The organism is Streptomyces sp. MNU89 (assembly GCF_020982505.1).
In the GTDB taxonomy this organism is placed as follows: domain Bacteria; phylum Actinomycetota; class Actinomycetes; order Streptomycetales; family Streptomycetaceae; genus Streptomyces; species Streptomyces xinghaiensis.
In genome coordinates this window covers 4,881,855-4,938,182 of record NZ_JAJKLL010000001.1, presented here as the reverse complement: position 1 = coordinate 4,938,182, position 56,328 = coordinate 4,881,855, and the positions used below count along the sequence as shown (strand labels likewise).

General features: G+C 73.4%; 47 protein-coding genes, 2 tRNA genes and 4 pseudogenes (2 of these 53 running past the window's edge). 28 read left to right on the top strand and 25 right to left on the bottom strand.

Annotation, left to right across the window (positions count from 1 at the left end; genetic code table 11):
* A protein-coding gene (locus tag E4N63_RS21210) for a transposase (RefSeq protein ID WP_230241457.1) crosses the window boundary here: on the bottom strand, positions 1–673 show its 5' portion. Its footprint begins 518 nt before the window's first position; only the first 673 of its 1,191 coding nucleotides appear in the window; its start codon is at positions 671–673; the stop codon falls past the left edge of the window.
* Positions 674–813: 140 nt separating this feature from the next.
* On the opposite strand from E4N63_RS21210, the gene E4N63_RS21205 reads away from it, so the two are divergent.
* Entirely contained in the window at positions 814–1,767 is a 954-nt protein-coding gene (locus tag E4N63_RS21205; RefSeq protein WP_095757330.1) for a carbohydrate ABC transporter permease, read from the top strand.
* Positions 1,768–1,958: 191 nt separating this feature from the next.
* Positions 1,959–3,482, top strand: coding sequence for a GH1 family beta-glucosidase (locus E4N63_RS21200; RefSeq protein ID WP_228429621.1), 1,524 nt, complete (start codon positions 1,959–1,961; stop codon positions 3,480–3,482).
* A 336-nt stretch (positions 3,483–3,818) separates the two neighbouring features.
* On the opposite strand, the gene E4N63_RS21195 is transcribed toward E4N63_RS21200, so the two are convergent.
* On the bottom strand, positions 3,819–4,667 hold the full coding sequence (locus E4N63_RS21195; RefSeq protein WP_230241456.1) for an SDR family NAD(P)-dependent oxidoreductase: 849 nt from the start codon (positions 4,665–4,667) through the stop codon (positions 3,819–3,821).
* Positions 4,664–6,037: an NAD(P)-binding domain-containing protein gene (locus E4N63_RS21190; protein WP_308188728.1), complete on the bottom strand. Its 1,374-nt coding sequence runs from the start codon at positions 6,035–6,037 to the stop codon at positions 4,664–4,666. The genes E4N63_RS21195 and E4N63_RS21190 overlap by 4 nt, the downstream gene beginning before the upstream one ends.
* A gap of 106 nt (positions 6,038–6,143) precedes the next feature.
* Between E4N63_RS21190 and E4N63_RS21185 the strand changes: the two genes are divergently transcribed.
* A complete protein-coding gene (locus tag E4N63_RS21185) occupies positions 6,144–7,172 on the top strand; it encodes an AraC family transcriptional regulator (protein WP_230241455.1) in 1,029 nt (342 codons plus the stop codon).
* Positions 7,173–7,485: 313 nt separating this feature from the next.
* On the opposite strand, the gene E4N63_RS21180 is transcribed toward E4N63_RS21185, so the two are convergent.
* Complete coding sequence (locus tag E4N63_RS21180) at positions 7,486–9,114, bottom strand: HAMP domain-containing sensor histidine kinase (RefSeq protein WP_230241454.1); 1,629 nt, start codon at positions 9,112–9,114, stop codon at positions 7,486–7,488.
* Positions 9,115–9,196: 82 nt separating this feature from the next.
* A complete protein-coding gene (locus E4N63_RS21175) occupies positions 9,197–9,889 on the bottom strand; it encodes a response regulator transcription factor (protein WP_125625663.1) in 693 nt (230 codons plus the stop codon).
* 88 nt (positions 9,890–9,977) lie between these two features.
* Between E4N63_RS21175 and E4N63_RS21170 the strand changes: the two genes are divergently transcribed.
* Complete coding sequence (locus E4N63_RS21170; RefSeq protein WP_230241453.1) at positions 9,978–10,553, top strand: hypothetical protein; 576 nt, start codon at positions 9,978–9,980, stop codon at positions 10,551–10,553.
* 122 nt (positions 10,554–10,675) lie between these two features.
* Here the strand turns inward: E4N63_RS21170 and E4N63_RS21165 are convergent, their stop codons facing one another.
* A complete protein-coding gene (locus E4N63_RS21165) occupies positions 10,676–11,563 on the bottom strand; it encodes a spermidine synthase (protein ID WP_125625661.1) in 888 nt (295 codons plus the stop codon).
* 195 nt (positions 11,564–11,758) lie between these two features.
* Positions 11,759–12,271, bottom strand: coding sequence for a hypothetical protein (locus tag E4N63_RS21160; protein WP_230241452.1), 513 nt, complete (start codon positions 12,269–12,271; stop codon positions 11,759–11,761).
* Between the two features lie 350 nt (positions 12,272–12,621).
* Here E4N63_RS21160 and E4N63_RS21155 point away from each other — a divergent pair.
* From E4N63_RS21155 to E4N63_RS21120, 8 genes and pseudogenes are all read left to right on the top strand, one after another.
* Positions 12,622–13,998: pseudogene (locus tag E4N63_RS21155) on the top strand (hypothetical protein); the annotation flags it as partial.
* Positions 13,999–14,710: 712 nt separating this feature from the next.
* On the top strand, positions 14,711–15,697 hold the full coding sequence (locus E4N63_RS21150) for a phosphatase PAP2 family protein (RefSeq protein ID WP_230241451.1): 987 nt from the start codon (positions 14,711–14,713) through the stop codon (positions 15,695–15,697).
* Between the two features lie 118 nt (positions 15,698–15,815).
* Positions 15,816–17,240: a hypothetical protein gene (locus E4N63_RS21145; RefSeq protein WP_228429543.1), complete on the top strand. Its 1,425-nt coding sequence runs from the start codon at positions 15,816–15,818 to the stop codon at positions 17,238–17,240.
* Positions 17,231–18,811, top strand: a pseudogene (locus E4N63_RS21140) (hypothetical protein); the annotation flags it as partial. The gene E4N63_RS21145 and the pseudogene E4N63_RS21140, both read left to right, overlap by 10 nt.
* 254 nt (positions 18,812–19,065) lie before the next feature.
* Entirely contained in the window at positions 19,066–20,346 is a 1,281-nt protein-coding gene (locus tag E4N63_RS21135) for an AAA domain-containing protein (protein WP_230242581.1), read from the top strand.
* A 101-nt stretch (positions 20,347–20,447) separates the two neighbouring features.
* The gene (locus E4N63_RS21130; RefSeq protein WP_125625658.1) at positions 20,448–20,822 is read left to right on the top strand and encodes a hypothetical protein; all 375 of its coding nucleotides are present in this window, start codon (positions 20,448–20,450) and stop codon (positions 20,820–20,822) included.
* A gap of 322 nt (positions 20,823–21,144) precedes the next feature.
* Positions 21,145–21,979, top strand: a pseudogene (locus E4N63_RS21125) (bifunctional DNA primase/polymerase).
* Positions 21,957–22,030 (top strand) — tRNA-Lys (locus E4N63_RS21120). Before E4N63_RS21125 ends, E4N63_RS21120 begins: the two are co-directional and overlap by 23 nt.
* Before the next feature lie 176 nt (positions 22,031–22,206).
* Here the strand turns inward: E4N63_RS21120 and E4N63_RS21115 are convergent.
* Entirely contained in the window at positions 22,207–23,403 is a 1,197-nt protein-coding gene (locus E4N63_RS21115) for a M6 family metalloprotease domain-containing protein (RefSeq protein ID WP_125627089.1), read from the bottom strand.
* 1,069 nt (positions 23,404–24,472) lie between these two features.
* On the opposite strand from E4N63_RS21115, the gene E4N63_RS21110 reads away from it, so the two are divergent.
* The 3 genes from E4N63_RS21110 to E4N63_RS21100 all read left to right on the top strand — a co-directional run bounded on the left by E4N63_RS21110 (position 24,473) and on the right by E4N63_RS21100 (position 28,088).
* Positions 24,473–26,140 carry a bifunctional diguanylate cyclase/phosphodiesterase gene (locus tag E4N63_RS21110; RefSeq protein ID WP_268271503.1) on the top strand — a complete coding sequence of 556 codons (1,668 nt, stop codon included), beginning with the start codon at positions 24,473–24,475 and terminating at the stop codon, positions 26,138–26,140.
* Between the two features lie 300 nt (positions 26,141–26,440).
* Entirely contained in the window at positions 26,441–27,106 is a 666-nt protein-coding gene (locus E4N63_RS21105; protein ID WP_125626229.1) for a lytic polysaccharide monooxygenase, read from the top strand.
* Between the two features lie 292 nt (positions 27,107–27,398).
* A complete protein-coding gene (locus E4N63_RS21100) occupies positions 27,399–28,088 on the top strand; it encodes a DUF6629 family protein (protein ID WP_125626227.1) in 690 nt (229 codons plus the stop codon).
* 32 nt (positions 28,089–28,120) lie between these two features.
* Here the strand turns inward: E4N63_RS21100 and E4N63_RS21095 are convergent, their stop codons facing one another.
* From E4N63_RS21095 to E4N63_RS21075, 5 genes are all read right to left on the bottom strand, one after another.
* The gene (locus tag E4N63_RS21095; protein ID WP_230241449.1) at positions 28,121–30,349 is read right to left on the bottom strand and encodes an alpha-galactosidase; all 2,229 of its coding nucleotides are present in this window, start codon (positions 30,347–30,349) and stop codon (positions 28,121–28,123) included.
* 138 nt (positions 30,350–30,487) lie between these two features.
* The gene (locus E4N63_RS21090; protein WP_230241448.1) at positions 30,488–32,536 is read right to left on the bottom strand and encodes a beta-galactosidase; all 2,049 of its coding nucleotides are present in this window, start codon (positions 32,534–32,536) and stop codon (positions 30,488–30,490) included.
* Positions 32,533–33,444 (bottom strand): carbohydrate ABC transporter permease, encoded by a 912-nt coding sequence (locus tag E4N63_RS21085; RefSeq protein WP_125626224.1) that lies wholly within the window; start codon positions 33,442–33,444, stop codon positions 32,533–32,535. Before E4N63_RS21085 ends, E4N63_RS21090 begins: the two co-directional genes overlap by 4 nt.
* Complete coding sequence (locus tag E4N63_RS21080) at positions 33,441–34,283, bottom strand: carbohydrate ABC transporter permease (protein ID WP_125626223.1); 843 nt, start codon at positions 34,281–34,283, stop codon at positions 33,441–33,443. The genes E4N63_RS21085 and E4N63_RS21080 overlap by 4 nt, the downstream gene beginning before the upstream one ends.
* 228 nt (positions 34,284–34,511) lie before the next feature.
* Complete coding sequence (locus E4N63_RS21075; RefSeq protein ID WP_185831408.1) at positions 34,512–35,879, bottom strand: ABC transporter substrate-binding protein; 1,368 nt, start codon at positions 35,877–35,879, stop codon at positions 34,512–34,514.
* Positions 35,880–36,763: 884 nt separating this feature from the next.
* On the opposite strand from E4N63_RS21075, the gene E4N63_RS21070 reads away from it, so the two are divergent.
* On the top strand, positions 36,764–37,306 hold the full coding sequence (locus E4N63_RS21070) for a DUF1707 domain-containing protein (RefSeq protein ID WP_125627024.1): 543 nt from the start codon (positions 36,764–36,766) through the stop codon (positions 37,304–37,306).
* Between the two features lie 81 nt (positions 37,307–37,387).
* On the opposite strand, the gene E4N63_RS21065 is transcribed toward E4N63_RS21070, so the two are convergent.
* The 3 genes from E4N63_RS21065 to E4N63_RS21055 all read right to left on the bottom strand — a co-directional run bounded on the left by E4N63_RS21065 (position 37,388) and on the right by E4N63_RS21055 (position 39,197).
* Positions 37,388–37,975, bottom strand: coding sequence for a hypothetical protein (locus E4N63_RS21065; protein ID WP_230241447.1), 588 nt, complete (start codon positions 37,973–37,975; stop codon positions 37,388–37,390).
* 111 nt (positions 37,976–38,086) lie between these two features.
* A complete protein-coding gene (locus E4N63_RS21060; RefSeq protein WP_230241446.1) occupies positions 38,087–38,680 on the bottom strand; it encodes a hypothetical protein in 594 nt (197 codons plus the stop codon).
* Complete coding sequence (locus E4N63_RS21055) at positions 38,673–39,197, bottom strand: SigE family RNA polymerase sigma factor (RefSeq protein WP_230241445.1); 525 nt, start codon at positions 39,195–39,197, stop codon at positions 38,673–38,675. The genes E4N63_RS21060 and E4N63_RS21055 overlap by 8 nt, the downstream gene beginning before the upstream one ends.
* A gap of 302 nt (positions 39,198–39,499) precedes the next feature.
* Between E4N63_RS21055 and E4N63_RS21050 the strand changes: the two genes are divergently transcribed.
* Positions 39,500–40,063, top strand: a complete 564-nt coding sequence (locus E4N63_RS21050; protein ID WP_230241444.1) for a dihydrofolate reductase family protein — start codon at positions 39,500–39,502, stop codon at positions 40,061–40,063.
* Between the two features lie 241 nt (positions 40,064–40,304).
* Here the strand turns inward: E4N63_RS21050 and E4N63_RS21045 are convergent, their stop codons facing one another.
* The 4 genes from E4N63_RS21045 to E4N63_RS21030 form a co-directional block, all read right to left on the bottom strand.
* On the bottom strand, positions 40,305–40,496 hold the full coding sequence (locus E4N63_RS21045) for a helix-turn-helix transcriptional regulator (protein ID WP_125626420.1): 192 nt from the start codon (positions 40,494–40,496) through the stop codon (positions 40,305–40,307).
* Positions 40,493–40,891, bottom strand: coding sequence for a hypothetical protein (locus E4N63_RS21040; protein ID WP_230241443.1), 399 nt, complete (start codon positions 40,889–40,891; stop codon positions 40,493–40,495). Before E4N63_RS21040 ends, E4N63_RS21045 begins: the two co-directional genes overlap by 4 nt.
* Positions 40,892–41,014: 123 nt before the next feature.
* A complete protein-coding gene (locus E4N63_RS21035; protein ID WP_230241442.1) occupies positions 41,015–41,152 on the bottom strand; it encodes a hypothetical protein in 138 nt (45 codons plus the stop codon).
* A 167-nt stretch (positions 41,153–41,319) separates the two neighbouring features.
* Positions 41,320–42,426: an LLM class flavin-dependent oxidoreductase gene (locus E4N63_RS21030; RefSeq protein WP_230241441.1), complete on the bottom strand. Its 1,107-nt coding sequence runs from the start codon at positions 42,424–42,426 to the stop codon at positions 41,320–41,322.
* 308 nt (positions 42,427–42,734) lie between these two features.
* Between E4N63_RS21030 and E4N63_RS21025 the strand changes: the two genes are divergently transcribed.
* Both E4N63_RS21025 and E4N63_RS21020 read left to right on the top strand, forming a co-directional pair.
* Positions 42,735–43,478, top strand: a complete 744-nt coding sequence (locus tag E4N63_RS21025; RefSeq protein WP_125626417.1) for a hypothetical protein — start codon at positions 42,735–42,737, stop codon at positions 43,476–43,478.
* 2 nt (positions 43,479–43,480) lie between these two features.
* Entirely contained in the window at positions 43,481–44,059 is a 579-nt protein-coding gene (locus E4N63_RS21020) for a hypothetical protein (RefSeq protein WP_230241440.1), read from the top strand.
* A 120-nt stretch (positions 44,060–44,179) separates the two neighbouring features.
* Here the strand turns inward: E4N63_RS21020 and E4N63_RS21015 are convergent, their stop codons facing one another.
* Positions 44,180–44,998 carry a decarboxylase gene (locus E4N63_RS21015; protein ID WP_230242579.1) on the bottom strand — a complete coding sequence of 273 codons (819 nt, stop codon included), beginning with the start codon at positions 44,996–44,998 and terminating at the stop codon, positions 44,180–44,182.
* Between the two features lie 540 nt (positions 44,999–45,538).
* A pseudogene (locus E4N63_RS21010) lies at positions 45,539–46,298 on the bottom strand (decarboxylase); the annotation flags it as partial.
* Positions 46,299–46,542: 244 nt separating this feature from the next.
* On the opposite strand from E4N63_RS21010, the gene E4N63_RS21005 reads away from it, so the two are divergent.
* Positions 46,543–47,511, top strand: a complete 969-nt coding sequence (locus tag E4N63_RS21005; RefSeq protein WP_125627080.1) for a D-2-hydroxyacid dehydrogenase — start codon at positions 46,543–46,545, stop codon at positions 47,509–47,511.
* Positions 47,512–47,693: 182 nt separating this feature from the next.
* A complete protein-coding gene (locus E4N63_RS21000) occupies positions 47,694–49,118 on the top strand; it encodes an amidase (RefSeq protein WP_230241439.1) in 1,425 nt (474 codons plus the stop codon).
* Positions 49,119–49,197: 79 nt separating this feature from the next.
* Here the strand turns inward: E4N63_RS21000 and E4N63_RS20995 are convergent, their stop codons facing one another.
* Positions 49,198–49,722 carry a DUF3830 family protein gene (locus tag E4N63_RS20995; RefSeq protein ID WP_230241438.1) on the bottom strand — a complete coding sequence of 175 codons (525 nt, stop codon included), beginning with the start codon at positions 49,720–49,722 and terminating at the stop codon, positions 49,198–49,200.
* Between the two features lie 166 nt (positions 49,723–49,888).
* On the opposite strand from E4N63_RS20995, the gene ehuB reads away from it, so the two are divergent.
* From ehuB to E4N63_RS20965, 6 genes are all read left to right on the top strand, one after another.
* Positions 49,889–50,788, top strand: a complete 900-nt coding sequence (gene ehuB / locus E4N63_RS20990; RefSeq protein ID WP_125626521.1) for an ectoine/hydroxyectoine ABC transporter substrate-binding protein EhuB — start codon at positions 49,889–49,891, stop codon at positions 50,786–50,788.
* Entirely contained in the window at positions 50,785–51,531 is a 747-nt protein-coding gene (gene ehuC / locus E4N63_RS20985; protein ID WP_125626522.1) for an ectoine/hydroxyectoine ABC transporter permease subunit EhuC, read from the top strand. The genes ehuB and ehuC overlap by 4 nt, the downstream gene beginning before the upstream one ends.
* Entirely contained in the window at positions 51,531–52,181 is a 651-nt protein-coding gene (ehuD, locus tag E4N63_RS20980; RefSeq protein WP_230241437.1) for an ectoine/hydroxyectoine ABC transporter permease subunit EhuD, read from the top strand. The genes ehuC and ehuD overlap by 1 nt, the downstream gene beginning before the upstream one ends.
* Positions 52,171–52,983, top strand: a complete 813-nt coding sequence (gene ehuA, locus E4N63_RS20975) for an ectoine/hydroxyectoine ABC transporter ATP-binding protein EhuA (RefSeq protein WP_043461699.1) — start codon at positions 52,171–52,173, stop codon at positions 52,981–52,983. The genes ehuD and ehuA overlap by 11 nt, the downstream gene beginning before the upstream one ends.
* Positions 52,984–53,297: 314 nt before the next feature.
* Positions 53,298–54,053 (top strand): IclR family transcriptional regulator, encoded by a 756-nt coding sequence (locus tag E4N63_RS20970; RefSeq protein WP_043461701.1) that lies wholly within the window; start codon positions 53,298–53,300, stop codon positions 54,051–54,053.
* A 93-nt stretch (positions 54,054–54,146) separates the two neighbouring features.
* Positions 54,147–54,220 (top strand) — tRNA-Lys (locus tag E4N63_RS20965).
* Between the two features lie 129 nt (positions 54,221–54,349).
* Here the strand turns inward: E4N63_RS20965 and E4N63_RS20960 are convergent.
* Both E4N63_RS20960 and E4N63_RS20955 read right to left on the bottom strand, forming a co-directional pair.
* Positions 54,350–54,943, bottom strand: coding sequence for a lytic polysaccharide monooxygenase (locus E4N63_RS20960; RefSeq protein ID WP_230241436.1), 594 nt, complete (start codon positions 54,941–54,943; stop codon positions 54,350–54,352).
* Positions 54,944–55,317: 374 nt separating this feature from the next.
* Positions 55,318–55,974 carry a nucleoside/nucleotide kinase family protein gene (locus E4N63_RS20955; RefSeq protein ID WP_230241435.1) on the bottom strand — a complete coding sequence of 219 codons (657 nt, stop codon included), beginning with the start codon at positions 55,972–55,974 and terminating at the stop codon, positions 55,318–55,320.
* 173 nt (positions 55,975–56,147) lie between these two features.
* On the opposite strand from E4N63_RS20955, the gene E4N63_RS20950 reads away from it, so the two are divergent.
* Positions 56,148–56,328 carry the 5' portion of a GNAT family N-acetyltransferase gene (locus E4N63_RS20950; RefSeq protein ID WP_230241434.1) on the top strand. 323 nt of this gene lie beyond the right edge of the window, so the window shows 181 of its 504 coding nt (coding positions 1–181); its start codon is at positions 56,148–56,150; the stop codon falls past the right edge of the window.

The following is a 56,328-nucleotide window of genomic DNA, read 5'->3' as shown; positions in this document are numbered from 1 at the left end:
GGGACAGCTCTCGCTGAGCGCGAGCCAGTTTGGCGCGGTCCTTCCGCTCATGCTTCGGGTTGGCGATCTTCTCCCCGGTCGAGAGCGTCACGAGCGAGGTGAGTCCGGCGTCGATACCCACCGCCGCCGTGGTGGCCGGGGCCGGGGTGATCACATCGTCGCACAGCAGCGACACGAACCAGCGCCCGACCGCGTCGCGGGACACCGTCACCGTGGTCGGTGCGGCGCCTTCCGGCAGCGGACGCGACCAACGGATGTCCAGCGGCGCGGCCATCTTCGCCAGCGTCAGACGGCCGTCACGCCACTTGAACCCGGAGCGGGTGTACTCCGCCGACTGCCGGGACTTCTTCCGGCTCTTGAAGCGCGGGTACTTGGCGCGCTTGGCGAAGAAGTTCCCGAACGCCGTCTGAAGATGGCGCAGTGCCTGCTGGAGCGGGACGCTGGACACCTCAGCGAGGAAGGCGAGTTCCTCGGTGCGCTTCCACTCCGTCAGCGCGGCCGAGGACTGGACGTAGGAGACGCGGCGCTGCTCCCCGTACCAAGCCCGAGTGCGCTCCTCCAGCGCCTTGTTGTACACGAGACGGACACAGCCGAACGTGCGGGACAGCTCCGCTGCCTGCTCGTCCGTGGGGTAGAAGCGGTATTTGAAAGCCCGCTTGACCTGCTGCGTCACGCCTCACATTCTATCAGCTACCGTGTCAGCAACGTGCGTTGGTGGGTCAGTGGAACGCGCCCCACCACTGCACGGCTCCGGGCACGGGATGCGTTTCCTCCCCCGGCTGAAGCCGGGGGCATCCACGCAAGGAGCCACCGATGAAGACCCTCGTACCGGCCGGCGGGACCGGCAAGGCCGGGGAGAGCGGCGGACCCGGCACGCCCGGGACACCCGGCGGGGGCGGCGGCGCCGGGAAGGCCCGCGGCACGGCGGGGAAGGCCGGCCGGGCCGGCGGCCAGTCGTACGGCGGACGGATCAGCTACGCCGTGCTGATCCTCTTCACCGCGGGCTCGCTCTTCCCGCTGGTGTGGACGGCCGTCGCCGCCTCCCGCGACAACACCCGGCTCTCGCAGACCCCGCCGCCCTTCTGGTTCGGCTCCGATCTGCTGCCCAATCTGCAGACCGCCTGGACCGACGCCCACATGGGGCTGGCGCTGCTCAACACGGCCGTGGTGGCCGGGACCATCACGGTGGGCACCGTCCTCTTCTGCACCATCGCGGGCTTTGCCTTCGCCAAGCTGCGGTTCCGCTTCCGCGAGGTGCTGCTGATGCTGGTGATCGGCACGATGATGATCCCGCCGCAGCTCAGCGTGGTGCCGCTCTTCATGACCATCGCCGAGCTGGAGTGGACCAACCAGCTCCAGTCCGTCATCCTGCCGACGCTGGTCAGCGCCTTCGGGGTGTTCTTCATGCGGCAGTACCTCGTGGAGGCGCTGCCGAGCGAGATCATCGAGGCGGCGCGGGTGGACGGCGCCAACAGCATCCGGGTGGTCTGGCATGTGGTGTTCCCGGCGGCCCGGCCCGCGATGGCCGTCCTGGCCATGCTGACCTTCGTCCAGGCCTGGAACGACTTCTTCTGGCCGATCATCGCGCTCACCCAGGACAACCCCACGGTGCAGGTCGCCCTGACCGGGCTGGGCCGCGGCTACATCCCCGATCAGTCGGTGATCATGGCGGGCGCGCTGCTGGGGACCCTGCCCCTGCTGCTGGCGTTCACCCTCTTCGGCAAGCAGATCGTCGGCGGCATCATGCAGGGGGCCGTCAAGGGCTGAATCCTCCCGGGCCCGGTCCGGGCCCGGTCCGAGCCGGGTCCGCCCCGCCACCACCATGCCCACCTGTCCCGTCCCCCACATTCTCCGCAACGGCTCTGATGGGAGCGATTTCATGACCGACGTCCCCGACGTCCCCGAGCTCGACGGCCTCTCCGGGACCCCCGGACGCCCCCTCCGGCCGCCCCGGAGCCCTGGGGCAGCCGGCGTCCGGTCCCTCCGGGGAGCTCCGTTTCCCGCCCGCCTTCCTCTGGGGCACCGCCACCGCCGCCTACCAGATCGAGGGCGCCGTCCGCGAGGACGGCCGCACCCCGTCCATCTGGGACACCTTCTCCCACACCCCCGGCCGGACCGCCGGCGGCGACACCGGGGACACCGCCACCGGCCACTACCACCGGTGGCGCGAGGACGTGGCCCTGATGAAGGAGCTGGGTTACGGCGCCTACCGCTTCTCCGTCGCCTGGCCGCGGGTCCAGCCCACCGGCCGCGGCCCCGCCGTCCAGCGCGGTCTCGACTTCTACCGCGCCCTCGTGGACGAACTGCTGGCGGCCGGCATCACGCCCATGGTGACCCTCTACCACTGGGACCTGCCGCAAGAACTGGAGGACGCGGGCGGCTGGCCCGAGCGCGACACCGCCCACCGCTACGCCGAGTACGCGCGGCTCGTCGGCGAGGCCCTCGGCGACCGCGTCGAACTCTGGGCCACCCTCAACGAACCCTGGTGCAGCGCCTTCCTCGGCTACGGCTCCGGGGTGCACGCCCCGGGACGCACCGATCCGGCCGCCGCCCTGCGCGCCGCCCACCACCTCAACCTGGCCCACGGTCTGGGCACCGCGGCGCTGCGCTCCGTCCTGCCCGCCCGGGGGAAGGTCACCGTCAGCCTCAACGCGGGGGTGGTGCGGCCGCTGACCGGTTCCCCGGGCGACGCCGACGCCCGGCGGCGGATCGACATCCTCGCCACCCGCGTCTTCAGCGATCCCATGCTGCACGGCACCTACCCGGAGAGCCTGTTCGCGGACACCGCGGGGATCACCGACTGGTCCTTCGTCCGCGACGGCGACCTGGCCACCGCCAGACAGCCGCTCGACGCACTGGGCCTGAACTACTACTCGCCCACCGTGGTGTCGGCCGCCACCGACGACGGCGGTCCGCGCCGGGACGGCCACGGCAGGAGCGACCACTCCCCCTGGATCGGCGCCGACGACGTCGCCTTCCACCAGCCGCCCGGCGAACTCACCGCCATGGACTGGTCCGTGGACCCGACCGGGCTCCACGAACTCATCATGCGCTTCACCCGCGAGGCGCCCGGACTGCCGCTGCTGGTCACCGAGAACGGCGCCGCGTACGAGGACCGGCCGGGCCCGGACGGCGGAGTGCACGACCCGGAGCGGATCGCCTATCTGCACGGCCACCTCGCCGCCGTGCACCGGGCGATGGCCGACGGCGCCGATGTGCGCGGCTACTTCCTCTGGTCGCTGATGGACAACTTCGAGTGGTCCTTCGGCTATGCCAAGCGCTTCGGCCTGGTCCGCGTCGACTACGAGACCCTGGCCCGCGTCCCGAAGACCAGCGCGCACTGGTACTCCCGGCTGGCCCGGACGGGCGTGCTGCCCGACCCCGCCCCCGACCCCGACCCGGACCCAGTGGCCGGAGCGCAAGCGGGCACGGGTACCGGTACGGATACGAGCCCGGGCAGCGGGCCGGTCCCGGCGGCCTGACAGGCCGTGACGGCGGCTGCCGGAGGTGTGGGCGAGCTGGAGCCGCTGTTGATCGACCGGATCCGGGATGCGGCCGGGCTTCATCTCGCCCCGCCGGGGAACGCGGCGGTGGTCGCCGTGGCGGGAAACCGCGGATCCAAGCCCTTGAGCGGACCGCGCCGGCGCTGCCGATGGGCGGTGGTTCACCGAGCTGGAACGGCGCTGTCCCGAACGCAGGTCTTCTGCCCGCCCGACGAGCCGAAGGCCGCGCCCGAGGGGGTCGGAACCTGGAACGAGCAGGCCGGGTCCTTCGGACGGACCGGAACGCAGACCAGGTCCTCGACCCATCCGCCACTGCTACGACAGGTTTGCCGGACCGGGACACCGGCGGGGATCCGCCGGTCTCCGCCGACGGACCTTGGCGATTGTGCGGTCGAGGGCCCGGTCGACGAACCACGGCGCGGTGCCGACCAGGCGACTGAGCGCTCGGGTCCGCACATCCGGGAAGACGCAGGAACGTCCGGACTCGGTGCCGCGCAGAATGGCCGTGGCGACGGACTGCGCGGTGAGCGGCTTGATCGTGCCGCTGATCGCCTGCAGCTCGGGTGGCTGCAGGGGTGTCTCCATCGCCAGCTGCGGGGTGTCGACATCGGGCGGGTAGGCGGCCGTGACGCTCACGCCGTGTGGTTTGAGCTCCTGCCGCAGCACCTCGCAGAGCCCGCGTACGGCGAACTTGCTGGGCCCGTACGCCGCGTAGCCGAAGACGCCGAGGAGGCCGGCCGCGCTGGAAATGCAGGTGATGGTGGCGTCGCCGCTGTGGAGCATGCCCGGCAGCACGGCCCGTACGGCGTGCAGGGTGCCGAAGTAGTTGACCTCCATCTGGGCTCGGAAGTCGCCCAGCCCGAGATCCTGGACACAGCCCGGTCTGCTGATTCCGGCGCAGGTGAACAGAGACCTGACCGGGCCCGCAGCGGCCGCCAACTCGTCCGTGGCCGACCCGACCGCGGCGGCATCGGTCACGTCGACCCCTCGTACGTGCACGTCGGGGGCGGAGGCGCGCAGCCGCGCCAGGTCGGTGTCGTCGAGGGCGAGGACGGACACCACAGCGCCGGCTCCGCGCAGCTGGTGGACGAGTTCACGTCCGATGCCGCTGCTCCCTCCGGTGACCAGGACGTGCCTGCCGGCCCAGCCGGCGCGGCCGCTCACGCGACACCCGCCTTCCGGCTGTGCGTCTGGACCCGCAGATGGTCGAACATGCCAGGGGCGAGCTGCCGCCAACCCATCTGTTTGCGTAGCTTGGCGAGGTACCGGCGGTAGGCGCGGGCGTCGACATAGGAGCGGTGCCGGGCCGAGTCCAGGAAGCGCAGCCCGCCGCTGAGCCGGGGCTGGTCCTCGGCGATCAGCCGGTCGAAGGCCGCGGCCCGTGCCGGCGCGTGTACCTGGTCGTGCAGGTACTGGGCGAGAATGCTGCTGATGTGGTCGAACAGGGTGTAGGCGCTGGAGTTGGTCTCCAGGTAGCCCAGACCGAACAGGTTGCGGTGGGAGCGGTTGAACGCGGTCAGATACAGCTCCGGCCGCCCGTCCTGCCACTGGAAATACTGGTCGGGCACGTAAGGGATGTCCCAGTCGTATCCGGTGGCGTAGAGGATCATGTCTATCTCTTCGGTGCCACCGTCGGTGAAGCGGACACGGGAGCCGTCCAGGGCGGCGATGCCGGGCCGGATCGCCACGTCGCCGTGCTGCAGGTGGTGCAGCAGCTGGCTGTTGAGCAGCGGGTGCGACTCGAACAGCTTGTGGTCCGGCTCGGGCAGCCCGTACCTCGTGAGGTCCCCTTGCAGGACGCGCAGGAGCAGCTTGAAGAGCGGACGCTCGATCCGCAGCGGAAGCTGCGGTCCACGCGCGCTGAACTCGTCGGTGGGGATACCGAACAGATGCTTGGGAATCACGTGGTAGCCCCGGCGAACGCTCACGAACGCGGCGTCGGCGTTCGCGGCGGCGTCACAGGCGATGTCGGCTCCCGAGTTGCCCAGGCCCACGACCAGGACTCTCCTGCCACGGAACTCCGCCGGGTCGCGGTAGCTCCCCGAGTGCCGGATCTCGCCGGAGAACGTGCCCGGATGCCACGGAACGCGGGGGGTCCAGGTGACACCGGTCGCACACACCACCGCCCGGTACACCTTGTGGGTACCGTCGTCGAGACTCACCCTCCATCCGCCGTCGCTCTGCTCGACGCCGGTCACCGAGCAGTCGAAGCGGATCGCCTCGCGCAGGCCGAAGGCGGTCGCGAAGTCTCGCGTGTACCGCAGGATCTGCCGGTGGCCCGGATAGTCGGCGAAGGAGTCGGGCATCGGGAAGTCGAAGAACCCGGACGTTCGGCGGGAGGAGATGAAGTGTGCCGACTCGTACATCGGCGTCCCCGGGTTGTCGATGTCCCAGATGCCGCCGACGTCCGCATGCCGCTCGTACTGCTCGTAGGGGACGCCGAGCCACCGCAGGGCCCGGGCCATCGACAACCCGGCGGGTCCCGCCCCGACGATGCAGACGCCCCGGTCCGCCATCATTGTATTTTTCGCCACAAATCCTCCTCATCTCATGGGCTCGCCCCGGATTAAAGCCCTGTTCATCCCTTGGCCGGGAGGGCGGCACCGACCAGAATGGGGGGCAGACCGGACAGGAGGTCGGGTGAGGACGTATCCGGATCCGCAGCTGAACGAGGCGGTCATCCCGCCGACGGTGCTGTCCGGCGTCGTCGAGATCGGCCAGCGCGAGGCATGCCCCACAGGCCTGTGGTTCTCCGGCACCGGTGTGGCCCCGGCGAACCTCGTCACCGCCGAGCCGGTCAAGGTGTCATTCCGCCAGGCTGCGACCATCCTGGGCCGCGCCCTGCGGGCCATGCCGGACCGGCCGCTCGGCATGCAGGTCGGCGGCCGGGACGCGCTTCTCACCTTCGGCATCCTCGGCATGGCGATCCGGTCGTGCGCCACCGCCGCCGACGCCCTTGCCGTGGGCCTCGAACTCCACCAGGCGTCCGGAAGCCTGGTGGACATGGAGCTCGAGGTCACCGGCCAGGAGTTCGCCCTGCGGCTGCACGAGCGCTTGCCCGAACCGGAGCTCATCGCCTTCCTCTGCGAAGAGGTGCTGTGCAGCACGCTGGCGCTCAGCCGGTCCATCTTCGAGGACGACCAGACGCCCACCCGAGTCGAGTTCTCCTACCCAGCACCGCCGTACGTCCAGGAATACCGGAAGTTCTTCCGCTGCCCCCTCCACTTCGGAGCCGACGCCAACCGCATGGTCTTCCCGGCGTCGCAGCTGGACCGCCCCATACCCACCCGCAACGACCAGACCCGGGCGGCCGCCGTCGACACCTGCCGTCGGCTGCTCGACAGCGGCCGAGGGCGCCCCGACATCATCATGGCCGTCGAGACCCTGCTCAGCCGGAACCTACGAAGGCCCCTCACCATGGCCGAAACCGCCCGGCGCCTGCACATCACCGAACGCACCCTGCGCCGACAGCTCACCGCGGCCGGAGAACGCTTCAGCGCTGTCCGAGACCGGGTACGGCAGCGGCGGGCGGCCCTCCTCCTCCGCGAGTCAAGGCTGAAGATCGCCGATGTCGCCGCCGAGGTCGGGTTCAGCGACGCCCGCGAATTCCGCCGTGCCCACATCCGCTGGACCGGATATCCACCGAGCGCCGAACGGCGCGACTGCTGAGACCCGGCTTGCGTGCGCCGAGGGGGATGCTGACGGGTCGGCCCTCAATCCGTCGGACGCGGACGCGCCCCGGCCGGGCGGGGCCGCCGCCGGGGCGCACCGGTGGGGTGGCGGCTGACGGGCGGTGGGTTCCGGCTCCGGCTCGTCCTGCCGTCGGCCCCACACCACCGCGCGCTGCACGTCCCGTTCCTGCCCCCGCCGGCGGGCGGAGGCCGGTACATCGCATACGGTAGCCAACCGGAACCCGGCAAACCCCTTATTACGTACGGCAGTTCGGCACTTATTGCTGCCTTAAGGCTGGGATCGACCGCGCTTAACCTCCGGCCCGGCGCATAACCTCCGGCCCGGCGCACCGCGCTCCCGCCGCCCCGGCGCCCTCATCCAGCGCTCGGGTCCCGGGGGGCCGGGGCCGGGGCTCACACCGGAGCACCGGCCCTCCCGGCCTCCCCGGCCCTCCGGGCCTTCCGGGCTTCCCCGGCCTCCGTCCCCACCGTCCGCGCCGCATCAGCCGGTCCACGCGACGCCCGCCGGACCGCCGCCGTCCGCCGTCCAGCACGAGCCACATCCGCACCTCCGTGCCGCCGAGCACGGAGCGGCCGACACGCACATCGCCGCCCGTGGACTCGGCGACCCGGCGCACGATGTCCAGCCCCAGCCCGGTCGAGCCGCGCCCGCCGCCGCCGTGTCCCCGGCGCAGCGCCGCCTCGGGGTCGGCGATGCCCGGGCCGGCGTCCGACACCAGCACGATCACCGCCCCGTCGGCGTGGTGGACGTCCACCGCGAAGTCCGTGCCCTCGGGGGTGTGCCGGAAGACGTTGCCGAGCAGGGCGTCGACGGCAGCGGCCAGTTCGGGGCGCGCCACGGGCACCCGCGCGGCCCGCTCGACGCCGGCGAGGCCCGCGGTGCGGCCCTCGTCCTCGGCGAGCGCCGACCAGAAGGCCATCCGGTCCCGGATCACCTCGGAGGCGTCGCAGCCCGCGCCCCCGTCCGCCGTCTCGGCACTCTCCGGGGCCCGCCCCGGCGGCCGCTGTTCGCGGGCGGTGCGGATGATCTGGTCGACCTCGGTCTCCAGCTGGGCGACGGCCGCCCGGGTCTGTTCGGCGGCGGGGCCGTCGCCGAGCGAGGCGGCGTTGAGGCGGAGCACGGTGAGCGGGGTGCGCAGCCGGTGCGAGAGGTCGGCGGCCAGCTCGCGCTCGTTGGCGAGCAGCCGGACGACCTCGTCGGCCATGGAGTTGAACGCGGCGGCGGCGGAACGGAGTTCGGCCGGTCCCGCCACCGGGACGCGGGTGGCGAGCCGCCCGGCGCCCAGATCCTGTGCGGCTCCGGCGAGTTGTTCGGCCGGGCGGACCATCCGGGTGCCGAGCCGGTCCGCCACGGCCACCGAGCCGAGGACCAGGGTGAGCCCCACCCCGCCCAGCACCAGCCAGGCCGTGCGCACCCCGGCCGTGACCTCCTCGTCCGGGACGAACACCTCGACGACGGCGGTCTTCCCGGCGCCGACGGCGGTCGGCTGGAGCAGTGCGAAACCGCCCGGCACGGCGGTGACGGAGCCCCGGCCGCGCCGGGCCGCGGCGGCCAGGTCGCCGGCGGAGGCGCGGCGCCGGCCGATCTCCACGGCACCCTCCCCGGCCCCGGGGGACCCGGCCGTTTCCGCGCCACCGGCCTTGTCCCCGGCCTCGTCGCCGGTCTTGTCCCCGGCGGGCGGCACATGGACGGCGATCCGGCCGTCCGCACCGAACTCCGTGCTGGCGACGGCCCGTTCCAGCTCCCCGCGGTCGGTGGTGATGGCCAGGGCCGGCCCGATGGCGGCGGCCTGCCGCTCGGCGTTGGCGAAGGCCCGGTCCCGCGCCATCTCCCCCACCACGAGCCCGAGCGGCACGGCGAAGGCGACCACGACCATGGCCGTGACCGCCAGGCACACCTTGACCAGGGCCCATCTCATCCCGGCCGCCTCCCGGCCGCCCCCGCCGGGCCGCGAGCGGGAACGGTCACCGGGCGGCTCCCGGGGACGCTCGCCACGCCGCTCACCGGGGCGGCTCCAGCTTGACGCCGACCCCGCGCAGCGTGTGCAGATAGCGGGGCGCGGCCGCCGTCTCCCCCAGTTTCCGGCGCAGCCAGGAGAGATGGACGTCGATGGTCTGGTCGTCGCCGTAGGACTGCTGCCACACCTCGGCCAGCAGCTCCCGCCGGGACACCACCACCCCGGGCCGCCCGGCGAGGAAGGCCAGCAGATCGAACTCGCGCCGGGTCAGGTCGAGCGTGGCTCCGTCCAGTTCGGCCTGGCGGCGCAGCGGATCGACGAGCAGCCCGCCGACGCGCAGCACGCGCGCGTGCGGTTCGCCTGCCGTTCCCGTCGCCCGGGAGCGGCGCAGCACGGCCGCCATCCGGGCGGACAGGTGCTCGACGGAGAACGGTTTCGTCAGATAGTCGTCGGCACCGTCGTTGAGGAGCCGGACGATCTCCGCCTCGTCGTCGCGCGCGGTGGCGATGATGACCGGCACGTCGGTGATCCCGCGCAGCATCTTCAGTGCCTCGGCCCCGTCGAGGTCCGGCAGCCCCAGATCGAGGATGACGACGTCGAAGCCGATCTGGGCCACCTCGCGGAGCGCCTCCAGCGCCGTACCGACGCTGCGTACGCTGTGCGAGGCGTCGGACAGGTGCCGGATGAGGGCGGAGCGTACGAACTGGTCGTCCTCGACCACGAGCACTCGTGCCATGGGCGGCACCGTACGCCATGCGGAGCGGGCCGTCCCACGGTGGTGGTCCGGTCGTCAACATCCGGCGGCGTGAGGGAGGATGGGCGCGATGCTACGAGGACTGGCGCAGAGCGCGGCCTGGCTCCTGGCCACCGGAGCCGCCGCCACCCTGTCGTGGTGGGGCGTCCACACCGCGCTCACCGGCACGGCCTACGACCGCCCGCGCGCCCTGCCCATCGACGCCGGCGCGGCGGCGGGCGGTGAGGCCGGGGCGCGGGGCAGCGCGGAGAGCGATGCCGCCGAGACCTCCGGTCCGGGGCCCTCGGCCTCGCCCGGGTCCTCCTCCCCCGCGCCGCCCGAGCGGTCGCCCGAGCCGTCCGGCAGCGGGCCGAAGCCGGGGGACGGGGCGCCCTCGAAGCCGGGGAAGCCGCCGGAGACGGCTCCGTCCGCGCCGACCGCCGAGGGCGAGGTGAAGAGCTACCCCGTGGCGGGCGGCCGGGTCGTGTTCGACCTCGGTGAGCGTTCGGCGAGCCTGGTGTCCGCGACCCCGGACGCGGGCTGGGAGATGCAGGTGTGGGAGCAGACCGAGTGGATCCGGGTGAACTTCACCTCGGGCGCGCGGACGACCTCCGTGTTCTGCACGTGGAACGGCCACCCGCCGACGGTGCAGGTCGTCGAGGGCTGAACGGGGCGCTGCCGACCGGCTGTTCACGGGCACCGGCCGGCCTCACGGCGGCCGGTGGTCAGCGGCCGGCGGCCGGCGGCCGGCGGCCGGCGGCCGGCGGCCGGCGGCCGGCGGCCCAGCGGTCAGCCGAAGGTGTCCGGCGGCGGGGCCGGTGAGGGCCGGGCCGCCGCGTCGGAGACGGCGGCCGCGCCCCCGGTGAAGTCGTCCAGGGCGCGCCCGTGTTCGACGCGGCCGGGGTGCGGGTCGCCGGCCACCCGGCGGGTGAACTCCGCGACGGGCAGCGGCCCGTCGGCGGCCAGCAGTACGGCGTTCCCGAACCGTCTGCCGCGCAGCACCGCCGGGTCGGCGGCGAGGCACAGCTCGGGGAAGACGGCGCGGACGGTGGCGATCCGCGCCCGCAGATGCGCGAGCGGAGGGCCGTCGGTGACGTTCACGGCGTACCAGCCGCCGGGGCGCAGCGCACGCCGCGCCCCGGCGGTGAACTCGGTGCTGGTGAGATGCGCGGGGGTCCGGGCGCCGCCGAACACGTCGGCGATGACGAGATCGGCCCAGCCGTCGGGGATCTTCGCCAGCCCTTCGCGGGCGTCCCCCGTGCGCACGCGGATCCGCCATCCGCTGTCCAGGGGCAGTTCACGCCGCACGAACGCGATCAGCCCGGCGTCGAGTTCGACGACCTGCTGGGTGGACCGGGGGCGGGTCGCCGCCGTGTAGCGGGCGAGGGTGAAGGCGCCGCCGCCGAGGTGCAGGACGCGCAGGGGACGGCCGGGCGGGGCGGCCAGGTCGATGATGTGGCCGAGGCGGCGCTGGTAGGCGAAGTCCAGGTACTGCGGGTCGTCCAGGTCCACATGGGACTGCGGGGCTCCGTCGACGGTGAGCGTCCAGGCCCTCGGCCGCTCGCGGTCCGGGACGAGCTCGGCGAGGCCGCCGTCCACCGGCTCGCCGGCGGGTCCGGCCGGCCGCGACCGCCCGCGTCCGCCGTCCGTACGGCCCCTGGCCCTGCCTTTCGCCATGGGGCCCAGTATCCGTCGGCGGGTGCGCCGGCACCGCGGCCGGGGTCCCGGCCGGGCGGAAGGAGCCGGGCCACCGGCACGCGCCGGACGTTCACCGCAGCGGGTCGCTCACCGCGCCGGAGTCCGCCGGAGCGTGCCGGCCGGGCGCCGCGAGGGATGCCGGGCCGGGAAGCGCACCGAGCCCGCCCCGCCGCCTCAGCGGCAGCGGTCGACGACCTCGATCAGCCGGCCCGCCTCGCCCAGGGCCGCCCGCAGCGCGGCCGGGTCGGTGACGTCGGCGGCGGATCTCCGGCGGCACCAGCCAGCCCGTACCGGCCACGGGCGGGGCGTCGGCTCCCGTGGTCGCCGGGGGTCCGGGGCGACGGTGCGGGTGCAGGCGCTGCCCGGGAGGTCCCAGCGCTCGGCGGTGCCCGCCGGGACCAGGAAGCCGATGGTGTCGCAGCCGCCGTCGTGCAGGACGGGGCCGATGCCGCCGGTGTCCGCCGCGCCGGTGCCGCCCGCCCGCCGCCCGCCGCCGCGGCGCAGGATGTCCACCGCCTCCAGCCCCTGCCGGGCCGGCACGGTGACGAGATCGCAGCGGCCGAAGCCGTGTGCGGAAGCGTTTCCGTGGCCGGGCTTGCCGCGCTCCTTGGCGCCGCCCCGGTCCGTTCCGCGACCGTGCCCGGCCGCCGCCCGTGAGCCGCTGGTGTCCACGCCGGACTTCAACAAGGGAAACCCTCCTCCGAAGGGAGCCGAACGCTCCGTGTCCACCGGGACCAACGACCCGGGGATGTCAACGGCTACGGCGGCACACCGCTGGAAAGGATGGCGGTTCATGGCGGATCGCGGGCGGGATATCCCTTTTGTCATCAAACCGTGTGTAACAACTCCGCTACAAGGAGTACGGTCTGCTGCCATCGGCGGCGCTGCCGGGCCCCGGCCGCCGCCGGCAGGATCCGCCCCGACCGGGGCCCGGCACCGCGCACCGCCAGGGAGAGGGCCAGCCATGGCGTCACCGTCATCGTCCTCCGGAAACCGCCCCGCGCCGCGGCCGAACACCGCGTTCCGGGAGTTGCGCGGTGCCCGCTCCCCGGGCGAGTTCGCCGCGGCGGTGCGCCGCGCCGCGCGCGAGATCGGTGAACAGGTGTCGTGTGACGCGCGCTACATCGGCCGGGTCGAATCGGGTGAGATCCGCTGCCCCAACTATGCGTATGAACGGGTGTTCCGGCACATGTTCCCGGGGCACTCGCTCCAGGACATGGGGTTCCAGCCCCGGGAGTCGGTGCGCGGCCGCAGGGCCCGCGCCGTTCCCGGCCGGCTTCCGGGCGCCCCGCCCGGCGCCTCTCCGGGCCGCCCCGGGTTCCGCCCGCGGGCCCCTCCCGGACCGGCCCGCGGGACCACTCGCGGGCCTGCGGCCGGGACTGCTCGCGGACGTGGCCGAAATCCCCCGTCCATCAGCCGACACCCCCGAGGAGAGCGACGTGCTGCGTCGCGCGTTCATGACCGGCGGCACCGCCGCCGTGGCGACCGCCGCCCTGGGACCGGCGTCCGCCGCCTCCCCCCGCCGCCGCGCCGGTGCCTCCGACGCCGAGGCGGTCGAGGCATCCGTCCGCCAGATCCGCCTGCTGGACGACCGGCACGGCGGAGACGGCCTCTACCGGCGTGCCACCCAGCCGCTGCGCGATGCCTACGCCCTGCTGGACGCGGGCGCGCCGCGCCAGTCGGTCCGCGACCGCCTGCACGTCGGCGCCGGTGAACTCGCCATCTCCGTGGGCTGGCTGGCCCACGACTCCGGGCGGCTCGACGACGCCCGTTCCCACTACGCCGAGGCGCTCGCCACCGCGCGGGTCTCCGGCGACCCCGGACTGGAGGCGCACGCCTTCTGCAACACCGCGTTCCTCGCCCGGGACGCGGGCCGGCCGCGGGAGGCCGTCCGGGCCGCGCAGGCCGCGCAGCAGGCGGCCCGCCATCTCCCGTCCCACCGGCTGCTGTCGCTGCTCGCCCTCCGCGAGGCCGGGGGCTGGGCCGGGCTCCGCGACCGCGCCGCCTGCGAACAGGCGCTGCTGCGCGCCCGGATCCTGTTCGCCCGCGGCCCCTCGGACGCCGACCCGGAGTGGATGTCGTTCTTCGGCGAGGCGGAGCTGGAGGGGCTGGAGTCGCAGTGCTGGTCGGCCCTGGGCGACTGGCCGCGCGCCGCCCGGCACGCGCGGCGCGCGGTACGGCTCCAGCAGCCCCACTTCGTGCGGAACCGGGCGCTGTTCACGGCCCAGCTCGCCGGCGACCTGACGCGGGGCGGCGAGATCGAGGAGGCCGCGGCGGCCGGGCGGGAGGTGATCGGCCTGCTGGAGCAGGTGCGGTCCACCCGGATCCGGGCGATGCTCGACCGGACGGCGCGGGAGCTGCTGCCGTACCGGCGGTCGGCGCCGGTGGCCGATTTCCTGGCGCTGCACGGGTAGCCCGTACGCCCGGAGTTGCGGTCGGCGCGGTGGGCGTGACGAGCCCGCCGGACGCGGCTGTTCGGCGGCGCGAGGACTCAGCGGTCCGGAGCGGTCCGGTGCGCTCCGGCTGTGCCCGCCTCCCGCTCGTGCCTGCCATGTCACCGTGCCCGCTGCGCCGTGGCGCGGGCAGGCCCGGAGCCGGAGCGACCCCGGGCGCGGGGGAGTTCGCGGGGCACGGAGAGCAACGATCGTCAACCGTGCGGACCGGCCCGGGCGTTGAGGAGCGGGATGCTCAGGGGGCCGGGCACGGGTGGGACGTGCCGGGGCTCTCCTGTGTCCGGGCTCTTCCGGTGTCCGGGCTCGTCCCGTACCCGGTCCCGTCCCGTACCCGGCGTCGTCCCGCTGTCGCGCGTGCGCCCGCCGCTGCCGGGGCGCACCGCCCGGGCACCGTCGCACCCGGGTTCGGACCACCCCGTGCCGTGCCCTCGGTGGCGCCTGCCGGAACGTACAAGCCGGGCCCGGCCGGACCCCCGCGCGGGCGGGCCGCGGGCAACCCGGAGATCCACTGTCGCGTCTTCTCGCTCGCCCGGGGCCTGACGCGGGGTTGGACCGCCGGTGAACTCCGTGTGACCGCACGTCCGGACCGGGCCGGTGCGCGGACCGACCGCCGTGCGCCGCCGTGGGGCCGCGTGCTCGCGAACCGCCGGAACGCATGGGGGGATCCGTCCGGATGTCAGCAACCGCTCCTGCCGCCGGGGCACCGATACCGCGCCCGGGACACAGACGGCTCCGCTGGTGGGCGGAGCTGCCGCTGATCGCGCTGGTGTATGTGGCGTATTCCGCGGGTCGGTTGCTGGTGCGCGGGGATGTCACCACGGCTGTCGACCACGGGCTGGCCATCCTCCGCTTCGAGCAGGCGTTCCACCTCAACGCGGAGCACCCGCTGAACCGCTGGTTCACCGAGTTGCCGGCGCTCGGCGTGCCGGCCGCCTTCTTCTACGCCTCGCTGCACTACCTGGTCACCCCGGCCGTCCTGGTGTGGCTCTGGTTCCGCCGGCCCGCGCGGTACCGGGCGGCGCGCACCTGGCTGCTGCTGTCCACGGTGATCGGCCTGGCCGGCTTCAGCCTCTATCCGACCTGCCCGCCGCGCCTGCTGGAGGCGCGGTACGGATTCGTCGACAGCATGGCGCGGTTCGCTTCGTACGGCTGGTGGGGCGGCGAGGCCAGCGCGCCGCGCGGACTGGGCGGGCTGACCAATCAGTACGCGGCCATGCCGAGCCTGCACGTCGGCTGGGCCCTGTGGTGCGGGGTGATCCTCTGGCGGTACCGGCGGACCCTGTGGACGAGGGTCCTGGCCGTCGGCTATCCGCTGCTGACGACGGTCGTGGTGATGGGTACCGCGAACCACTACTTCCTGGACGCCGCCGCGGGGGCCACGGTCATGGGCCTCGGGCTGGTGGCGAGCCGGCCGGCGCTGCGCCTGGCGGACCGGGCGCGGACCCGGCTCCGCTCCCGGCAGCTGGCGGACCCCGCGCCGGACGCGGCCGCCGCCGGTCCCGCCGGTCCCGCCGCCGGAAGCGCCGTCGGCGGTACGGCGGGACCCGTGCCGGTCACCGCGGAAGCGGCGCCGCCCGGACCGGCCGTCCGCCCGGCTCCGCATCCGCCGCGGGCCCCGTCCCCTGCCGGAGCCCGCGCTTCCGGTCCGGCGGCCCCGTAACGACGCCCGCGGGGCGGCCGGGACCCGCCTCCGGCCCGGCCCTCTCCGTGACGCCACCCGCCGCACCGGGCACAGGGGTCCGCCGGGGCTGTCGGTGGGGGATGCGAGACTGCGGCGGATGAACGGTTCCCTCCACCACCGCGAGCACGGCCGCGACGCGACGGCCGGCCCGGCGCCGTCGCCGGCGGCCGGGCACCGACCGGCGACGGCGCTCCGGCAGCTCCTCGCCGAGCTGCGCGGACCGGGCGCCGCGCCCCGCCCGCTGGACGCCCGTGCCCTGGCCGCGCTGGCCGCCAACCCCGGCTGCCGGCGCCGGGCGCTGCTCGACGGGGCCGGGGTGGACAAGTCCGCCCTCGCCCGGGCCCTCGGGTCCCCGGCGGGCTTCGGCCGCTCGGAGTTCGCCTTCGTCCGGGGCAATGTCTTCGAGGCCCGGGTGCGGGCCGACGGCGGCGCCGAGCTGATCCGGCTGCTGCGCGAGCGGTTCGGTGCCGACGGGCCCGTGCCGGAGCCGGGTGAAGTGAACGTGCCCGACCTCTCCGCCCCCGGACCGGAGGGCCGCACGGCACGCACCCGGCTGGCGCTGGCGGAAGCCTTCGCCGGCGGGGGCTGGACGCTGCTGTTCCACCCCATGGTCCGGCTTGACGTGGCCGGTTCACCGGCCGCTCTGGAACCGGACGCCGTGGCGGTGCACCCGGACGGGAGCTGCACGGTCGTGGAGGTCAAGTCCTTCCCCGTCGTGGACGGTTCGGCGGACGCCGCAAAGGTCGGGGCGGCGGCCCGGCAGGCCGCGGTGTACGTCCTGGCGCTGCGCGGACTGGCGGAGGAGATCGACCGGCAGCCGGCAGCCGGCGGGGACGCCACGCTCCCGGCGCAGGCTCAGGGACAGGCACAAGCAGGGGCGGCGGACGCGGTGCGCCGGGAACGGTCCGGAGTGTCCGCCGGGGCCCCCGGAGCCGGGCAGACACCGGACGCCGGACCGCACGGGGCGGGCCGGGTGCGGTCCACGATCCTGCTGGTCTGCCCCAAGGACTTCTCCAACCTGCCCACGGCCGAGCCCGTCGACGTACGCAAGCAACTGGCCGTCACCCGGCGGCAGCTGGACCGGCTGACCCGCATCGAGGACATCGCGGCGGCGCTCCCCGAGGGCACCACCTTCGACCTGCGCCTCGCCGACGACGGCAGGACACCGACCCGGCCGGCGGAGGAATTGACGGCCGCCGTCGACGCGGTTCCCGCCGCCTACGCCCCGGAGTGCCTGGCCGCCTGCGAACTGGCCTTCCACTGCCGGGCGCGGTCCCGCGAGGCCGGGGCCGTGGAGGCGCTGGGGCGGGGTGTGCGGGGCGAGTTGGGCGGACTGACCACCGTGGAGAGCGTGCTGGAGGCGGCTTTCGGCGAGCACGGCGACCCGGCCGACCCGGCCGTAGCCGCACTCCGCCGGGCGGCGGCCCTGCGCGCGGAGGCCCTGGCCACCGCGGGAGACGCCGCCGGACTCGGCGAACTCCCCGCCGCCGACCGCCGGAAGGGAGGCCCCGGGTGTCGCTGATCACCACCCTCGCGCGGATGGAGGCCGTGGCCGCCGGGCGGGCCGCGCCCGGGGCCACGGTGCTCCACCGCCACCTCTCGGACCGGCCGATGGCCTTCGTCCCGCTGACGACCGCCGGCGAGGCCGGCGCCCCGCTCGGGGCCCTGGTCGGCACCGACCGCTCCGCGCCCCGGCTGCTGGTGGTGCCCCAGCCGCGCGACCGCGACCTGCGGTCCGCCTTCCTGGCGGAGCTCGCCGAGGTGCTGCTGCCGTACATCGACGCCTACGCGGACGGCGTGGAGCCGGCGGAGCGCAAGGAGACCGACCCCGAGTCCGGCAAGAAGGTGCCGGTGCAGGTCGAACTCTGCGCGGACGCACCGCAGTTGCTGGTCCCGAGCACGGCCGGTGTCTCGTTCGTCCGGCTGCTGGGCCGCTCCATGCGCTTCCGGCGCACCGCCGAGCAGGACCCGGAGACGCCGCATCCGGCGCCGCCCCGGGTGCCGCTGCTCGGACGCTGGCTGACGCACTACGGCGAGCGGTCCCGGGTGCCGGGCTCCTCCCTGCTGCTGCCCATGACGGGGCTGCTGTCCCGGCACTGGACGACGGGCCAGAGCGGCGCCGAGGACCAGCATCTGGGGGCGCTCCTCGGCTGGATCGACCCCCCGGAGGGTCTGACGGGCGCCGAGGCGGCGCTCCGCGCGGAGGTGGAGCGCGACGGGGACGGGCTGCTGGTGTGCCCGCCCGCCGGTCCCGCGACCGACCCGGCGTTCGACAACAAGCGGCTGGCACCCGCGATGGGCCGCTACGACCGGTCCCGGTCGGAGGCGGCGGCCGCGGCGGAGGCGGGAGCTCCCGGGCGGCTGCGCGGCGCGCGGCGGGACGTGGCGGCGTCCGAGGAGGAGATCCGCGCCCTGGTCGAGAGCCAGTTGCGGCCCACCTGGGACGCCCTGTGGCGCGGGGTCGACCTGCTGCGGGCCCTGCCGCCGGGCAGCCACGTCGCCGACCGCTGGAAGCGCGACCGCTGGTCGTACACCGCGCACCGGGACCGCGTCCGGGCCGGCGAGCCGCCGCAGCCCAGGCGGGACGACGCGGTGACGGCCGCGCAGAAGCTCGCCACGCGCGAGACGGCGCAGGCCCAGCTCGAAGCGCAGGAGGCGCTGGACGATCCGCTGGCGATGGCGGCCCGGCGGCTCGCCGGCGAGGCCTTCGCGGGCGAGGTCGCGGCGGTGGAGATGGCGTACTCGGAGGGGCGGCGGCCGATGCCGCGCCCCCTGGTCACGGTCCGGACGGACGACCAGCCGCATCTGACGGCGCGGACGAAGGTGTACCGGGCCCTGGCCGACGGCCGGAGCCAGCCCGGCGAGTGCGTGGAGCGGCGGCCCGAGGGCATCGTCGTCCGGCTGACCGGCGGCATGGGCCGCGGCAAGGTGCCGGACGAGGGCTCGGTACCGGAGCCGGGCGACCGCGTGTGCTGGACGCTGTTCGAGCACGCCCCCCGGGGCGGGCCCGACCTGCCCGACCCCGAGCGGACCCCGTGGACCCACGGCGGCCCGCCGGTCGTCCCGGGCGGCGATGGCGACGCCCCGGCCCCGTCCGGTGCCGCCGGATCGGCCGCGCCCGCCCCTGCCGTCCCCGCGGCCCCGCCGGGCGACCCGTCGTCCTCGACACCAGCCCGGATACGGCGACCCCGGAGGACTTCCTGTGACCGGCACCGGCCTCCCTCTCCCGCCCGTCCCCGGCGGAGAGCGGCGGCGGCCCCGAACCCGTACCCGGCCCGCAGGAGCCCGGGGCGCCCGGCCGCGCCGCGTTCGACCCCGGCGCGGAGGCCGCCCGCGCGACCGAGGCGATCCTCCACGACACCCTGCACAGCCCGTACCGCGGTGTGGTCGTGGACTCCCCGCCCGGCGCGGGCAAGTCCACCCTGGTCGTCCGGGCCGCGCGCGAGCTGGCCGCCGCCGGGCACCGCCTGATGGTGGTCGCGCAGACCAACGCGCAGGTGGACGATCTCGTCGACCGGCTGGCGACCGCCGATCCGGATCTCCCCGTCGGCCGGCTGCACAGCAGCGACCCCGACCCGTACGACAGGATGCTGGACGGGCACCCCTCGGTCCGCGCCTCCGCCAAGGCCGCCGACCTCGCGGGGATGGAGGTCGTGATCTCGACGGCCGCCAAGTGGGCCCACGTCAAGAACACCGAGCCGTGGCGGCACGCCATCGTCGACGAGGCGTACCAGATGCGCTCGGACGCGCTGCTGGCCGTCGCGGGGCTCTTCGAGCGCGCCCTGTTCGTCGGCGACCCGGGGCAGCTCGACCCGTTCAGCGTGGTCGGCGCCGAGCAGTGGGCGGGGCTGTCGTACGACCCGTCGGCCAGCGCCGTGTCCACGCTGCTCGCGCACAACCCGGCGCTGCCGCAGCACCGGCTGCCGGTGTCCTGGCGGCTGCCGGCGTCGGCGGCGCCGCTGGTGTCCGGCGCCTTCTACCCCTACACCCCGTTCCGCAGCGGCACGGGGCCGGGCGACCGGCGGCTGTCCTTCGGCGCGGCCGCGGACGGCTCACCGGCGGACCGGGTGCTCGACGAGGCCGCGGCATCCGGCTGGGGCCTGCTGGAGCTGCCCGCGCGCCACACCCCCCGTACCGACCCGGAGGCCGTGGACGCCGTGGCGCAGGTGGTGCGCCGGCTGCTGGACCGGCGCGGGGTGACGGCCGACGAGCGCCGGGACGCGGTGCCGCTGACGGCCGACCGGATCGCCGTCGGCACGGCCCACCGCGACCAGGCCGCGGCCGTGCGGGAGGCGCTCGCCGCGCTGGACGCGGGCGAGGTCACCGTGGACACGGCCAACCGGCTGCAGGGCCGGGAATTCGACGTGACGGTCGTCCTGCACCCGCTGTCCGGCCGCCCCGACGCCACGGCCTTCCATCTGGAGACGGGCCGGCTGTGCGTCCTGGCCTCGCGCCACCGCCACGCGTGCGTCGTGGTGTGCCGGGAGGGCGTGAGGGAGCTGCTGGACGGGCACCCGTCCACGGAACCGGTACAGCTCGGGGTGACCGTGAAGTTCCCGGACGGCTGGGAGGCGAACCACGCCGTGATGACGCGGCTGGAGGAGCACCGGGTGCGCTGGAGGCCGTGACACCCGGCCCTCTTGCGCGTCCCTGGACAATGGACGGGGTGCGCGGACGGGGGAGGCCCGTCCGCGCACCCGAGCGAATCGAACAGCCGGGAGGCACGTACATGACCGAGCCGCATTCGGCTCCCGATCACCGCGACCGCGGCGGGGCGCGGCGCCACCGCAAGCCGGCGGCGCTGCTCTTCGAACCGCCCGAGGCGGTCGCGGACCCCGAGCACTTCTTCGATCTGGAGTCGATCGAGGACCCGCGGCAGCTCCTGTCCCGTTCCACGGAGCTGACGCTGGCGTTCCGCGCGGCCGCCGACCGGGCGACGGAGTTCCAGGCGATCGCGGCGGCGCAGCTGGCCGACCCGAAGCGGTTCGACCGGCTGCCGGAGTCGGCCATCGCCGAGCGCGCGGAGTGGTCGGAGGACTACACCCGGCGCATGATCGACTTCGGCCGCGAACTGCTCCGCGACGGCGGCCCCACCGCGGACTGAGTACGGCCGGTCCGCGCGGCCGGTCCGGCGGGCGGTCCCCGCGGGCGAGAGGCCCGTGACCGCCCGGAGGACACTCCCGGGCGGGGGACGGCGTACCCTCTCCCCGGCGGGTGCCGTGCCGGGACCCGGAAAACTGAACCCGGAAAGCCGGCCCCGGAAAGCCGGAGCCCGGGTCCGGAAACCGGGAAGCAGGACCCGTCCACCCCCGCGCTCACCCGTGTCACTTCCTCCCCGGCCCTCGCAGAGGCGGGAGCGCATCCATCCCGCCTCGCCCCGCCGAATTCCGGCAAGCACCGGATATGCGGGGTCTCGACCGATAAACATGGACGCCATGAGCGACTGGCAGCCGCGACCGTGGCAGCACCCCGACGGATCCACCCGCTTCGCCCTCTTCCGGGCTCCCGCGCCGGACGACGGCGCCCTCGTCCCGGCCCGGGTCACCGCCGCCGGGGCGGCCTGGCTCGCGTCGGCCGCCCCGGCCCCGCAGCGTGTCCTGGCCCTCTGGGCCGCCCGGCCGGAGGCCCCGGCCGTCCTGCCCTGCGGGACGGCGTTCGACGTGATCAGCGCTCCGGGCGTGTTCGGCCGGCGGCTGCTCGACCGGCTGTGGTCGGAGGGCCCCGGCTCCGGTCCGGTGGCCGTGCACCGCGGACGGCTGCTGCTCTTCACCGAGCCCGGCACGGCCCGCCGGCTGCCCGCCCTGCTCGCCGGGACGGAGTGGGGCGCGGCCCTGCCGCCGCTGCTCTGCCACGGGACGGGCGACACGGTGACCGTACCGCCGCTGCGCCTGCCCGCCTCCGCCCTCGCGGCGACGGCGAGACCCCGGCCCCGGCCGTCGCGGCCGCCCCGGCGGCCTCCGCCCCGTTCCCGGAACCGGTGTCCCCGGGCCGGGGAACGGCGCCGGTACCGCCCGTCCGGCGCTCTCCCGCTGGCTGGCGGCACCCGACGTCCGGCATCCCTGGCTGCCCGGCGGCGAGGTGCTGCGGTGGGCCTGCTCCGGGCCCTTCCGGGCGGTGCGGCGGCCGGCCGGCCGCTTCCCGCCCCGGCTCTCGCCGCCCCCACCGGCGCCTGCTGAGGCCGTCCCGGCTTATCGATTTTCGCGGACCCGGATACGGATGCTAATGTCTTTCCCGTCGGGCGCCGCTAGCTCAGTTGGTTAGAGCAGCTGACTCTTAATCAGCGGGTCCGGGGTTCGAGTCCCTGGCGGCGCACTTACGGTTCTACCGTTGACCAAGGCTTTTCTGCTTCGGCGGGAAAGCCTTTCGTCATGCACGGGCCCGGCCTTCACCCCGGAACCCGGCCTCCACACCCGCACCCCTGCCCCCGCCCTCCGGCCCCGCCCGGGGCCCGCGGCCACCGGGGCCCCGGCCGCCCCTCCACCCGCCCCTCAGAACACCCCGGACGGCTCCGCCGGCCGGTCCACGCGCACCGTCCAGCGTCCGCGCGTATCCGTGCCGAGCACCTCCACCGAGACCCCGCTCTCCGGGTCCGTCAGCCGCTCACCCACCCCCAGCGGGGCGTCCGCCAGCGCCGGGTGAACGGAGCCGTTCCAGCAGGCGCCCGAGTGCGGATGCCCGTCCAGCACCTTGACGGGCCCCTCGGCGGAGCCCGTCTCGCTGTGCACCCGGTAGACGAGCACCCCCTCGGTGCAGGTCGTCAGGTCGTTGCCCACCGCGGCCCGGGCCTCGACGGCGAGCACCGTCGACGCACCGGTACGGATCACCAGCAGCCGGGGGCCGGCGACCGCGCCGCGCCCGGCCCGGGCCGCGACGGGCACGAGAAGATGCGCGCTCTCGCCCTCGCCCCGCACGCAGGTGACGTCTCCCCGGTCCAGCCAGCCGAGCTTCCACTTGTGCCAGCCGAAGAAGTCCGGGGCCAGCCCGAACTGGCTGCCCATGAGGTCCCAGTCGCCCACATGGGTGTCCCAGTCGCCCTTGCCCTGCTTCGGCCGGTGGTAGAGATCCGGCAGGTCGAACACGTGCCCGGTCTCATGGGCGAGCACGTTGCGGTCCGGCGGCCGCTGCTCGAACACGGTGACGATCCTGCGGACCTCCGTGCCGTCGACGCGCATCGGCTCGTCGAAGTTGACGACCTTGGTGGCGTCCGAGTCGACCCCCGGGGCGTCCGGGTCGGCGACCAGGTAGACGACGTCGTAGCCCGAGAAGTCCACCACCCGGTCGGCCAGGCCCATCGCGTCGCCCAGATAGGCCGCCCGCAACTCGGTGTCCCAGTCCCGCCCTATGCCGTAGGTCGTCGAGGCGGCGGGCATCTCCAGCCACTTCCGCACCGGATCGACATGGAGCCGGAACTTCCCGTACGAGGCCCGCTCGAAGAACTCGGCGGTCCCCGGGAAGTAGTCCGACACCAACTGGTCCGGCGCGACGACCGGCTCGGCGTCCGGGAAGGAGAGGAAGGCCATCACCGCGCGGATGTCGTCCCGGGGCTTCGGATAGGCCGCGTTCCAGGTGTCGAGCCCTTCGGAGTGGTGGACCGCGCTGCGCGTCAGGGCGCAGGCCTCGTCCAGCACGGCGGCCGTGGCCGGGCCGGCGACCAGCGAGGTGGCGAGCATCGCCGTGAAGGACATCGCGCCCGCGGCCGCCCGGCGGAGGCGCGGCCGCGACCGGACCGGCCGGGCCTCCGGCCCCCCGGACGTCAGCGAGTGCGACACGTCGGCCTCCCCGGACGTGGGACAGGACACTCGTCCACTTTGCGGGGATATTTACACACTCACCATGTTTCCTTGACCCGGTCGGGTGAGCCGCGGCGGCAGGACGGGCCGTAACTCAACGTCACCCGCGCTCGTTGGTCATCGCACGTCCGGGCACCGTCCTGCAGAAACGATCGGACAACCGCTCTGCCGTACGTCCCCCCGTGGGCCGTTCGATGGAACAAGACCGGACGAACCTCTATGATCGGCACATTTCCAGCGCGGACCCCTCCCCCGGAGGCCCTCGGGGCACCGGGGCGACCGGCTCCGCGATCCGTACGAGTCGAGTCCTCAGCGGGAGTGAACGGTGAGCGGATCACCCAACAGGCCAGGTGCGGGACCCGGAATCACCCTACCGACCTTCACGGAGAGTAACCAGATCTTCCGCCGCTCCCCGGCCTCCCGGACGGCCTCTCCGCCGCCCCCGGGCGAGCCCTCGCCGCCGTCTCCGGCGGCCGGCGGCCCTTCGCCCACGGGCCCGTACCGCACGGGCCCGTCTCCCACCGGCCATGCGGTCACCGGCCACCCGGTCGCCGGCCTCTCGCTCGCGGGCTCCGCGACCGTCTGGCGCCGTGCACCCTCGGGCGGCCGCCGCGGCGCCCCTCGCCGCCCGGGCCCCGCACCGGCGGCCCCGGAACCGGCGCCCGCACCGGCCCCGCGCCCGCCCGTCCGGCCGCGGGCGGCCTCGCGGCCGCCGGGCCCGTCCACCGCGCCCCGGCCCGGGACGGCGGCGTCACCGCCGTCGCCGTCCACGTCGCGGGACACGGCACCGGGCACCGCGCCCACCGCCGCCCCGGCCCGGGGCGGGGCACCGTACAGGCGCCGGCCCCGTCCCCGTACCGCCCACCGGTCTCACCCCGGTACCCCCGCGCCGCCCGCCGCCCGCTCCGTGACACCGGCCGAGGCGCGCGACTACCGCGCCGCCTTCAACGCCGCCCGGCTCGCCATGGCCGTCCTCGACGGCGAGGGCAGAGTCGTCACCGCCAACCAGGCCCTCGGCGCCCTGCTCGGAGCCGATCCCGCCCGCCTCGCCGCCGAACCCGCCGCCGAGTTGCTCAACCTGAGCCACGACGCCCGCACCTGGGCCGCGTACCGCGACGTGCTGGGCGGCCACCTCGAACGGATGCGCTGCACCCGCCGGTTGAAGAACCCGGACGGCCGGCCCCTGTGGGCGGAGGTCTCCGTCGCACCGCTTCCGGAGGACGGCCCCGGCGGTCCCCGCTCCCGCGCGCTGCTGTCGGTGGCGGACATCAGCGACCGCCGCGATCTCCAGGCCCGGCTGCACCATCTGCGCCTGCACGACCCCGTGACGCGGCTGCCCAACCGCGCCCTGTTCTTCGAACGGCTCGCGGCGGCGCTCGAGGCCGCAGGGCAGGACCGCGGCGGCAGCGGGCGCATCGGCATCTGCTATCTGGACCTGGACGGCTTCAAGGCGGTCAACGACACCCTCGGACACCGCATCGGCGACCGGCTGCTGCACGCCGTCGGCCAGCGCCTGGCGCACTGCGCCGACCGGGCCGGATACGGCCGGCGCGGCGCCCATCTGGTGGCCCGCCTCGGCGGGGACGAGTTCGCCGTACTCGTCGAGGAGTCCACCGGCACCGAACAGCTCTCCGAACTGGCCGACGCCGTGCTCCACACACTCCTGCAGCCGTTCGACCTGGCCGGAGAGCGGCTGTCGCTGTCGGCGAGCATCGGCGTCGTGGAGCGCGCCGCCGCAGGGACGACCGCGACCGCCCTCATGCAGGCCGCCGACACCACCCTCTACTGGGCCAAGGCCGACGGCAAGGCACGCTGGACCCTCTTCGACCCCGAGCGCAACGCCCACCGCGTCAACCGGCAGGCACTGGCCAGCACCCTGCGGCCCGCCATCGAGCGGGGCGAGTTCACGCTCGAGTACCAGCCGCTGGTAAGCCTGGACGGCGGTGCGCTGGAGGGGGTCGAGGCGCTGGTCCGGTGGCGCCACCCGCAGTTCGGCACCCTGGGGCCGAATCGGTTCATCGGGCTGGCGGAGGAGGAGGGCGCCATCGTCCAGCTCGGGCGCTGGGTGCTCCGCACCGCCTGCCGTCAGGCCCGGCTCTGGCAGCTCCAGCGTCCGGAGAGCCCGATCTTCGTCAGCGTCAACGTGGCCGTCCGGCAGGTGTGGGACTCCGACCTGGTCGCCGACGTGGCCGCGATCCTCGCCGAGACGGGCCTGCCGCCGCACCTGCTCCAGCTGGAGCTGACCGAATCGGCGGTCATGGGCTCCGCCGGGCGCCCCCTCCAGGCGCTGCGGGCGCTGAGCGACATGGGCGTCAGCATCGCCATCGACGACTTCGGCACCGGCTACTCCAACCTCGCCTATCTGAGCCGGCTGCCCGCCTCCGTCCTGAAGCTGGACGGCGCGTTCGTCCGGGGGTTCCGCGACAAGACCCATGCCAACCCGGCCGACGAGACCATCGTGGAGGCGCTGGTCGGCCTGGCCCACCGGCTGGGCCTGACGGTCACCGCCGAGTGCGTCGAGAACGCCGACCAGGCAGACCACCTGCGCCGGCTCGGCTGCGACACGGGCCAGGGCTGGTACTACGCCCGGCCGCTGCACCCGGAGCGGGTGTCGTCACTGCTGGACGGCTGAGGCGGGGCAGCGGGTCCGGCACCGCGGGCCGGGGCCCGGCCGGCGAACGCGGGACGCCGGGGCCCGGACCCGGCCGCCGGGTACCGGGCTGACGGGCCGTCGGATCCCGCTCACCGGCAACCGGTGTTCCCGGCCTGAATGACGGGCGAAACAGCGCGAAAATCAAGCCAGTTGAGGGCCGAACGTTTTTTGCTCTGTGCCTCCGGGTAACGCTGCCCATAGCATGGGAGCGCTCCCACTCCCTGCTCCGCCCCCGGAGCACCCGGACATCCCCACAGCCGAAAAACGGAGACCCCCACCATGCGTGTGCACGGAATCCTTGAATCACCGAGATGGGCGCTGCGCGCCTTCGCGCTGCTCTTCGCCTCGCTGCTCTGCCTGGTCCCCTGGGCCGATACGGCGGCGGCGCACGGCTCGATCGTCAACCCGGGTGCCCGCGCCTACAGCTGCCACGAGCGCTGGGGCAGCGACCACATGAACCCTGCCATGCAGCAGGAAGACCCGATGTGCTGGCAGGCGTGGCAGGACAACCCGAACGCCATGTGGAACTGGAACGGCCTGTACCGCAACGGCGTCGGCGGCAACTTCCGCTCCGCGATCCCCGACGGCCAGCTCTGCAGCGGCGGCCACGCAGAGGGCGGCCGCTACCGCTCCATGGACGCCGTCGGCCCGTGGAAGACCACCAGGATCGGCAACAACTTCACCATGAGCCTGTACGACCAGGCCAGCCACGGCGCGGACTTCTTCCAGGTCTACGTCACCAAGCAGGGCTTCAACCCGGCGACGCAGCAGCTGACCTGGGGCAGCCTGGAACTGGTGAAGACGACCGGCCGGTACGCCCCCGCGCAGAACATCTCGTTCGACGTGAGCGCCCCCGGCCGCACCGGCAACCACGTCGTGTTCACCATCTGGCAGGCCTCGCACATGGACCAGTCGTACTACCTGTGCAGTGACGTGACCTTCTGATCCCACGTCACGGAGCACGGAGCACGGAGCACGGAGCCCGCGCGGCCGGCCGGTGACGCACACCCCACATCACCGGCCCCGCGCGGGGCCACCCCCCAGCAGCGAAGCGCGGCGCGTTCACCACGTCGTCCGTCCGCCGCACCCGCAGAAGCGGAGCCCCGCCCGGCACTCCCGCGCCCGGCGGGGCTCTCCGCTGCCCGGGGTCCGGTGGCCGGGGTCCCGGTGGCCGGTTCCACCGTGATCACTTAGCGTGGGACGACGGTGTCCCGGCTTCCCCTCCCCGGGTGGTGCCATGTGCTGGAGTGCGACGGCCGATCTCGTCGCGGGCGCGGGCATCTGCGCGGTGGGCGTGGCCGCGCTGGCCGGGGTGCGACGCCGCGGCGATCTGCCCCTCGCCGCCCTGCCGCTGCTCCTCGGCGCCCACCAGATCGTCGAGTCCTTCCTCTGGCACCAGGGCGGGGACTCCGGCCCTCTCGTCCTCGCCTGGGCGGTGATCGCGCTGCCCCTGCTCCCGCTGTGGATCCCGCTCGGCGTGCTGCTCGCCGGGCGGCCGGGGGCCGGCCCCGCCCCCGGGAACGGGCCCAGGCGGGCGGCCGTACGGATCGCCGCCGCACCGGGCGCCGCCGTACCGATCGCCGCCGGCTGCGTCACCGCGGCCGTCCTCGCGTACTCCCTGGCCACGGGGACCGTCACGGCCGAGGTGCGTGACCGCACCATCGGCTACGCCGTCGACGTGCCGCTGCTGCCGCTGGTCCTCACCGGGTATCTGCTGGCCACGCTCGGCGCCCTGCTGCTGTCCGCCGATCCCCCGCTGCGGCTGCTCGGCGCCGTCCTCTCGGCCGGTGCGGTGATCTGCGCGGCGCTGTGGCGGACGGAGTTCGTCTCCACCTGGTGCGCGTTCGCGGCGGTGGCGTCCGTGCTGATGCTGGTCTGGGTGTGGCGGCGGGCGGGAGGCCGCGCCGGCGCACCGCTGCCCTCCTGACCCGCACCGCGTCGCCCGCCCTCCCCTCGCGGTCAGGGGGTGAGCCGCCGGGCCTCGATCAGCACCAGGCTCTCCGGGTGCAGGGTGGGAGCCCGGACGCCCAGGACCGCGAGCGCGCGGCCGGACAGTTCGACCCCCTCCGCCGTCCACCACGGCAGCCCGCTCACGGCCGGTCCGCGGAGCTCGTCTCCCGGCGGGAGCGGGGTGATCGTGTAGTGCGCGTCCCCGGCCAGGCCGGGGAGACGTACCCGGCCCGCCGGCGCCTGGACGCTCGTCGCCGTCTGCACCAGGGCGTAGACGGCGCGGGACCGGTCGGGGGCGACGACGCCGTGCACCAGCAGCGCCGGATCGGGGTGGTCGGCGCGGACGACGGTTCCGCCGTGCAGCAACGGGCGCAGCCGCTTGTGGGCCGCGATCCACGCGGCGAGCCGCCGGCGTTCCCCTGCCGTCGCCCGGGTGAGGTCCCACTCGATCCCCATGTGGCCGAAAAACGCGGTGCCGGCACGGAAGTCGAGGGTGTGGGTACGGCCCGTGGTGTGCGAGGAGGACGCTCCGACATGGGCACCGATCAGCTCGGGGGGCAGCAGGAGGCCGGTCCAGCGCTGGATCTCCTGGCGCTCCAGGGCGTCGATGCAGTCGCTCGCCCAGACCCGGTCGGCGCGTTCGAGGATCCCGAGGTCCACCCGGGCGCCGCCCGAGGAGCAGGACTCGATCTCCAGCCAGGGGTGCCGCCGGCGCAGCTCGTCCATCAGCGCGTACACGGCGGCCGTCTGGGCGTGCACCCCGCCGGTGCCCTCCGGGCCGCTGCCCGCGTCGACCAGATCGCGGTTGTGGTCCCACTTCAGATAGTCGATCGCGTACTCCGCGACCAGGGCGTCCAGCCGCTCCAGCACATACGCGGACGCTTCCGGCCGCCCGAGGTCCAGGACCTGCTGGTGCCGTGCCTCGGGAGGCATCCGCCCGCCCGCCGACAGCAGCCACTCCGGGTGGGCCCGCGCCAGGTCCGAGTCCGGGTTGACCATCTCCGGTTCGACCCAGAGGCCGAACTGCAGCCCCAGGGAACGGACGTGGGCGACCAGCGGGTGCAGTCCCTCCGGCCACACCTCCGGGTCCACGGACCAGTCGCCCAGCCCGGCCCGGTCGTCACGGCGTCCGCGGAACCAGCCGTCGTCCAGGACGAAGCGCTCCGCCCCGATCTCCGCCGCCGCGTCCGCCAGCGCGGTGAGCTTGCCCAGGTCCTGCTGGAAATAGACCGCCTCCCAGGTGTTGAGGGTCACCGGGCGGGGCCCGGCCGGGTGGTGCGGACGGTCCCGGAGGAAGGTGTGGAAGCGGCTCGCCAGGGCGTCGAGGCCCCGGCCGTACGAGCCGAGGATCCAGGGGCTGTCGTAGGTGGCCCCGGTCTCCAGGCGCACCTCGCCCGGCAGCAGGAGCTCCCCGCCGCCGAGGAGGGAGACCCCGGAGTTGGTCCGCTCGGCGAACGAGCGGTGGTTCCCGCTCCAGGCGACGTGCAGGCCCCACACCTCGCCGTCGCGGAACCCGAACCCGCGCTCGCCTGCCGTGTGGACGAGCGTCGCATCGGCGCCGGTGCGGCCGCGGCGGTTCTCCCGCAGATGCGTTCCCAGGGTGAACGCGTGGCGCTGCGGTGACCGCTCGCGGAGGTGGCGGCCGGTGAGATCGAGGAGTTCGGTCGCGTGAGCCGGCACCGGCAGGGTGAGCTGGAGCGCGTCGAGGGTGTACGGGCGGTCGCCCTCGTTGGTGAGGGAGGCCCGGTGCCGTACGAGACCGGAGGACGTCAGCTCCAGTTCCAGCCGCAGGGAGAGCCCGGCCTGTTCGTCGGTGGCCGCCACGACCAGCGACCGGGGGCCCGGGGTGCGCAGCTCGCGTACGGTGAACGCGCAGGAGAAGGCGGCGCCTTCCCGGTGGCCGGAGAGCCCCGGTGTGCCGAGCCAGCCGGCGGACTGCTCGGGCAGCACGCTCACGGGCACCGGGACGTCGGGGACGCTGGTGACCAGCTGGGCGAGGCTCGCCGTGGCGAGACCGGCCAGGCCGGTTCCGTCGCCGTCCCGGCCGCCGCCGTAACCGCCGCCCCCGTTCCCGCCGCCCCCGTTCCCGTTTCTGTCACGGCTGCCGGACGGCCGCTCGCCCAGGTCCGCTCCCCAGTGCAGGATCCGGGGGAGGCGGTCGCCCGTGCAGTTCAGGACGAGGCTGGTGCCGGCGGCACGGAAGTGCAGCAGGCGGCGGGGGGAACGGTCGGTGGTCATGGCGCGCTCTCGGTCGGTCGGGCAGGCGGGCAGGTCGGCAGGCAGGCAGGCGGACGGTGAGCCGGTGGTCGATGAGTCGGTCGGTGGGAGAACGGGACGGGGCCGGGCCGGGTCACCCGGCGGCGAGACCGCCGCGCGTCACCCGGCCGTGGCGGTCCCGCCGGGCCGTCGTTCCCGGATCACCATCACTTCCCCCGCGCGCACCTCGGCCCCGCCGTCCACGGCCGCGCCGCTCAGGAGATCGACACCCGCCGCCGGGACGGACACGTCCCGCGCGGTGTGGTTGATCAGAAACAGATACGTGGCCTCCGGCCCGAGCCTGCGCACCGCCTCGACCCCCGCCGGGACCTCGGCCGCGGCGGTCACCCCGGCCTCCCGGCAGACGCGGCCGAGCAGCTTCCGCAGGCCGTCCGCGTCCGGGCGGGTCGCCACGTACCAGGCCAGGCCCTCGCCGAAGGAGTGCCGGGTGACCGCGGGGTGTCCGGCGACAGGACCGCCGGAGGCCGGGTCCGCGGCGAACGAGAGGACGGTCTCCGCTCCGCGCGGTTCCACGTGTTCGGTCCACACCGTGGCCGTCGAACCGTCGGAGAGCCGGACGGTCTGGGCCTCCCGCAGCGGGAAGAACTCGTCCGTCCGCACCCCCAGCAGCTCCCGGTACGCACCGGGATACCCGCCGAGCCGGACGTGGTCGTTCTCGTCCACCACGCCGCTGAGGAAGCCGACGGCGGCGTGCCCGCCCTCCCGCACGAAGGCGGTCAGCGACGCCGCGTCCGCGTCCGTCGTCAGGCAGAGGCCGGGGACCAGCACCAGCCGGCGCCCGCTCAGGTCACTTCCGGGATGGACGAGGTCGCAGGTGATCCCGAGCGACCACAGCGCCTCGTACCAGCCGCGGACCAGGTCGAGGTAGCGCACGTCCCGCGACGGGGTGGCGTCCATTTCCAGCGCCCACCAGGCGTTCCAGTCGAAGAGGAGCGCCACGTCCGCCGCGACGCGGCTGCCACGCACCTCGGCCAGCGCCGCGAGGTCCCGGCCGAGACCGGTGACCTCGCGCCACGTCTTGGTGTCCGTGCCACCGTGCGGCAGCATCGCCGAGTGCCATTTCTCAGCGCCGGCCTTCGACTGGCGCCACTGGAAGAACAGGACGCCGTCGGCGCCGCGTGCCACGTGCGCGAGACTGTTGCGCCGCATCTGCCCCGGCGTCTTGGCGATGTTCCGGGGCTGCCAGTTCACGGCCGATGTGGAGTGCTCCATCAGCAGCCACGGCGCTCCCCCGCCCAGTCCGCGGGCCAGGTCGGCGTCGAGGGAGAGGCCGATGTGGGCCTCCGGGTCCTCGGCGGTGAGGTACTGGTCCACGGAGACGACGTCGCAGGCGCCGGCGAGCGCGGCCCCGTCAACCTTCTTCTCCAGCGTCACCAGCAGGTTCGTGGTGAGCGGGACACCGGGCGACAGACGGCGCAGGATCGCGGCCTCCCGCCGGTGGAGCGCGAGCAGCGCGTCCGAGGAGAATCGCCAGTGGTCGAGCCGCTGGGTCGGGTTGGCGACGGCCGCGGTGGCGCGCGGGGGCATCACCTCCGCCCAGTCGCCGTAGCGCTGGCTCCAGAACGCCGTGCCCCAGGCCTCGTTGAGGCCGTCGAGGTCTCCGTACCGCTCACGGAGCCAGTCCCGGAACGCCTGGGCGCTGGTGTCGCAGAAGCAGTGCGCGTTGTGGTTGCCCCACTCGTTGTGGACGTGCCACAGGGCGAGGGCGGGATGGCCGTGGTACCGCTCCGCGAGCCGTTCGACGAGCCGGCCGGCGGCCTCGGCGTACGCGGGGCTGCTGGGGCAGAAGGTCTGCCGGGAGCCGTGCCAGAGCCGGGTGCCGTCGGCGGTCACCGGCAGCGCCTCCGGGTGCCGGAGCGAGAACCACGGCGGGGGCGAGGCCGTGGCGGTGGCCAGGTCGACCGCGATACCGCCCGCGTGCAGCAGGTCCATGATCTCGTCGAGGAGGCCGAACTCGTACTGCCCGGGCCGGGGTTCGAGGAACGCCCAGGAGAAGACGCCGACGGTGACGAGGTTGACGCCGGCCTCCCGCATGAGGCGGACGTCCTCGTCCCACACCTCGCGCGGCCACTGCTCGGGGTTGTAGTCACCGCCGTACGCGATGCCGCCGAGCCGGCCGGACAGCCGCCGGAGCGCGTCGCCGCTCATGCCTTCACCGCCCCCGCGGCCAGGCCGGCTTTCCAGTAGCGCTGGAGGACGAGGAAGGTGATGACGATCGGCACCACCGAGACGAGCGAGCCGGTGAGACTGAGGATCTGCAGCGACGGGTCGCGGCTGACCTGGGACTGCCAGGTGAACAGGCCGAGGGTCACCGGGTAGAGGCGGTCGTCCTGGAGCATGACCAGCGGCAGCAGGAAGTTGTTCCAGACGACGACGAACTGGAAGAGGAAGATCGTCACCATGGCGGGCGACATCAGCCGGAGCGCCAGGGTGAAGAAGGTCCTCAGCTCGCCGGAGCCGTCGATCCGGGCGGCCTCCAGCAGTTCGTCCGGTACGGAAGCGGCGGCGAAGATGCGCGAGAGGTACACCCCGAACGGGCTGACGACGCTGGGCAGGAAGACCGACCAGAAGGTGTTGGTGGCGCCGACCTCGGCGAACAGCAGGAACAGCGGCAGCGCGAGGGCCGTGGCCGGGACGAGGACGCCGCCGAGCACGACGGAGAACAGCAGCTCCCGCCCCCGGAAGCGGTACTTGGCCAGCGCGTAGCCGGCCATGGCGGACAGCAGGGTGCCGACGGCCGCGCCCGCGCCCGCGTAGAGAAGGCTGTTGAGCAGCCAGGGCAGATACACCCCGTCCTGCTTCGCGAACAGCGCCGAGAGGTTGTCGGCGAGGTGGAAGTCGGAGAACCACAGGCCGAAGGAGTCCACCAGGTCGCCCTGGCTCTTGGTGGCCGAGACCACGAGCCAGAACACGGGCAGCAGCATGTAGACGGCGATCAGGGCCAGGAAGCCGGTGGCGGCGATCACCGAGAGGCGGCTGTCGCGGGGGCCACGCGGTCCCGCTGCCGCGGCGGGCCGGGGCGCGTGGGCGCCGGCGGTGTCGGTGAGGAGGCTCATGATTCCGCCTTTCGCCCCGTGAGCTTGAGGAATCCGAACGACAGGACGAACGTGGCCAGCGCCAGCGTCACCGACATGGCCGCCGCCTCGCTGTAGTTGTCCGCCGAGGCGAGCGAGTAGGCGGCCAGGTTCGGTGTGTAGGTGCTGGTGACGCTGGTGGAGATGGAGCGCAGCACCTGCGGCTCGGTGAACAGCTGCAGCGTGCCGATGATCGAGAAGACCCCGGTCAGGATGAGCGCGGGGCGGAGGATCGGCACCTTGATCCGCCAGGCGATCTTCGTCTCGCTCGCGCCGTCCATCCGCGCGGCCTCGTAGATGTCGGAGGGCACGGCCTGCAGGGCGGCGTAGAGGATCAGCATGTTGTAGCCGGTGTACGTCCAGGTGACGATGTTGCCGATGGACCAGAGCATCATCCCCGAGCCGAGGAAGTCCGGCTCCGCTCCGGCGTCCTGCAACAGGTCGACGATGGGCGACAGCCGCGGGTCGTACAGGAAGGCCCACATGATCGCGGCGATCACGCCCGGGATGCCGTACGGGACGAAGTAGGCGATCCGGAAGAACCGCTTGAGGCGGGCCACCGTCGAGTCCAGCAGCAGCGCCAGCACCAGGGCGAGCAGCAGCATGACCGGGATCTGCACCAGCCCGAAGACGAGCACCCGCACCACGCTGCCGAGGAACTCGGGGTCGCCGAGCACCTCCGCGTACTGGTCGAAGCCGGCGAACACGGTCGTGCGGCGGCCGAAGGTGCCGCCGGTCCGCTCGGTGCGCAGCAGGCTCTGGGAGAAGGCGTAGCCGACCGGAACCAGCGTGAACAGCACGAACGGCACGAAGAACGGCAGGAGGAAGAGGGCGGGAGCCCAGTTCCGCCGCCGGCGCCGGGGACGGGTGCGGGGGCTCGGCGGGCGGCGCCGCTCCGGCTTCTTCTGTCTGGACGGCGGTCATGTCGGGGCTGCTTCCTGGGCTTCCTGGTCGCTGGACTGGGCGGGCCGGGCGGGGCCCGGCGGGCCTCCCTGGAGGGAGGCGGCGCGGGGCGGAGCCGGCACGCCACCGGCTCCGCCCGGTCGTTCCTACTCGCTCACGTCGAGGGACTGCTTCTCCAGGGAGTCCACCGTCTTGGCGTCGGCCTCCTTCAGCGCGTCCTTGAGCGTGCCCTTGCCGCTCAGCGCGCCCGCGATGCCGTCGCCCATGAAGCGGTAGGTGTCGGTCATCGTCGGCCCGAAGGTCCAGTCGGTGTTGACGTCACCGGCGGCCCCGGCGAAGGTGTCGAAGATCTTCTGGCCGCCGTAGAACTCCACGGGCTGCTGCAGTGCGTCCAGCTTCAGGCCCTCCGTGGCCGCCGGGTAGAGGCCGCCCTCACGGTTGAGGATCTCCAGGGCCTTCGGGTCCGTGTTCAGCCACAGCGCGAATTTCGCGGCCTCGTAGGGGTGCTTGCTCTTGCCCAGCACCGCCGTGGTGGAGCCGCCCCAGTTGCCGGCCTTCTTGTCGCCCGCGGACCACTGCGGCATGGGTGCCACGCCCCACTTGCCGGCGGTGGCCTTGGCGTTGTCGCGGATGGTGCTGTAGCCCCAGGCGGCGCTGACCCAGGTCGCGACCTCGCCCTTGTTCCACGCCTTGTAGAGCGCGGGGGAGAAGCCCTGGAGGTTGGTGGCGACCAGCTTCTCGTCGATCATCTTCTGCCAGTAGTCGGCCACTTCGCCGGCGGCCGGGCTGTCGATGCCGACCTTCCAGGTGTCGCCGTCCTGCGCGAACATGTTCGCGCCCTTCTGCCAGAGGAGGCCGGTGAACCAGTTCGGGTCGGTCTGGGAGAAGTGCGTCATGTACGCCTTCGGGTCGGCCTTCTTCAGCTTCTTGGCCGCCTCGTAGTACTCCTGCCAGGTCTCCGGCACCGCTATGTCGTGCTTCTCGAACAGGTCCTTGCGGTAGAACAGCGCCATCGGGCCCGTGTCCTGCGGCACGGCCCAGATCCCGTCCTCGCCGCCGGCCCCGAAGGTCACCTGCGACCAGGTCCAGTCGGCGAAGCCGGCCTCCGCCTCCTTGACGCCGGCGCAGGCCGCGATGTCGGTCAGGCCCTCCTGGAGGCGGAAGCTGGCCAGGGAGTCGTACTCGATCTGGCCGAGGTCGGGGGCGTTGCCCGCCTTCAGCGCGTTGGACATGTTCTGGTAGGTGCCCGCGTTGCCCGCCGGGGTGGACTTGACGGTGACCTGGATGTCGGGGTTCTGCCGGTTCCACTCCGCGACGGCCTTGTCCACACCCGGGATCCAGGACCAGTACGACAGCTTGACCTTGCCCTCGCTCTTCTCGCACGCGGCCGGCTCCCCGGCGGCGCTGCCGCCGGTGTCACCACCGTCGCCGCACGCCGCGGTGGCGAGTACGGGGAGTACCGCGAGAGCCGCCAGGGCTCGGCGCAGCAGGGGGCGTCGGGTACGCAGTGACATGGCCACCACTCCTCAGGTGCATGCCGCTCTGCCTGACCCTCAGAGCAGCGGGATGGCCACACCCTGACCGTTAACTGCCGGTAAAGTCAACAGAGGCGATCGGAAAGACACGGAACCAAACATGAACCGTTATCCACCCCGCTGACCCGCAGTCGTTGGGCGATGACCTGGGGCAGAGAGTCCCGCCGACCACGGGACGGGATTGCCGAACGGCGTCAGAAAGGGCTTTCTCGCGTACGCTTTTGCAAATCCTACCGGTCTCCAGCCTCTCTCATGGGGACGCCCGAGGGGCGCGCGAACGGACCCGCGGGCCGGCCGGGACTCCCCGATCCTGGCGGACGAAAGGCCCGTTCGCCTGGCCGAACAACCACAGCGCGCCGCGCGAGGAAGGGATTCGCGGGTACGGACCATCCCGCTGTCGCGCCGGGCCCCGGCCGGGACGGAATGCGCGTGTGCACACAGCGAGGAGGGCGGTCTACACCACTGCGTCCGGGAATGGGACCGCTACCACCGCACCGGCCCCGGACCGAGTGACGACACGATCCCACCGGTACGGGGACCACCACACCCGGATCCGGCCGCTTCCGGCCGCCGGCGCACGTCGATCACCGGCAGCCGCCCGTCCGCCCGCCCGCCCGCGGCCCCGGCCGTCCTCCTCGTCCACCTCTGCGCGGACGACTGGGGCGGCTACCCGATCCGCACCACCGGCGGCACATTCCTCTGGTTCGGACTCGCCCCACCGGGCTGCCCCGACCCGGACCGCTTCACGGTCGCGGCCCGAACGGCCGCCCCGCCGACTCCCGTCCGAAGCGGCCCAGTTGGCACCCCGGGCGCCCGGGGTTTCCGCTCAGCCAACCCGCCCGGGGCAGCAGTAGAGTGAAACGGTGACCCTCCAGCCGGAAGACCCGCCGTCACCGCTCAGCGAAGAGGACCGCGACACCGCCGTGCAGCGCCTGCAGGAGGCGTACGTCGAAGGGCACATCTCCCACGAGGAAATGGACGAACGCCTCCACCAGGTGCTCACCGCCACCGCGCACGGGGACCTCACTCCGGCGCTGGCGTCCCTCCCCCGGGGCAAAGCGGACACCACCTCCACCGTCGCCGCTCTCAGCGGACGGATCCGGCGCCGCGGCACCTGGCGGGTACCCCGGCGCCTCAAGGTCGAGTCCGCCTTCGGCAAAGTGCACCTGGACCTGTCCCGCGCGGTCATCGAACACCCTGTGGTGGACATCGAGCTGCAACTCGGCACGGGCAGAGCCAAGATCACGGTACCTCGCGACGCGGTCGTCGACACCGAGGATCTCCAGACCCTGTGGAAGGACCGGCTCTACAAGCCCCGGCAGCGCACCCGCCCCGGCGGACCGAAGATCCGTATCGCCGGGACCATGGGCCTCGGACGGCTGAAGATCCGCCACGCGCGGCGCTGATGCCCGATCCGGACTCCCGGGATCACCTGCCCTGCGCTCCCCGTTCCCGTTCCCGCCCCCGCCCTCGTCCTCCCGATGAACTCACGGCCTGTAGACGGACTGCACCCTGGCCACCTGTCCCTCTCCGTCGAAGCTCAGGTCGTACCCGACGCCCGCGGCGACGCCGGAGTCCAGTCGCGTCAGCAGGGTGACGAACTCGGTCCGGGAGAACGGCAGAGGCTCGGCCCGGCTGGCACCGGGCGCGTCGGCGTCCCGTACCGGGGCCGTCAGCAGAACCCGGGCGTCCTTGGCCATGGTCACCGTGGTGAAGGCCCCCGTGCCGGGGGTGATCTCCCAGGTGTCGAACTGGGTGTTGACCTTCTTCTGGGCAGGCCGCACCGACAGACGGGTCAGCCCCTCCTCGGTCCAGGCCTTGTCGATCGTCATGAACTGCTTGGTCCCCGCCCACGGGGTCTTACCGGCCGGCGCCTGCGTGTCCTGCGAGCCCTCGCCCTCGTCCGACGGGGCGGCCGTCCGGTCACCGCCGGCCTGTGCGGTGTCCGCCGGCGAGGCCGCGGCGGCGGGCCCCGCGGGTTCCTCGCCGTTCTCGCCGCATCCGGTCAGGAGAAGGGCGCCGAAGACGGCAACGGTGAGCAGGCGCACGGTGGCCCGGCGGCGTGAGGCAGACATGATCAACGTTCTCCTGGAAACCGGTGTGGTCGGGGTTGCACGGTCTCTACGCCGAGCACCCTCCACCGGGTTGCATCCCGGCCGGCTTTTCTTCCGGGCCTCCGCCGAGGCTCACTCGGCGGTCAGCCAGAACGCCTCCCGGAGCGACTGGACCCGGCCCTCGCCGTCGTAGTCGAGGACGAACACCCATCGGGGCCCGCCACGCAGCCGGTCCACCAGCTCCTCCAACCGCATGTCCCCCGGCTTCCCACCGGCGGCCTGCTCCACCTCGACCGGGGTCTGGGGGGACAGGGTCACCTCGTGCACCACTCCGGTGGGTACGGCCGATCCCCGCTCGGTACGAAGCTGCTGCACGGTGACCCGGACCCCGTCCGCCAGCACCGTCGCGTTGTACACATAGCCGATCTCGCCGGCGTACTCCTCACCCGGGGCCGGCGTCGGGGGCACGAACGCGGGAGCGCTCCGCGACGGCGTCGGCTCCGTGGCGCTCGGCGCCGGTCCGGGACCGGGCAGGACCAGCGACACACCTCCCACGGCGACGGCGGCGGCCAGCAGCACACCGCCCGACACCTGTGCTGCCCGCTTACGGCGCCGGCGCCGGTCACCGAGCACGCGGATCTGCTCCGCGGCCATCGGCACGGCGGACCGCCGGCCCTCGGCGGCAAGATCGGCAAGGTGCTCGTCCAGGCCTGTCTCGTCAACCATGCCCATGCTCCACCTCCGGAACTCGGCCCGGCCGCGGGTCCAGCTCGGTGTCGGCCAGAATCCTCGCCAGCGCGGCCCGGCCCCGGCTCAGCTGTGCCTTCACCGTACCGACGGGGCAGTTGGTCTCGGCGGCCACCTGCTTCACCTCCAGATCGCACAGGTGGTGGAGGACGATGGCCCGTCGCTGCGCCGCGGGGATCTGCCGCAGCGCCTGCACCAGCAGGACGTGATGGGTGTCCGGCGGCGGTACGTCCGGGGGCGGGCCCTGGCGCCGCGCGAAGGAGAGCGCGGTTCGCACGCGCCGCCACCGGCTGACAGCGAGCCGCCAGGCCACGGTACGCACCCATGCCTCGGGCGCACCGTCCTTGTCCAGCTGGGCCCGGCGCTCCCAGGCCCGGACGAAGGCTTCCTGGACGACGTCCTGCGCCTCGGTGCGGTCGCCGATCATGGCGTACAGCTGGCCGATGAGCCGCCCCACGCTCCCGGCGTAGAAGGCGTCGAACGCTTGCTCGTCCATCACCCGCCTGCGGTTCCCTGAGCCCGTACATTTGTTCAAGCACGCGCACGATGTCACCCGGCCGGTCTGTGGTGCAAGGAGCCGCCGTCACACCACCGTGCTCGGCGCACTCCTCCCTCGGGGCCGGACGAGCACTGCGCCGAATGAGGCATGACACGTCTGTGCGACCTTCTGGGGTCCAGTGAGGCCGACCCAACGAAATGATCTCGTGAGGTGACCAGGTCGCGGATCCCGCGAGCCGCGATGAGTCCTGCGGCGTCCGGCGGTCGTACTGTCGAACCCGTAACCAAGGAGGACTTCCGATGCGCAGTGTGACCTACTCGATGAGCGTCTCCCTGGACGGCTACATCGCCGGGCCGGACGGCGACTTCGACTGGGGGGCGCCCGACGAGGAGGTCTTCCGCTTCTGGATCGACGAGATCCGAGAGGTCGGCGTCCACCTGCTGGGACGACGGCTGTACGAGACGATGCTGTACTGGGAGACCGCCGACCAGGATCCCTCGCTCGACGACGCCATGCGCGAGTGGACCACGCTGTGGAAGCCGCTGCCGAAGGTGGTGTTCTCCACCACGCTGACGGCGGTGCAGGGCCATGCCCGCCTGGCGTCCGGCGGCCTGGCGGAGGAGATCGAGCGGTTGCGGGCCGAGCCGGGCGAGGGCGACATCGCGATCGGCGGCGCGACCCTGGCCGCCGAGGCCGCCGCGCTGGGTCTGATCGACGAGTACCGGACCATGGTCCACCCGGTGCTGGTCGGAGGCGGCATCCCGTTCTTTCCGCAGCGCGAGCGCCGGGTGGATCTCGAACTCGCCGAGACCCGCACCTTCAGCTCGAAAGTCGTCTACCTCCGATACCGCGTGGCGCGCTAGGCGACTCGTCCGCCGCCTTGCCCATCAGCCCGCGGGGGAAGCGTGTCCCGCATCCCCACACACATACCGGGTGGCCGGCACCTTCCGCGAGACAATCAGCGCAAGCCGTCCATCCGCCCTGCCCATACCCATGAAGGAGCAATTCACGTCCACAGAGCCTCTGTTGATGCGTCCATGGTCAGGCGTCACCTCCCACTCCCGAATGTCACGAGAAAAGCTATCGATCAGAAACGCATTGGGTTCATTCGTAGAGGAAGAGCTCCTCGATCCTCAGGTCGAAGAGCTTGGCGAGACGGAAGGCGAGGGGAAGGCTTGGGTCGAACTTCCCTGTCTCGATGGCGTTGATCGTCTGCCTGGACACGCCCGCACGCTGAGCCAGGTCGGCCTGCGTCCAGCCTCGTTCGGCGCGAAGGTCCGTGATGCGGTTCTTCATCGGTATCGGATCTTGCCGACGAAGAAGGCGACCAGAAAGACAACTCCCATGAGCGTGGGGAGGACGGCGATATCGACGTCGCGGGCGACGAGGCCGGCGGCGTCCGCAACGACATAGGCGAATCCGAGGATCCATCCCACGCCGAAGGCGACCGCCAGCGCATCCTGCGTGATCTTCCGTTGCAGCTCATCGAGTGCGCGGAGAAAGCGCGTGAAGGCGACGATCCAGCCGATGCCGACGGCGACATTGACGGCAACGGCGGCCCAGCTCGCCGCCTGCTGCGGCGTATTCCACAGGAGTTGCGGGCCGAACTTGGCCAGGGCAAGGGTCGCCGCCCAGGCGAGTGTCCACAGCACGAGCCGAGCGCTCGCCTTGATCTCGTTATGCGGTTGCACGGTGCCACCCTCCGGCGCGACGTCAAGGACACTTGACACGCTAGGAGGCCCCGCCTTCAGTGTCAAGCGTGCTTGACACTGAGCGCCGCCTGGTCAGTCATACTGATCAGAACCGTCCCGAGTTCACCCGTCGAGGGTGCAGCGGACGTGCAGGGCTTCGAAGTAGCCGGTGATGACGTGGGGTTGGCGTTGTCGGCGGTGGAAGAACCTTCGGGCTTCGGCGGCGAGTCCGGCCGCGGCGATGCGCTCCGGCAGGTCCATCGCAGCCCCCGCACTCCCCGTCGCTCCCCGTGACGTTCCGTACCGGGCCGCACGGACAGGAGGACCCCCGCCCGGCGGGCACGGGAGCGGGACGCGCCGCGAACACCCGCGGGCCGCCGGGGTGTTCGCGGGGCGCGGGCGCCTCGGGTCGCCTCGGACCCCGGGCCTCAAGCCGCGGCGGGGCCGTCCGGCATGCCGTAGGCGTCGGCGATCAGCTCGTACGAGCGGAGGCGGGCGTCCGCACCGTGCACGTTCGAGGTGAGGATCATCTCGTCGGCACCGGTGCGCTTCGCCAGCGCGTCCAGGCCCTCGCGGACCACGTCCGGCGTGCCGTGGACGATGTTGCCGACCCAGCTGTCGACGAAGCCGCGCTCCCGCGGGCTCCACGGATAGTCCTCGGCCTCCTCCGGGGTCGGGACGAGACCGGGCCGGCCGGTGCGCAGGCGGAGCATCGACAGGGCGCCGGTCATGATCTGGCGGCGGGCCTCCTTCTCGTCCTCCGCCGCGAGCACCGCGACGCCGATCGCGGCGTACGGCTCGTCGAGGACCGCCGACGGGCGGAAGGACTCCCGGTACAGCTCCAGCGCCGGAAGGGTGTTCGCAGCCGAGAAGTGGTGGGCGAAGGAGAACGGCAGTCCCAGGGAGCCCGCCAGCTGCGCGCTGAATCCACTGGAGCCGAGCAGCCAGACCTGCGGCCGGCCGGCGGACTGCACCCCGCCGGGCGAGGTGGCCTGGACGGGGCCGGGGACGGCGTGGATGCGGCTGTACGGATGGCCGTCGGGGAAGGTGTCGTCCAGGAAGCGGGTCAGTTCGAGGAGTTGCTGCGGGAAGTCGTCCGCGCCCTCGTTCAGGCGGTCGGTACGGCGGAGGGCGGCGGCGGTGGCGCCGTCGGTGCCCGGGGCGCGGCCGAGGCCGAGGTCGATCCGGCCGGGCGCGAGGGCTTCCAGGGTGCCGAACTGCTCCGCGATGACCAGCGGGGCGTGGTTGGGGAGCATCACGCCGCCGGAGCCCAGCCGGATGCGCTCGGTGTGCGCCGCGAGGTGGGCGAGGATCACGGCCGGGGAGGAACTGGCGATACCGGGCATCGAGTGGTGCTCGGCCACCCAGAAGCGGTGGTAGCCGCGCCGCTCCGCGATCCGGGCCAGTTCGGTGCCGGTGCGCAGCGCGTCCCCGGCGGTGGATCCGCTGCCGACGGTGGCGAGGTCCAGGACGGACAGCGGGACCGGGGCGGTGCCCCGCGCCGTGCCGCGGATGGTGTCGTGCTCGGTGGCCATGCGGCCTGCCTCCCTGATGGGTCTCTGTCCGGGCGCTCACGCGGCGCGCTTGCCGAGGTCCGCGTGCGCGTTTCCGCGTGCCGGCCGGACAACCGGAGAGCTACTCCGGTTATTCCCGGCGCTTCCCGCCGCCCTCTCCGCACCGCTCATCACATAAATGGTCGAATGAGACAGAACGGTTCGAATATCGCCAATTACTCCGGAACCCCTCCAATCAGCCGCTCCGCTCTCCTAGATTGATTCCCGCGCGCCGCCGCCCCGTGGGCAGGGTGCCCTCGGCGACTTCGCGGCGGCACGGGGGAGTTCACATGCTCAAGACACTGAGGAACACCACGGTGATCAGCGCGCTGGCGCTGGCGCTGGCCGCTCCCGCCACCGGGACGGTGCACGCGGTACCCGCCAAGCCGGTGCCCGGGAACGCCGGACAGCCGGCCGCGGCCCACCCTGGCACGGCGGCGGACGCCCCGGCCGGAAAGCGGACCTTCACCTCCACCGCCGTCAGGGACGGCGGGAAGTCCACCCTGCGCATCACGCTCGACGCGGCACCGGACGGCTCCGCGCCCGCGCTGACCGGCGCCGAGCGGAAACAGCTGCAGTCCGTCCTGGGAACGCCCTCGGCCGCCGCCCTCTCCGCGGCACCGGCCGGAGCCCGCACCCCCGCGGCGGCACCGGATGTGAAGCGCCGGGGACCGGCCATCCTGCGCTGCGACAAGAACCCGAGCTGGAGCGACGCCAACGGCACACTCCACGCCCGCTTCAACTGCCGCCACTCCACGATCAACTGGGGTTTCCGGATCTCCGCGCGGGTGCGGTCCGTCATCACCGGCCCGGTCCGCGAGAGGGGCGTCTCGTGGTGGAAGAACGGCAAGGCGATGCCGAGGAACGCCGGTCACGTGGTGGGGAAGAACTACCTCTTCCACGGCACGCTCAAGCCGGTCCGGCATGATGACGTCGTGCAGTTCCAGGACTACATGACCTTCCCGGTGCGGATCGGCGGGCGGCCCGGGGTGGGCACCCTCACGTGGGCCGCCGCCGTCAAGGCGAAGAAGTAGCGATGGGCCCCGGCACCACCGCCGTACGGAGCTGGGCGGAGGCGATCCTGCACCAGCTCGGGGACACCGCCGGTCACACCCTGGAGGTGACCACCGGCGCACCGGACGAGCCCGGGGCACCGGAGCCCGGCCCGGCGGCCTTCACCTCCCGGCTGCGGCTGCGCCCGGACGAGAGCCGGACGGACGACGGGGGCCTGGCGGACGACGGGCGCGTCCACGGCACCGGAGCGGGCGCCGGGGACAACGCCGGGCCCGGTAACGGAGAGCACGGCGCCTCCCCCGTGGCCGTCACGCTGGCCTTCCGCGACGGCTCCGCCGTGGAGGTGCTCCTCGGCGAAGGGCTGAGCGAGGCCGAGGCGGTGGCTCACCTCGCCGGGCAGTTGCAGGAGGCCGTCCTGGAGGCGGCCGGTGGCGCGCCGGTTCCCCCGTGCCCGGTCCGCGGGCACGGCCACCCCCCGGTGGCCGAGGTCGTCGACGGCACCGCCTCCTGGGTGTGCCCGCAGGGCGGCGGAACGCGTCCCGTCCTCCCCGCGCCGGGAAGCCGGCCCGGGACCCGGGCCGGGGGCGGCACGGGGACGTAGCGGGCCGGTGCGCGGGGCCCTCCTCCACGACTCCGCACCGCGCCCGGCCGCGCGCGGACACGGCCCTCCGGAGCGTCGCTCCGGAGGGCCGTGTCCGTCGTCCTCCTCTTCTCCTCCCCGTCAGGCCGCGGCCGTGGAGAAGAGCGCTCCGAGCCGCGGCCGGTGCGGCACCGGGTGCGCGAGCAGCCGCAGCCCTTCGCGGACGGTCACCTGGTTCGCGGTGAGCACGGGCTTGCCGAGCTCCGCCTCCAGCCGGGCGATGTACGCGGCGGTGTGCAGGGCGGTGTCCGGCAGCAGCACGGCCTGTGCCTCGGGGTGGTCGCCCGCGCGGGCGAGGGCCCGTACCTCCTCCCAGCCCCAGGTACCGACCTCGGCGGCCGTGATGATGCCGCTGCCGCGCATCGCCACGACCTCCGTGCCGAAGGACTTCAGAAAGGCGGTGAACAGCTCGGCGACGTCCTCCGGATAGGTGGCGGCGACGGCCACCTGTTCGACGCCCAGGTCTCCGATGGCGTGGGCGAAGGCGAAGGAGGTGCTGGAGGCCGGAAGCCCGGCCACCTGCGCCAGTTCGCGCACCTGTTCCTGTGCGCCTTCGCGGCCGAAGACGAAGCTGGCGCTGGTGCAGGCCCAGACGACGGCCTGCGCGCCCCACGCGCGCAGCTCGTCGACCCGGGCCGCCAGGCGGGCGGCCGACCCCATCTCCAGCAGGGCGTCGACACGGTGGGCGTCCTCGCCGATGTCGGTGTGGACGAGTGGCAGCCGGACGGCGGGGGTGGCGCCGGTGACGGCACCGGCCAGACCGAGGACCCCGTCCCCCGCGCCGGCCCCGCCGGTCACCGCGCTTCCCGGCTCCATGGCACCGCCGTCCCCCGGGTCCGCCCCGGCCAGCATGGCCTCCAGCCGCGGGTAGTCGTCCTCGGCGGAGTACCCCGGGTACAGGAAGCCGACGGCTGCCGCACCGGGGCCGCCCGCCGTCTCCGTCCCGGCCTCCGCCGCCCTGACCGCGGCCGTTTCCGGCGCCGCTCCCGCCACCGGGCCGACCGTCGTGCCGATCGCGGCACCCGTCGTACCGGTAGTCGTGCCGGAAGGGGTGCCGGGGGTCGTCAGCTCTGCCATGCGTCTCGCTCTCCTGCCTGTTCGGTCTCGCCGTGCCTGTCTCCCCCCCGTCTTCGCCGCCCCTCCCTTCCCGCTCGGCCTGCCGGCCGTACGCGCCGTACGGGTTCAGAGCGGTGCCGGGCCGCCGGATCGTCCGGGTACAGCGGCGCGTCCAGGGCGTCCGCCGCCTCGGTCTCTGCCCCGCGCCGCCCGCCGCCCCGGCGAACGCCGCCTCCGGCTCCCCGCGCCCGTCCCCGAACGGCACCACGGGGCCGAGCCCGCCCGGGCCGCCGAGCACCTCCGCCGCCCCGGGCTCTCCGGCAGCACGGCGGACTGTGCCGGGGCACCGCCTGCGGGGCGGCGCCGAGGGTGCGGGGGGCGAGGCCGTCATCGACGCCGGACCGCGTCTGGCCACCGGGTCGAGCAGCGCCTGGTACGGCCCCACCGCCCGCTCCCCGATCCGCCGCAGCGCCGACCACATCGTCACCTGATTGGCCGACAGCACCGGCATCCGCAGCTCCGCCTCCAGCTGCGGGATGGCGTCATACGTCGGCAGATTCGTACAGCTGATGAAGAGCGCGTCCGCGCCGTGGGTGACCGCCCGCCGGGCCATCTCCACCACCGACCGGTAGGAGACCTTCCAGATGTGGCAGGTCAGGCCGAGGAACTCGCGGTCGGTGACGGTGACCCCGCCCTCCGCCAGATACTCCTCCAGGGACTGGGTGACGGAGGCGGTGTACGGCGTGACCAGGGCGATGCGCCGGGCCCCGATCTCCGCCAGCGCCTCCAGCAGGGCACCGGAGGTGGTCAGCGCCGGGATCTCACCCGCCTGGGCCATCGCCGCGCACATGGCGCGCTCACCGGCCAGGCCGCCGACGAAGCTGCCGGAGGTGCAGGCGTAGGCCACGACCTCGGGGCTGACCGCGCGCAGCGTGTGCGTGGCCTCCCGGAGGGTCTCGTGCTCACTGACCAGCCGGGCCAGGTCGAGGCTGACCTCGACCGGCACGAACGGCGTACGGGTCAGATGCAGCGACACCTGATCGGGAGCCCAGCGCCACAGCTCCCGGTCCAGCGCGAAATCGAACGGTGCCACGACACCCACGCCACGTTGCGGACGCGGGCCACCCAGAAAAGAGATGTCCATTCCGAAGCCCCAATACGAACGGAGGGCAGGCCGAAGCCGAGGAAAGAGGGCGGTACCACAGAAGCGAAAGCCGTGCACGCCGGGGCGCCGGGACAGAAGCCGACACGTCGTAACCCGGGTCGGCATTACCCGTATTGACGAAGGTAGTTTCCGGTCCCTAGCGTGGTCAATCCCAGTTCTCCCGCCGTTTTTCCCGGCTCCTCTCCAGCGAAGCGGAGAGACGTTTCGAAATGGTTTCCCACCCATGACCGACAGCACCCTGCTCGTCCTCGGCGGCGAGCCCGCCCCCCGGCTCGACCGGCTCTCCGGCCGGGCCCGAGTCGTGCACGCCCGCGACGCGGAGTCGCTGGCGGCGCTGCTGCCCTCCGCCGACGCCCTGCTGGTGTGGGACTTCACCACCGATGTGCTCCGCAGCGCCTGGCCGGGCGAGGGGCGCCGGCCGCGCTGGGTGCACACCGCCAGCGCGGGGGTCGACCGGCTGCTCTTCCCGGAGCTGACGGACTCGGACGCGGTGGTGACCAATGCCCGGGGGATCTTCGAGCAGCCCATCGCGGAGTACGTCGCCGGGCTCGTGATCGCCTTGGCCAAGGATTTTCCGGGCAGTTGGGAACTCCAGCAACGGCGGCAATGGCGGCACCGGGAAACGATGCGGCTGGCGGGCAGCCGCGCGGTGGTGGCGGGCTCCGGCCCGATCGGCCGGGCGATCGGGCGTACGCTCGCGGCACTGGGTGTCGTCGTGGAACTCGTCGGGCGCACCGCGCGGGAAAATGACGCGGAATTTCATCGCGTGTACGACAACGCGGCGCTGAAAGATCTTCTGCCTTCCGCCGACTGGGTGATTGCCGCGGCTCCGCTGACGGACGACACCCACGGAATGTTCGGCGCGGAAGCTTTTTCGCTCATGCGTCCGACAGCCCGGTTCATCAATGTCGGGCGGGGACAGCTGGTGGTGGAACGCGATCTGACCGAGGCCCTGGTCAAGGGCTCGCTCGCGGGCGCCGCGCTGGACGTCTTCGAGGAGGAGCCCCTCCCGCCGGACAGCCCGCTGTGGGACGCCCCGGGACTGCTGGTCTCCCCGCACATGAGCGGGGACACGGTGGGCTGGCGCGACGCCCTGGCCGAGCAGTTCATGGACAACTTCGACCGCTGGGTGGCCGGGAAACCGCTGGTCAACGTGGTCGACAAACGGCTCGGTTACGTTCCGGTGCCCTGAGCGCCGGCGCCCCGAGCGGCCCGGACGCTCCCGGCGCTCCCGGCGGGTTCCGGTCGGGCCCCGCCCCCACCCCGGCCCCGGGCGCGGCACCGCGGGCGCCTCGGGCGTCCGCCCCGCACCCGCGCAGCCACCCCGCACCCACCCGCCACCCGCAGCTCCCCGCGCATCCCCTGGAGGCCCCGATGACCGAGCTCTGCGACCTCACGGCCACCCGCCTGCTCGCGGGCTACGCCACCCGCGCCTTCTCCCCCGTCGAGGTGGCCCGCGCCGTCCTGGAGCGGATCGAGCGGACCGAGCCGGTGGTGGGCGCCCATGTGCGGGTGGACGCCGAGAGCGCCCTTGCGCAGGCCGCCGAGTCCGAGTGTCGCTGGCTGCGCGGCGAGCCGGCCGGGCTGGTCGACGGCGTGCCGGTGTCCGTGAAGGATCTGCTGCTGCTGCGCGGCGGGCCCACCCTGCGGGGTTCGCACACCGTGGACGCCGGTGATCCGGCCGCCTGGCAGGAGGACGCCCCGGCGGTGGCCCGGCTGCGGGAGCACGGCGCGGTGTTCACCGGCAAGACGACGACCCCCGAGTTCGGCTGGAAGGGGGTCACCGACAGCCCGCGGCACGGGGTGACCGTCAATCCGTACGATCCGCGCCGCACGGCGGGCGGGTCGAGCGGCGGGAGCGCGGCGGCGGTCGCGGTGGGCGCGGGACCGCTGAGCCTGGGCACGGACGGCGGCGGCTCGGTCCGCATCCCCGGCTCCTTCTGCGGGATCTTCGCGCTGAAGCCGACGTACGGCCGGGTACCGCTGTACCCGGCGAGCCCGTTCGGGACGCTGGCCCATGTGGGCCCGATGACCCGGGACGCCCGGGACGCGGCGCTGATGATGGACGTGATCACGGGCCCGGACTGGCGGGACTGGTCGCAGTCCGACCGGGCGCCGGCCGCCTTCGCGGAGGGTCTGGACCGCGGAACGGAGGCGGTGGCGGGGCTGCGGGTGGCGTACAGCGCCTCGTTCGGCGGGCGGGTGGCCGTCGAGCCGCGGGTGGCGGCCGCGGTACGCCGGGCGGTGGATCTGCTGTCCTCGCTGGGGGCCCAGGTGGAGGAGGCCGAACCACCGCTCGCGGAGGACCCGGTGGAGGCGTTCCACACCCTGTGGTTCAGCGGGGTGGCGCGGGTGGTGCAGCCGCTCGGCCCGGAGCGGCTGGAGCTGCTGGAGCCGGCGCTGCGCGAGGTGGCGGAGCAGGGCGCGGCGTACAGCGCGCTGGACTATCTGACGGCGGTGGACGTCCGGATGGCGCTGGGCCGGGAGATGGGCCGCTTCCACGAGACGTACGACCTGCTGGTGACGCCGACGATGCCGGGCACCGCGTTCGAGGCGGGCGCCGAGGTGCCCAAGGGCTCCGGGTACGCGCGGTGGACGGGCTGGACGCCGTTCAGCTATCCGTTCAACCTCACGCAGCAGCCCGCCGCGACCGTGCCCTGCGGGCTGGACGGCGACGGACTGCCGATCGGGGTGCAGCTGGTGGGGCCCCGGCACGCGGACGCTCTGGTGCTGCGCGCGGCGCACGCGCTGTACGAGGCGGGCGTCGCGGACGAGGTGCCGCCGCCCGCCGCGGGCTGACCGGGGCGTTCGCGGTGCGGTCCGGGCCCGGCCCGTCCTCGCGGGACGGCGCAGGGCCCGGGCCGCGGGCACCCGTCGGTCAGACCCGCCGGAAGGTGAGGCTCTCCCCCAGCGCCCCGGCCCGCCACAGGTCCTGGCAGGCCTCGGCCATGCGGTCGAGGCCGTCGACGACCGCGCCCCAGACGATGCCGGGGAGCCAGCCCGCGTCCCCGTTGATCAGCAGGTTGTTCCGCTCGTAGAACAGCGCGAGGTCGATGACCTGCCGCTGCCCCCGGTGCCCGGCCTGCTCCTCGTAGCCGTAGGACTTGGTGCCGAGCTGGGTGTCCGTGAAGGTGAAGTAGCAGAGGTCGCCGGGGATCGGGGTGATCGTCGGGTTCTCCAGCGGGGGTTCGGCGGGGGCGAACGGCGGGAGCAGGGTGTAGATCTCGTTCCGCGCGTACTTGGCGTGGTAGACGTCGCCGCCGAGCGGCAGCGCGTTCCAGACGGCTTCGCAGGTGATCGGAGCACGGTCGTCGAGGAGGCGCGCGGTGCAGGTCACACCGCGTTTGGCCAAGGACACCTCGATGTGCCGGGCGGAGCGGTCACGCGGTGCGGAGTCGGTCATTCGGATGCTCCTGTCAGTCGTCCCGGACGGGTCCCGGCCGGTGCGGACGGCGGGCTCTTATGGTGGCGCAAGTGGATCAATGACAACAGAACCGGCGGCGGTCTCAGCTCGGTTAAGGCTGGAAAAGGGCGGCATGAATTCTTGCTCTTCGGGTAGCGAGCCGCCCATGGCTCGACCACGCGGGAACGATACGTACCGGATCGGCCGCCGCTCCCTGCTCGCAGGGGCGGCGGCTTTGAGCGCGTTGGGGGCGGTCGGTTGCAGCCGGGTCTCCACCGCCGATGTCAAGGACGGGGGAGATCTTCTGGAGCGCCTGCGGGCGCAGGGTGTTGTGAAACTGGGGCTGGCGGGCGAGCAGCCGTACAGCTATATCGGCAAGGACGGCGAGATGACCGGCTACGCGCCGGAGGTGGCCGCCCGCATCTTCGAACGGCTCGGGGTACCGAAGGTCCAGCCGTTCCCGACGGAGTTCGGTTCGCTGATCTCCGGTCTGAACTCGCAGCAGTTCGATGTGGTCGCCGCCGGGATGTACATCAATCCCGAACGCTGCCGGCAGGTGCTCTTCGCGGACCCCGAGTACCAGATGCTCGACGCCTTCATCGTCCGCAAGGGCAATCCCAAGAACCTCAACGATTACAAGGACGTCGCCGAGGCCGGTGCGACCCTCGCCACGGGTGTCGGCTATGCCGAGATCGGCTACGCCGAGGACGCCGGGGTCAAGAACATCATGACCCTGCCGGACCAGCTGGCCGGACTCCTGGCGGTCGAGCAGGGGCGGGCCGACGTCTTCGCGGGCACGGCCGTGACCGTGCGGAACGTCATCAAGGAGACCAAGTCGAAGCGCGTGGAGGCGACCGAGGAGATCCAGCCGGTCGTGGACGGTGAGCCCGTCGTCGACGCCGGGGCCTTCGCCTTCCGCAAAGCCGAAACGAATCTCCGGGACGCCTTCAACCGCGAGCTCCACAAGATGAAGGACAGCGGTGAACTTCTGCGGATCATGCGGCCCTTCGGCTTCTCGGAGGAGCAGATGACGGATCTGACCGCAGAGGAGAAGTGCACACCATGAGTGAGATCACCTGGGGTTTGTGGCAACTCCTCCTCGAAGGCCTCTGGGTCACCGTCCAGCTGACGGTCTACAGCGCGGCCCTCGGCGCCGTCGTCGCCTTCACGGTCGGCATCGCCCGGACGCACCGGCTGTGGATCGTCCGCTTCCTCTCGGGCCTCTACATGGAGGTCTTCCGGGGCACTTCGGCCCTGGTACTGATGTTCTGGCTGTTCTTCGTCCTGCCGGTCGCCTTCGGCTGGCAGCTGCTGCCGCTGTGGGCGGCCACGCTGGCGCTGGGCCTGTCCTACGGGGCGTACGGCTCGGAGGTCGTGCGCGGCGCCGTGCAGGCGGTGTCGCCGGCGCAGCGGGAGGCGGGCATCGCGCTCAGCTTCACGCCGATGCAGCGGATGCGGCGGATCGTCCTGCCGCAGGCCTGGCCGGAGATGCTGCCGCCCTTCAACAACCTGCTGATCGAGCTGCTCAAGGGCACCGCCCTGGTGTCGATCATGGGTGTCGGCGACATGGCCTTCGGCGCCTCGCTGATCCGCAACGCGACCGGTGAGAGCGCCCCCGTCTACACGATCATCCTGGTGATGTACTTCGTGCTCGCCTTCGTCCTGACCCGCGGCATGCGGGTGGTCGAGCGGCAGGCGAAGACCCGGATCGGGCAGCGGCCCGCGAAGGGCGGCGGGTTGCTGAGCAAGCTCAATCTCCGTGAGCGCACCGACATCTCGGCCGACGCGGCCGGCGCTGGGGGTATCTGATGCAGTGGGACTGGTCGGCGGTCGCCGACTTCATGCCGGATTTCTGGCGGGGTCTCCTCGTCACCCTCCAGGCACTGGTGCTGGGCTCGCTCATCGCCTTCGCGCTCGGCCTCTTCTGGGCCCTGGCGCAGCGCTCGGCGCTGCGGGCGGTGCGCTGGCCGGTGCAGATGTTCACGGAGTTCATCCGCAACACGCCGCTGCTGGTGCAGCTCTTCTTCCTCTACTACGTGCTGCCCGAGTGGGGTCTCACCTTCTCCGCGCTGACCACCGGTGTCATCGGGCTCGGTCTGCACTACTCGACGTACACCGCCGAGGTGTACCGCGCCGGTATCGAGGGTGTGCCCAGCGGCCAGTGGGAGGCGGCCACCGCGCTGAGCCTGCCGCGGACGCGCACCTGGTCCGCGGTGATCCTGCCGCAGGCGATCCGGCGGGTCGTGCCCGCACTCGGCAACTACGTCATCGCGATGCTGAAGGACTCCCCGATGATCGCCACGATCGGTGTGCTCGAGATGCTCGGCGAGGCCCGCCAGTTCGGGTCCGAGACCTTCGTCATGACCGAGCCGATCACGGTCGTCGGCATCGCCTTCATTCTCATCGCCTACCCGGCTTCCCTCCTCATGCGAGCCCTGGAGCGTCGTCTTGTCCGCTGAAAGCAGTTCCCCGAACGCGACCCCGGCCCCGGCGGCCGGCAGTGAGCTGATCCGTTTCGACGGGGTGACCAAGCGGTTCGGCAGCAATACGGTGCTGAACCATCTGGACTTCACCGTGGATGCCGGGAAGCACGTCACGCTGATCGGCCCCTCGGGCTCCGGTAAGACGACGATTCTGCGGCTGCTGATGACCCTGCTGAAGCCGGACGAGGGCACCATCTCCGTCGACGGCGAATACCTCACCCACGAGGAGAAGAACGGCAAGCTCGTCCCGGCGGGCGAGCGGCACACCCGTGAGGTGCGCAAGAAGATCGGCATGGTCTTCCAGCAGTTCAACCTCTTCCCCAATATGAAGGTGCTCCGCAACATCACCGAGGCCCCGGTCCACGTGCTGGGGATGAGCAAGGACGAGGCCACCGAGCGGGGCCGTGAACTGCTCGACCTGGTGGGTCTGTCGGACAAGGCCGACGCCTACCCGAACCATCTGTCCGGCGGCCAGCAGCAGCGGGTGGCCATCGCGCGGGCGCTGGCCATGCGGCCGAAGGTGCTGCTGCTCGACGAGGTGACCTCGGCGCTCGACCCGGAGCTGGTGGCCGGTGTGCTCGACGTGCTGCGGGACATCGCGCACACCACGGACATCACCATGCTGGTCGTCACCCACGAGATGAACTTCGCGCGGGACATCTCCGACGACGTGCTGATGTTCGACGCGGGACGGGTCATCGAGTCCGGGCCACCGGAGAAGATCTTCTCCGAGCCCGAGCACGAGCGGACCCGGGAGTTCCTGAGCGCCGTGCTCTGACACCGCGGCGCGGGTGCGGGCGGCGGGCGTTCCCCGGCGCCGGACGGCACCGCCGTACCGTTCCTGCGGACGGCTGTCCGAGCCTCCCGCACCCGGTCCGTGACCACGGCATATGCCACGGTGGCGCGCTTCCCCGGCAACGGGGAAAGTGCGCCACCGGTGTGCACAACTCGGCCACGCCGGCGGCCTCTTGGCCGCTATCGTGGGTGCAGCCCGGCCCGTGGCCGCGGCGGAGGACGGCCCCGCGGGGACGGACTTCCCCGTAACCAGGAGCGCGGCGACGATGCAAACGGTCACACCTGTAGGGGGACACCGTGGCGCAGCAGCCCGAGCCGACCGCGCCCTTCCACGCGGTCCAGCACGCCCTGCGCGTTCTGGAGAGCGTCGCCCGCCACCACGGCGGCGTCACCGGGGAAGAGCTGGCGCGCGAGACCGACCTGCCGATGGAACGGCTCACGCCCATGCTGCGGATGCTGCGCCGCGAGGGCTATGTGGACGAGGCCGCGGACGGCGTGTTCGCCGTCGGCCGGACGCTGCTGCTGCTCGGCTCCGCCGCCCGGGAGAAGGCCCTCGCCGACAAACTCCAGCGCCATCTGGAGGAGTTGCGCGACACCCTGGGCGCCGCGGTCTATCTGAGCCGCTACGTCGACGGCGAGGTGCGGATCACCCAGTGCGCCCACGGGCCGGACACCCCGAAGGTCAACGAGTGGGTGGACTTCCGCTCGGCGGCGCACGCCAGCGCGGTCGGCAAGTGCCTGCTGACCCAGCTCGACCACAACGGCCGCCAGGACCACCTCGCCCGGCACAAGACGGCCCGCTTCACCTCGCGGACCATCACCGACGAGAAGGTCCTCTTCAGCAGGCTGGACCACCAGCCGTCCACCGTTCCCGTGCTCGACCTCCAGGAGTACGCCGTGGGCACGGTCTGCGCCGCCGTGCCCATCGCCGCCGGCAAGACCGTCGGCTGTCTGGCGCTCTCGCTGCCGATCGAGCGTGCCCACCGGCTGCGCCAGGCGGCCGAGACGCTCAACCGCCGGGCGGCGCCGCTGGCGCTGTCCCTCACGTTCTGAGGACGGCGGCGGGGCTCCGGGGGCCGGGGACCCGGGCGGAGATCCGGGCGGGAGCACCCCGGCGGACCGGGTAGGATGGCCGGGCGTCAGCACGCGCCGCTAGCTCAGTTGGTTAGAGCAGCTGACTCTTAATCAGCGGGTCCGGGGTTCGAGTCCCTGGCGGCGCACACGCATACGAGGGGCCCCTCCGTTCCGGCGGAGGGGCCCCTCGCGTCTTGTCCGCGCCTCTGCGCTGCGCGGCCGGGCGCCGAGGGCCCGGGGCGATCCGGACGTTCGGTCCAGAAGGTCCAGAAGGTCTAGAAGCGCACGTCGGAGCAGGAGTAGAAGGCGTTGCCGGTGTCGGCGACGTCCCAGACGGCGACGATCACATGCCGGCCGGACTTACCGCCCGGCATGGTGCCCTGGTGGGTCACCGTGGCGTCCGGCTGACGGCCGTTGTAGGGGACGGTCAGGAACGGCTGGGACTCCAGCGCGGCCCGGGTGATCGGCCGGGAGGGGTCCCAGCCGTTCCGGGTGATGAAGTACCGGAAGTCCGTGGTGGCGTGCCGGGCGGTGAGCCGCCAGGTGAAGGTGCGGCTCTCCCCCGACCGGACGCCGGTGGCCGGCCACTGGCCGCCGCGCGGGTCGTCCAGTGCGGCGAACCGGCCGTTGCCGCCGGAGCAGATGGCGCCGTCGGCGGGGCCGGCGGCCGGGAAGCCCTTGGGGCCCTCGACGCTCTGCGGCTCCCACTGGATGCCGCCGCAGTTCTGCACGGTGCCGTTGGCGCAGAGCGCCTGCCGGCTGATCGGGGAGTCGGTGTAGCCGTGGCTCTGGGCACTGCCGGTGGTGGCGAAGAGGGAGACGCCGGCGATGCCGAGGCCGAGCAGGGTGGTGGAGATCTTTCTGCGCATGAGTCGCTCCAGAAGACGTGGGGGTGGCCCGGGCCCGCGGGGTCGGCACGGGCCCGGCTCTTCGGCTCGGGTGAGGAGCGGGGCTGCGGGGGTGGGGTGGGGAGTTGGTGGGGAGCAGCCCCGGCGGTCTAGACCAACTGGGAGAGTAGTGGCGGGTGTTGGTGATGTCTAGACCAATCTCCGAGGTTGTTGCAGGCCGCTGCGGGGCGGGGTGGGGCGGCGCGCAGGCGCCGGTCGCCGGTCGCCGGTCGCCGGTCGCCGGTCGCCGGTCGCCGGTCGCCGGTCGCCGGTCGCCGGTCGCCGGTCGCCGGTCGCCGGTCGCGCGAGGATGCCCTGGCCGGGGACTTCCGCTCTCCCGGCCGCGGCGGCTTCTGTCAGTCCCGGCCGGTGCCGGTCAGGTCGAGTTCCGGGATGATCCGGTCACACTGGGCCCGGGACTCCTTGACCCACTCGCCGTTGGGGTGGTCGTTGCCGTCCACCCAGGCGCGGGCCCCGGCCGCGTCCCGGCCGCCCGCGAGCTGCCGCTCGACCAGACGCGCGTCCCGTACGGCGTCGGGCGTCTCGACGTACCAGACCTCCGCCATCAGCCGGCGCGCCTCCGACCAGCCCGGCGCCACGCAGGCGAGGTAGTTCCCCTCGGTGACGACCAGACGCGTGTCCGGACGCAGCAGATGGCGGGCCGCGACGGGCTCGTGGAGGGTGCGGTCGTAGTCCGGCACGTAGATGTCCCGGCCGGTGTCCTCGTGGACGCGGCGGAGCAGGGCCTCGTAACCCCAGACGTCGAAGCTGGGCGCGGAGCCCTTGCGGGCGGTGAGTCCGAGGCGTTCGAGCTGACGGTTGGAGAGGTGGAAGCCGTCCAGCGGCAGATAGCCGGCCGCCCCCGCACCGTGCCGCCGTTCGATCCGGTCGGCCAGGGCCGTGGCGAGGGTGGATTTGCCGGCTCCGGGCGGCCCCGCGATCCCGAGCACGGTCCGGCCCTGTCCGCCACCGGTCAGGGCCCAGGCCGCGTCGGCCAGCTCCGCGATGTCCATACCCGCAGGCTAGTCCCGCGCGGCGAGGCGGACGACGTCTTGCGGCAGTCCGGTGACCGCCGGGGCGCGCGGGACCGTCCGGCTGGACCGGGCCGGCCGGCTCGTCGTCCCGCTGGGCTCCACCCGGCACGCCACCTGTGCTTCGGGCTGACCCGTGGGGCACCGTGGGCCCCATGCCTGCATACGAGACGATGCCGTTCCACCTTGAGACGGAGCGGCTGATACTGCGGCCGTGGGCCGAGTCGGACGCCGCGGAGTTCTGCGCCCTCCTGTCCGAACGCGGCGACGGGACGCCCACGGTCGAGCACATCCGGACGGCCATCGCGAAGCTGCTCACCGAGACGACGGCGACGG

Bases quoted from the DNA above. Each gene is read 5' to 3' on its own strand.
- E4N63_RS21205 (WP_095757330.1), top strand. From the start codon at position 814: ATGAAGACCCTCGTACCGGCCGGCGGGACCGGCAAGGCCGGGGAGAGC.
- E4N63_RS21180 (WP_230241454.1), bottom strand. From the start codon at position 9,114: ATGAGATGGGCCCTGGTCAAGGTGTGCCTGGCGGTCACGGCCATGGTC.
- E4N63_RS21175 (WP_125625663.1), bottom strand. From the start codon at position 9,889: ATGGCACGAGTGCTCGTGGTCGAGGACGACCAGTTCGTACGCTCCGCC.
- E4N63_RS21170 (WP_230241453.1), top strand. From the start codon at position 9,978: ATGCTACGAGGACTGGCGCAGAGCGCGGCCTGGCTCCTGGCCACCGGA.
- E4N63_RS21165 (WP_125625661.1), bottom strand. From the start codon at position 11,563: ATGGCGAAAGGCAGGGCCAGGGGCCGTACGGACGGCGGACGCGGGCGG.
- E4N63_RS21150 (WP_230241451.1), top strand. From the start codon at position 14,711: ATGTCAGCAACCGCTCCTGCCGCCGGGGCACCGATACCGCGCCCGGGA.
- E4N63_RS21145 (WP_228429543.1), top strand. From the start codon at position 15,816: ATGAACGGTTCCCTCCACCACCGCGAGCACGGCCGCGACGCGACGGCC.
- E4N63_RS21130 (WP_125625658.1), top strand. From the start codon at position 20,448: ATGACCGAGCCGCATTCGGCTCCCGATCACCGCGACCGCGGCGGGGCG.
- E4N63_RS21115 (WP_125627089.1), bottom strand. From the start codon at position 23,403: ATGTCCTTCACGGCGATGCTCGCCACCTCGCTGGTCGCCGGCCCGGCC.
- E4N63_RS21110 (WP_268271503.1), top strand. From the start codon at position 24,473: ATGGCCGTCCTCGACGGCGAGGGCAGAGTCGTCACCGCCAACCAGGCC.
- E4N63_RS21105 (WP_125626229.1), top strand. From the start codon at position 26,441: ATGCGTGTGCACGGAATCCTTGAATCACCGAGATGGGCGCTGCGCGCC.
- E4N63_RS21100 (WP_125626227.1), top strand. From the start codon at position 27,399: ATGTGCTGGAGTGCGACGGCCGATCTCGTCGCGGGCGCGGGCATCTGC.
- E4N63_RS21095 (WP_230241449.1), bottom strand. From the start codon at position 30,349: ATGACCACCGACCGTTCCCCCCGCCGCCTGCTGCACTTCCGTGCCGCC.
- E4N63_RS21090 (WP_230241448.1), bottom strand. From the start codon at position 32,536: ATGAGCGGCGACGCGCTCCGGCGGCTGTCCGGCCGGCTCGGCGGCATC.
- E4N63_RS21085 (WP_125626224.1), bottom strand. From the start codon at position 33,444: ATGAGCCTCCTCACCGACACCGCCGGCGCCCACGCGCCCCGGCCCGCC.
- E4N63_RS21075 (WP_185831408.1), bottom strand. From the start codon at position 35,879: ATGTCACTGCGTACCCGACGCCCCCTGCTGCGCCGAGCCCTGGCGGCT.
- E4N63_RS21065 (WP_230241447.1), bottom strand. From the start codon at position 37,975: ATGTCTGCCTCACGCCGCCGGGCCACCGTGCGCCTGCTCACCGTTGCC.
- E4N63_RS21060 (WP_230241446.1), bottom strand. From the start codon at position 38,680: ATGGTTGACGAGACAGGCCTGGACGAGCACCTTGCCGATCTTGCCGCC.
- E4N63_RS21055 (WP_230241445.1), bottom strand. From the start codon at position 39,197: ATGGACGAGCAAGCGTTCGACGCCTTCTACGCCGGGAGCGTGGGGCGG.
- E4N63_RS21050 (WP_230241444.1), top strand. From the start codon at position 39,500: ATGCGCAGTGTGACCTACTCGATGAGCGTCTCCCTGGACGGCTACATC.
- E4N63_RS21045 (WP_125626420.1), bottom strand. From the start codon at position 40,496: ATGAAGAACCGCATCACGGACCTTCGCGCCGAACGAGGCTGGACGCAG.
- E4N63_RS21035 (WP_230241442.1), bottom strand. From the start codon at position 41,152: ATGGACCTGCCGGAGCGCATCGCCGCGGCCGGACTCGCCGCCGAAGCC.
- E4N63_RS21030 (WP_230241441.1), bottom strand. From the start codon at position 42,426: ATGGCCACCGAGCACGACACCATCCGCGGCACGGCGCGGGGCACCGCC.
- E4N63_RS21025 (WP_125626417.1), top strand. From the start codon at position 42,735: ATGCTCAAGACACTGAGGAACACCACGGTGATCAGCGCGCTGGCGCTG.
- E4N63_RS21020 (WP_230241440.1), top strand. From the start codon at position 43,481: ATGGGCCCCGGCACCACCGCCGTACGGAGCTGGGCGGAGGCGATCCTG.
- E4N63_RS21005 (WP_125627080.1), top strand. From the start codon at position 46,543: ATGACCGACAGCACCCTGCTCGTCCTCGGCGGCGAGCCCGCCCCCCGG.
- E4N63_RS21000 (WP_230241439.1), top strand. From the start codon at position 47,694: ATGACCGAGCTCTGCGACCTCACGGCCACCCGCCTGCTCGCGGGCTAC.
- E4N63_RS20995 (WP_230241438.1), bottom strand. From the start codon at position 49,722: ATGACCGACTCCGCACCGCGTGACCGCTCCGCCCGGCACATCGAGGTG.
- ehuB (WP_125626521.1), top strand. From the start codon at position 49,889: ATGGCTCGACCACGCGGGAACGATACGTACCGGATCGGCCGCCGCTCC.
- ehuC (WP_125626522.1), top strand. From the start codon at position 50,785: ATGAGTGAGATCACCTGGGGTTTGTGGCAACTCCTCCTCGAAGGCCTC.
- ehuD (WP_230241437.1), top strand. From the start codon at position 51,531: ATGCAGTGGGACTGGTCGGCGGTCGCCGACTTCATGCCGGATTTCTGG.
- E4N63_RS20960 (WP_230241436.1), bottom strand. From the start codon at position 54,943: ATGCGCAGAAAGATCTCCACCACCCTGCTCGGCCTCGGCATCGCCGGC.
- E4N63_RS20955 (WP_230241435.1), bottom strand. From the start codon at position 55,974: ATGGACATCGCGGAGCTGGCCGACGCGGCCTGGGCCCTGACCGGTGGC.